50 protein-coding genes and 3 tRNA genes (1 of these 53 only partly in view) are annotated in these 56460 nt (G+C 71.5%); 26 read left to right on the forward strand and 27 right to left on the reverse strand.

Annotation, left to right across the window (positions count from 1 at the left end):
- Positions 1-100: 100 nt before the first annotated feature.
- The 5 genes from AB0K28_RS22940 to argG form a co-directional block, all read right to left on the reverse strand.
- A complete protein-coding gene (locus AB0K28_RS22940) occupies positions 101-1279 on the reverse strand; it encodes a glycosyltransferase family 4 protein (RefSeq protein WP_364373332.1) in 1179 nt (392 codons plus the stop codon).
- The gene (locus tag AB0K28_RS22945; protein ID WP_364373335.1) at positions 1276-2148 is read right to left on the reverse strand and encodes a sulfotransferase; all 873 of its coding nucleotides are present in this window, start codon (positions 2146-2148) and stop codon (positions 1276-1278) included. The genes AB0K28_RS22940 and AB0K28_RS22945 overlap by 4 nt, the downstream gene beginning before the upstream one ends.
- 87 nt (positions 2149-2235) lie before the next feature.
- The gene (locus AB0K28_RS22950; protein ID WP_364373338.1) at positions 2236-2598 is read right to left on the reverse strand and encodes an ATP-binding protein; all 363 of its coding nucleotides are present in this window, start codon (positions 2596-2598) and stop codon (positions 2236-2238) included.
- Between the two features lie 152 nt (positions 2599-2750).
- Positions 2751-3560 (reverse strand): SAM-dependent methyltransferase, encoded by an 810-nt coding sequence (locus AB0K28_RS22955; RefSeq protein WP_364373341.1) that lies wholly within the window; start codon positions 3558-3560, stop codon positions 2751-2753.
- Positions 3561-3892: 332 nt separating this feature from the next.
- A complete protein-coding gene (gene argG / locus AB0K28_RS22960) occupies positions 3893-5362 on the reverse strand; it encodes an argininosuccinate synthase (protein ID WP_364373344.1) in 1470 nt (489 codons plus the stop codon).
- A 269-nt stretch (positions 5363-5631) separates the two neighbouring features.
- On the opposite strand from argG, the gene AB0K28_RS22965 reads away from it, so the two are divergent.
- Genes AB0K28_RS22965 through AB0K28_RS22980 form a run of 4 tightly spaced genes read left to right on the forward strand, consistent with a single transcriptional unit; the run spans position 5632 to position 8401 of the window.
- Positions 5632-6303, forward strand: a complete 672-nt coding sequence (locus AB0K28_RS22965) for a TetR family transcriptional regulator (protein ID WP_364373346.1) — start codon at positions 5632-5634, stop codon at positions 6301-6303.
- Positions 6300-6500, forward strand: a complete 201-nt coding sequence (locus tag AB0K28_RS22970) for a ferredoxin (RefSeq protein WP_364373349.1) — start codon at positions 6300-6302, stop codon at positions 6498-6500. Before AB0K28_RS22965 ends, AB0K28_RS22970 begins: the two co-directional genes overlap by 4 nt.
- The gene (locus tag AB0K28_RS22975; RefSeq protein ID WP_364373352.1) at positions 6497-7720 is read left to right on the forward strand and encodes a cytochrome P450; all 1224 of its coding nucleotides are present in this window, start codon (positions 6497-6499) and stop codon (positions 7718-7720) included. The genes AB0K28_RS22970 and AB0K28_RS22975 overlap by 4 nt, the downstream gene beginning before the upstream one ends.
- 39 nt (positions 7721-7759) lie before the next feature.
- Positions 7760-8401, forward strand: coding sequence for a nucleoside/nucleotide kinase family protein (locus tag AB0K28_RS22980; RefSeq protein WP_364373857.1), 642 nt, complete (start codon positions 7760-7762; stop codon positions 8399-8401).
- A gap of 36 nt (positions 8402-8437) precedes the next feature.
- On the opposite strand, the gene AB0K28_RS22985 is transcribed toward AB0K28_RS22980, so the two are convergent.
- Positions 8438-8863, reverse strand: a complete 426-nt coding sequence (locus AB0K28_RS22985) for a hypothetical protein (RefSeq protein WP_364373355.1) — start codon at positions 8861-8863, stop codon at positions 8438-8440.
- A gap of 223 nt (positions 8864-9086) precedes the next feature.
- Between AB0K28_RS22985 and AB0K28_RS22990 the strand changes: the two genes are divergently transcribed.
- Positions 9087-9539: a hydrogenase/urease maturation nickel metallochaperone HypA gene (locus AB0K28_RS22990; protein WP_364373358.1), complete on the forward strand. Its 453-nt coding sequence runs from the start codon at positions 9087-9089 to the stop codon at positions 9537-9539.
- Here AB0K28_RS22990 and AB0K28_RS22995 read toward each other — a convergent pair.
- Positions 9527-10819, reverse strand: coding sequence for an ArsB/NhaD family transporter (locus AB0K28_RS22995; RefSeq protein ID WP_345386634.1), 1293 nt, complete (start codon positions 10817-10819; stop codon positions 9527-9529). The two genes, AB0K28_RS22990 and AB0K28_RS22995, sit on opposite strands and share 13 nt — an antisense overlap.
- A 155-nt stretch (positions 10820-10974) precedes the next feature.
- Between AB0K28_RS22995 and AB0K28_RS23000 the strand changes: the two genes are divergently transcribed.
- From AB0K28_RS23000 to AB0K28_RS23020, 5 genes are all read left to right on the forward strand, one after another.
- Positions 10975-11718 (forward strand): class I SAM-dependent methyltransferase, encoded by a 744-nt coding sequence (locus AB0K28_RS23000; RefSeq protein WP_364373362.1) that lies wholly within the window; start codon positions 10975-10977, stop codon positions 11716-11718.
- A 339-nt stretch (positions 11719-12057) separates the two neighbouring features.
- Positions 12058-12519 (forward strand): hypothetical protein, encoded by a 462-nt coding sequence (locus AB0K28_RS23005; RefSeq protein ID WP_364373365.1) that lies wholly within the window; start codon positions 12058-12060, stop codon positions 12517-12519.
- Positions 12520-12634: 115 nt separating this feature from the next.
- A complete protein-coding gene (gene secD, locus AB0K28_RS23010) occupies positions 12635-14878 on the forward strand; it encodes a protein translocase subunit SecD (RefSeq protein WP_364373368.1) in 2244 nt (747 codons plus the stop codon).
- Between the two features lie 69 nt (positions 14879-14947).
- A complete protein-coding gene (locus AB0K28_RS23015; protein WP_364373371.1) occupies positions 14948-15331 on the forward strand; it encodes a VOC family protein in 384 nt (127 codons plus the stop codon).
- A gap of 108 nt (positions 15332-15439) precedes the next feature.
- Positions 15440-15811, forward strand: coding sequence for a hypothetical protein (locus tag AB0K28_RS23020; protein ID WP_364373374.1), 372 nt, complete (start codon positions 15440-15442; stop codon positions 15809-15811).
- On the opposite strand, the gene AB0K28_RS23025 is transcribed toward AB0K28_RS23020, so the two are convergent.
- Together AB0K28_RS23025 and AB0K28_RS23030 are read right to left on the reverse strand one after the other, a co-directional pair.
- On the reverse strand, positions 15808-17898 hold the full coding sequence (locus AB0K28_RS23025; protein WP_364373377.1) for a SpoIIE family protein phosphatase: 2091 nt from the start codon (positions 17896-17898) through the stop codon (positions 15808-15810). The genes AB0K28_RS23020 and AB0K28_RS23025 overlap by 4 nt on opposite strands.
- A 189-nt stretch (positions 17899-18087) precedes the next feature.
- Entirely contained in the window at positions 18088-18534 is a 447-nt protein-coding gene (locus tag AB0K28_RS23030; protein WP_364373380.1) for a hypothetical protein, read from the reverse strand.
- A gap of 313 nt (positions 18535-18847) precedes the next feature.
- On the opposite strand from AB0K28_RS23030, the gene AB0K28_RS23035 reads away from it, so the two are divergent.
- From AB0K28_RS23035 to AB0K28_RS23055, 5 genes are all read left to right on the forward strand, one after another.
- Positions 18848-20035 carry an SGNH/GDSL hydrolase family protein gene (locus tag AB0K28_RS23035; protein ID WP_364373382.1) on the forward strand — a complete coding sequence of 396 codons (1188 nt, stop codon included), beginning with the start codon at positions 18848-18850 and terminating at the stop codon, positions 20033-20035.
- Positions 20036-20179: 144 nt separating this feature from the next.
- Entirely contained in the window at positions 20180-21571 is a 1392-nt protein-coding gene (locus AB0K28_RS23040; protein ID WP_364373385.1) for a xylan 1,4-beta-xylosidase, read from the forward strand.
- A gap of 85 nt (positions 21572-21656) precedes the next feature.
- Positions 21657-22133 (forward strand): VOC family protein, encoded by a 477-nt coding sequence (locus tag AB0K28_RS23045; RefSeq protein ID WP_364373388.1) that lies wholly within the window; start codon positions 21657-21659, stop codon positions 22131-22133.
- 266 nt (positions 22134-22399) lie between these two features.
- The gene (locus AB0K28_RS23050) at positions 22400-23407 is read left to right on the forward strand and encodes a sporulation protein (RefSeq protein ID WP_364373391.1); all 1008 of its coding nucleotides are present in this window, start codon (positions 22400-22402) and stop codon (positions 23405-23407) included.
- Positions 23408-23598: 191 nt separating this feature from the next.
- Positions 23599-24576 (forward strand): winged helix-turn-helix domain-containing protein, encoded by a 978-nt coding sequence (locus tag AB0K28_RS23055; protein WP_364373393.1) that lies wholly within the window; start codon positions 23599-23601, stop codon positions 24574-24576.
- Positions 24577-24704: 128 nt separating this feature from the next.
- On the opposite strand, the gene AB0K28_RS23060 is transcribed toward AB0K28_RS23055, so the two are convergent.
- Entirely contained in the window at positions 24705-26183 is a 1479-nt protein-coding gene (locus AB0K28_RS23060) for an Nramp family divalent metal transporter (protein ID WP_364373396.1), read from the reverse strand.
- Positions 26184-26355: 172 nt separating this feature from the next.
- Between AB0K28_RS23060 and AB0K28_RS23065 the strand changes: the two genes are divergently transcribed.
- Entirely contained in the window at positions 26356-26715 is a 360-nt protein-coding gene (locus AB0K28_RS23065; RefSeq protein ID WP_364373399.1) for a hypothetical protein, read from the forward strand.
- 228 nt (positions 26716-26943) lie between these two features.
- On the opposite strand, the gene glgC is transcribed toward AB0K28_RS23065, so the two are convergent.
- Entirely contained in the window at positions 26944-28179 is a 1236-nt protein-coding gene (glgC, locus tag AB0K28_RS23070) for a glucose-1-phosphate adenylyltransferase (RefSeq protein ID WP_345386598.1), read from the reverse strand.
- 158 nt (positions 28180-28337) lie between these two features.
- On the opposite strand from glgC, the gene glgA reads away from it, so the two are divergent.
- A complete protein-coding gene (glgA, locus tag AB0K28_RS23075; RefSeq protein WP_364373402.1) occupies positions 28338-29510 on the forward strand; it encodes a glycogen synthase in 1173 nt (390 codons plus the stop codon).
- Here the strand turns inward: glgA and AB0K28_RS23080 are convergent, their stop codons facing one another.
- Positions 29511-29915 (reverse strand): nitroreductase family deazaflavin-dependent oxidoreductase, encoded by a 405-nt coding sequence (locus AB0K28_RS23080; RefSeq protein ID WP_364373405.1) that lies wholly within the window; start codon positions 29913-29915, stop codon positions 29511-29513. It lies immediately after the preceding gene.
- Between the two features lie 80 nt (positions 29916-29995).
- Between AB0K28_RS23080 and AB0K28_RS23085 the strand changes: the two genes are divergently transcribed.
- Entirely contained in the window at positions 29996-36148 is a 6153-nt protein-coding gene (locus AB0K28_RS23085) for a CHAT domain-containing protein (protein WP_364373408.1), read from the forward strand.
- Here the strand turns inward: AB0K28_RS23085 and AB0K28_RS23090 are convergent.
- The 5 genes from AB0K28_RS23090 to AB0K28_RS23110 all read right to left on the reverse strand — a co-directional run bounded on the left by AB0K28_RS23090 (position 36040) and on the right by AB0K28_RS23110 (position 39789).
- The gene (locus AB0K28_RS23090; RefSeq protein WP_345386586.1) at positions 36040-36342 is read right to left on the reverse strand and encodes a hypothetical protein; all 303 of its coding nucleotides are present in this window, start codon (positions 36340-36342) and stop codon (positions 36040-36042) included. The two genes, AB0K28_RS23085 and AB0K28_RS23090, sit on opposite strands and share 109 nt — an antisense overlap.
- 33 nt (positions 36343-36375) lie before the next feature.
- Positions 36376-36831: a hypothetical protein gene (locus AB0K28_RS23095; RefSeq protein WP_364373411.1), complete on the reverse strand. Its 456-nt coding sequence runs from the start codon at positions 36829-36831 to the stop codon at positions 36376-36378.
- A 111-nt stretch (positions 36832-36942) separates the two neighbouring features.
- Complete coding sequence (locus tag AB0K28_RS23100) at positions 36943-37491, reverse strand: GNAT family protein (protein WP_364373414.1); 549 nt, start codon at positions 37489-37491, stop codon at positions 36943-36945.
- Positions 37492-37534: 43 nt separating this feature from the next.
- Complete coding sequence (locus AB0K28_RS23105; RefSeq protein WP_364373416.1) at positions 37535-38242, reverse strand: hypothetical protein; 708 nt, start codon at positions 38240-38242, stop codon at positions 37535-37537.
- Between the two features lie 221 nt (positions 38243-38463).
- Positions 38464-39789, reverse strand: coding sequence for an MFS transporter (locus AB0K28_RS23110; protein ID WP_364373418.1), 1326 nt, complete (start codon positions 39787-39789; stop codon positions 38464-38466).
- A 102-nt stretch (positions 39790-39891) separates the two neighbouring features.
- On the opposite strand from AB0K28_RS23110, the gene AB0K28_RS23115 reads away from it, so the two are divergent.
- The gene (locus AB0K28_RS23115; protein ID WP_345386576.1) at positions 39892-40563 is read left to right on the forward strand and encodes a GntR family transcriptional regulator; all 672 of its coding nucleotides are present in this window, start codon (positions 39892-39894) and stop codon (positions 40561-40563) included.
- Positions 40564-40574: 11 nt separating this feature from the next.
- Positions 40575-40934: a DUF2203 domain-containing protein gene (locus tag AB0K28_RS23120; protein WP_345386574.1), complete on the forward strand. Its 360-nt coding sequence runs from the start codon at positions 40575-40577 to the stop codon at positions 40932-40934.
- Positions 40935-40940: 6 nt separating this feature from the next.
- On the opposite strand, the gene AB0K28_RS23125 is transcribed toward AB0K28_RS23120, so the two are convergent.
- Positions 40941-41708, reverse strand: coding sequence for a VOC family protein (locus AB0K28_RS23125; protein ID WP_364373421.1), 768 nt, complete (start codon positions 41706-41708; stop codon positions 40941-40943).
- A gap of 176 nt (positions 41709-41884) precedes the next feature.
- Here AB0K28_RS23125 and AB0K28_RS23130 point away from each other — a divergent pair, with 176 nt between their 5' ends.
- Positions 41885-42514 carry an alpha-ketoglutarate-dependent dioxygenase AlkB gene (locus AB0K28_RS23130; RefSeq protein ID WP_345386569.1) on the forward strand — a complete coding sequence of 210 codons (630 nt, stop codon included), beginning with the start codon at positions 41885-41887 and terminating at the stop codon, positions 42512-42514.
- Positions 42515-42517: 3 nt separating this feature from the next.
- On the opposite strand, the gene AB0K28_RS23135 is transcribed toward AB0K28_RS23130, so the two are convergent.
- Positions 42518-43372 carry a serine hydrolase gene (locus tag AB0K28_RS23135; protein ID WP_364373423.1) on the reverse strand — a complete coding sequence of 285 codons (855 nt, stop codon included), beginning with the start codon at positions 43370-43372 and terminating at the stop codon, positions 42518-42520.
- Between the two features lie 436 nt (positions 43373-43808).
- On the reverse strand, positions 43809-44987 hold the full coding sequence (locus tag AB0K28_RS23140) for a glycosyltransferase family 4 protein (protein ID WP_364373425.1): 1179 nt from the start codon (positions 44985-44987) through the stop codon (positions 43809-43811).
- A gap of 325 nt (positions 44988-45312) precedes the next feature.
- Here AB0K28_RS23140 and AB0K28_RS23145 point away from each other — a divergent pair, with 325 nt between their 5' ends.
- Positions 45313-46323 (forward strand): LacI family DNA-binding transcriptional regulator, encoded by a 1011-nt coding sequence (locus AB0K28_RS23145; protein WP_364373427.1) that lies wholly within the window; start codon positions 45313-45315, stop codon positions 46321-46323.
- Positions 46324-46384: 61 nt separating this feature from the next.
- Here the strand turns inward: AB0K28_RS23145 and AB0K28_RS23150 are convergent, their stop codons facing one another.
- On the reverse strand, positions 46385-47878 hold the full coding sequence (locus tag AB0K28_RS23150; protein WP_364373429.1) for an alpha-N-arabinofuranosidase: 1494 nt from the start codon (positions 47876-47878) through the stop codon (positions 46385-46387).
- Between the two features lie 273 nt (positions 47879-48151).
- On the opposite strand from AB0K28_RS23150, the gene AB0K28_RS23155 reads away from it, so the two are divergent.
- From AB0K28_RS23155 to AB0K28_RS23165, 3 genes are read left to right on the forward strand one after another with little or no spacing between them, the layout of a single operon-like run.
- Complete coding sequence (locus tag AB0K28_RS23155; protein ID WP_364373431.1) at positions 48152-49495, forward strand: extracellular solute-binding protein; 1344 nt, start codon at positions 48152-48154, stop codon at positions 49493-49495.
- On the forward strand, positions 49492-50412 hold the full coding sequence (locus AB0K28_RS23160) for a sugar ABC transporter permease (protein ID WP_364373433.1): 921 nt from the start codon (positions 49492-49494) through the stop codon (positions 50410-50412). Before AB0K28_RS23155 ends, AB0K28_RS23160 begins: the two co-directional genes overlap by 4 nt.
- Positions 50409-51242, forward strand: coding sequence for a carbohydrate ABC transporter permease (locus AB0K28_RS23165; protein WP_364373435.1), 834 nt, complete (start codon positions 50409-50411; stop codon positions 51240-51242). The genes AB0K28_RS23160 and AB0K28_RS23165 overlap by 4 nt, the downstream gene beginning before the upstream one ends.
- Positions 51243-51415: 173 nt before the next feature.
- Here the strand turns inward: AB0K28_RS23165 and AB0K28_RS23170 are convergent.
- The 4 genes from AB0K28_RS23170 to AB0K28_RS23185 all read right to left on the reverse strand — a co-directional run bounded on the left by AB0K28_RS23170 (position 51416) and on the right by AB0K28_RS23185 (position 52333).
- A tRNA-Val gene (locus tag AB0K28_RS23170) sits at positions 51416-51490 on the reverse strand.
- Position 51491: 1 nt separating this feature from the next.
- Positions 51492-51565: transfer RNA gene (locus AB0K28_RS23175), tRNA-Cys, on the reverse strand.
- An 18-nt stretch (positions 51566-51583) separates the two neighbouring features.
- Positions 51584-51655 (reverse strand) — tRNA-Gly (locus AB0K28_RS23180).
- A gap of 42 nt (positions 51656-51697) precedes the next feature.
- The gene (locus AB0K28_RS23185; RefSeq protein WP_364373438.1) at positions 51698-52333 is read right to left on the reverse strand and encodes an ACT domain-containing protein; all 636 of its coding nucleotides are present in this window, start codon (positions 52331-52333) and stop codon (positions 51698-51700) included.
- An 82-nt stretch (positions 52334-52415) separates the two neighbouring features.
- On the opposite strand from AB0K28_RS23185, the gene dusB reads away from it, so the two are divergent.
- Entirely contained in the window at positions 52416-53528 is a 1113-nt protein-coding gene (gene dusB, locus AB0K28_RS23190; RefSeq protein ID WP_345386553.1) for a tRNA dihydrouridine synthase DusB, read from the forward strand.
- Between the two features lie 16 nt (positions 53529-53544).
- Here the strand turns inward: dusB and AB0K28_RS23195 are convergent, their stop codons facing one another.
- Both AB0K28_RS23195 and AB0K28_RS23200 read right to left on the reverse strand, forming a co-directional pair.
- Positions 53545-54039: a DUF2087 domain-containing protein gene (locus AB0K28_RS23195; RefSeq protein WP_345386551.1), complete on the reverse strand. Its 495-nt coding sequence runs from the start codon at positions 54037-54039 to the stop codon at positions 53545-53547.
- A gap of 228 nt (positions 54040-54267) precedes the next feature.
- Positions 54268-56460, reverse strand: the 3' portion of a protein-coding gene (locus AB0K28_RS23200; protein WP_345386549.1) for a DUF3516 domain-containing protein. Its footprint extends 306 nt past the window's final position; only the last 2193 of its 2499 coding nucleotides appear in the window; its start codon lies beyond the right edge, outside the window — the gene reads right to left on this strand; it ends in the stop codon at positions 54268-54270.

Raw genomic sequence — 56460 nt, forward strand, 5'->3', positions numbered from 1 at the left:
GCCGCACAGACCGGCCGCACAGACCGGCCGCACAGACCGGCCGCACAGACCGGCCGCACAGACCGGCCGCACAGACCGGCCGCACAGACCGGCCGGTCGTTCAGCGGGCCGCCCAGGCGGGGTCCGTGAGCGGGGCGCCCGTCGCCAGCGCGGCGAAGAGCTTCTCCCAGAGGGGCATGACGACCTCGGGCGTGTAGCCGTGGGCGGTCTGCGCCGCGGCGGCGCCCAGGCGGACGCGCAGGTCGCGGTCGCCCATGACCTGGCTGAGCGACCGGGCGAGCGCGTCGACGTCTCTGGGCGGCACCAGGATGCCGTCCTTGCCGGGGGTCAGCACGTCGGCGGGCCCGGTGGGGCAGTCGAAGGCGACGATCGGCAGGGCGTGGCCCATGGCCTCGATCATGGCCATCGGCAGGCCCTCGATGCGCGAGCTGAGCGCGTAGACGGACGACTTCGCCAGCTCGTCGTGGATGCGGTTGCTGCGTCCCATGAGCTTGATGCGGTCGCGCATGCCGCTCTCGTCGATGCGCTCCTGCAGCCGTTCCTTCGACGGCCCGGTGCCGAAGATGCGCAGCTTCCACCCCGGATGCTCGGCCGCCGCGGCCGCGAAGGCCGGGATGAGCATGTCGAAGCCCTTCTGCGGCACCAGCCGCCCCACCGCGATCACGATGGGGTTGCTCTGGTCGGTGTGCTTGCGCTGGTCCATGTGGACGGCATTGGGGATGCGGACCACAGGAGTGCCGGACAGCAGGTCCGTGTATTCGCGGCGGCTGGTCTCGGTGAGCACGGCGATGGCGTCGAAACGGCCGTAGTGGCGGCCGATCTGCTCGCGTACGGCCTCGTGGTAGGAGGCGAGGTTCATGTGCTCCTGGGCCACCCGGATCACGCCGGCGTTGGCGCGGCGGGCGGCGATCAGGTTGAGCGCGGGGCGGGTGGTGACGAGGATGCCGTCGCGCAGCTCGGAGACGTAGTCGATGACCGCCCCCTCCACGCGCTCGGTGAAGTATTCGGCGGCGAACTCGCCGTACGGGACGATCTTGCCGCGGGCGCGCCGCCACACCTTGCGGGCCAGCGAGTCGGCCACGACGCCGTCGCGCTGGTCGACCAGCGCGGACAGCCGCACCCGCGGGTCGATGGCGAACTGCGGCTCGTCACGGCGGCGGACCACGCTGACGATCTCGACGTCGTGGCCCGCCTCGACCATGGCGTGCGCCTGGTTGACGACGGTGCGGATGGTGCCGCCCATGCCGTAGGCGTGCAGCAGCATGTAGCGGATCTTCATGAGAGGTACTCCCAGGTCCGGCACATGTCCTTGAGCACGTCGGGGATCTCGTCGGCGCCGGGCAGGTCGCGCCCGCGCTGCACGGTGCCCGACTGGATCTTGTCCTTCCAGTCGCCCAGGCCCTTGGTGACCACCTCGGGCTTGCCGTACGACAGGAGCTGCGGCGACCACGGCACCGACAGGAAGTCGCAGATGGCGCGCCCGATCTTCTCCGGCTCGGCGGTCAGCTCCTCGTAGCGCACGGTCAGGCCGGGCAGGGCCTTGCGGGCCCGTTGCACGGCCTTCATGTAGCGCAGGGCGTCGGCCGCCGCCTCGTCGCGGGTGCGTTTGCCCGGGCTGGCTTCGTACCAGGAGGCCGCGATGGAGGCGGGATGGCGCAGCAGGAACACGAACCGCGCGTCCGGCCAGCAGGCCGCCAGCCGCTCGTACGCGAACGCGTTCGCCGGCGTCTTCTCCACGATGAACCGCTTGCCGCTGCGGACCAGCTCACGGTGGAGCACGCGGTCCCACAGCAGGTGTTCGAGGTCGGCCTTGTTGTGCCCGAGGGCCTCCATGGCCTTCTCCGCCAGCGAGGTATCGAATTCCACGCGCAACCGGCGTACGTGCAGCTCATGGGGAGCGTGCAGGTCGGGGTGGGCGTTGAGCATCGCCCGCAGCAGCGTCGAGCCCGATCGCACCGGCGAGATGATGAACACCGGCGCCTTGACGAGGCGGTCGGTCTCGGGATCGGCGGGCGGGCGGAACGGCGACTGCGGCCGTTTCTCCGGGGCGGGCTTGGGCGCCGCCACTTGCCCCGCTTTACCTACTCGGTTGAGCTGGAATCCTGTGTACCTGGCCAGCGCTCCGTTGATTGTGCGCTGCCACTTCATGCCGAGCGAGGCTACCTGTCTTACCTGGGGATTGCCTGAAGGACCCTTGCAGCTTACCTGGTCAGCATGAGATGTGGCTCACAGTGTTCACGGTGTGACGCAGAACCACACGACCTTGCCGTTGTCCGTGGCCGTCACGCCCCAGGCGTCGGCGATCGCCCCGACGATCTGCAGCCCCCGCCCCGAGATCGCGTCCATGTCCGCGGCCCGCGGGCGCGGCACGCCCTGGCCCGGGTCGAAGACCTCCCCGTAGACCTCGCCCGCGCGCTCTTCCAGGCGCAGGGCGTAGGCGGAGCCCCCGTAGCGTACGGCGTTGGTGACCAGCTCGCTGACGATGAGCAGGCAGTCGTCCACGATGTGCGCGAGTCCCCAGTCGGTCAGATCGGTCCTGATCAGCTCGCGTGCCCTGCCGACGCCCGACGGTACGGACGGCAGCAGGTATTCCACCATGCGGGCCGGTGGTGCTGACAAGGACCCCGGTTGGAGGGCCATACGCATCACATCTCTCGGTTTTGGGAGCGCTCCCAACTCCACGATAAACGCTCGCCCTCACTCTTGTGAATGCGCACCGGAAAACTTTGCAAACGAGACTTGACGTGCTTTCAGGGGATGCGGGCGACAGCGCCGTAGTTGCCGGACTTGCTGGGCTCCTCCTGGCAGGAGAGGTCCTCGCCCAGCGGCCGCCACTCCGGTACCCAGACCAGGCCGGGCGCCACCAGATCGAGTCCCTCTAACAGGGCCGCCACTTCCTCTTTCGAGCGTACGGCCAGGTGGGGGAGCGTCATCGCGAGCAGGTCGCCGATGGCGGGCAGCAGCTCCGGTGGGACACCGTCGAACGTGGTGTGCAGAAGGGTGAGGAAACTACCGGCGGGAGCCGTGTGACGGAGTCGCTTGATGACATAGTGGGCATACTCCTCATCGTGCAGGCTGTAGGCCGACAGCAGGAGCACCGCCACCGGGCGGTCCCAGTCGATGAAGGTCCTGACCACGTGGTGGTCGAGCACCTCGTCGATCTCCCGCACGTCCCCCTCCACCACGCGCACCAGGTCGGTGAACGGCTCGATGGTGGCCTGCGCCAAGGTCACCACCATGGGGTTGTTCTCGACGTACAGGACTCTCGGGGCGGGCCCGCCCGGGTGCTTCGCCAAATCGTGCAGATTCCGCCCGGCGGACAGCCCGCTCGGAATTCCGCTGCCGACGATCAGGAATTGATCCACTTCTTCCTGCACCGCCAGATGACGGATCACCCGCGACAAGAACTCCAGCACCGCGTGGGCGGCGTTCGTCAGAGCCGGGGCGGCTTGATCGAAATGGCGCACCGCGTCCTTGTCGACCAGGAAGTTGTTCTTCCCGCCGGCGGCCGCGTCGAAGATACGCGTGATCCTGGCCTGCGTGGTCTCCAACTTGGCCAAATTCCGGACAGCACGCTGGTGCATGAGCGTTGCCCCTTTCCCCTCGCCGCCGACCCTTATTCGCGGTAAGCGATCTTTGGACCTCACTCAGGACTCGAACCATATGTTCCAACAATTCCAGTCAATGACAACCCGATAGACCGGTTATCTTGGGAAATGTTTGTTACCAGAATCATCGTGGCAAGAAGCTCTGAGTGCGCCCCGGCAGGGCCCTACGACGGCTCGCGGTAGGGCGGCACCGGGCCTGAGCAGGGCGAACTCCCCCTGGAGACGACGAAACCCCGCGTGCTCGCGGGCACGCGGGGCGGTCGAAGCGGGACGGATCAGACGGATCAGTCGGTGCCGAACTCCATGGCGGCGTGGTCGAGCAGCACGTCGTCCTCGGGAACCTCCGAGGGGGACGTGATCGACTCGCCACGGGCCGCGATGGCCTCGGCGCCGCCCTCGTCGAGCGAGCCGATGAGGCCGCTGGCCGCCGCCTGCGGAGCGCCGAGGAGCGACTGGTGGGGGCTGCCCACCATGCCGAGCCCGGCGTACTGCTCCAGCTTGGCGCGGGAGTCGGCGATGTCGAGGTTGCGCATGGTGAGCTGGCCGATGCGGTCGAGCGGGCCGAACGCGGCGTCCTCGGTGCGCTCCATCGACAGCTTGTCGGGGTGGTAGCTGAAGGCGGGGCCGGAGGTGTCGAGGATCGTGTAGTCCTCGCCGCGCCGCAGCCGCAGCGTGACCTCGCCGGTGACGGCCATGCCGACCCAGCGCTGCAGCGACTCGCGCAGCATCAGCGCCTGCGGGTCGAGCCAGCGGCCCTCGTAGAGCAGCCGGCCCAGCTTGCGGCCCTCGATGTAGTAGCTGGCCAGGGTGTCCTCGTTGTGGATGGCGTTGACCAGCCGCTCGTACGCGGCGTGCAGCAGCGCCATGCCGGGAGCCTCGTAGATGCCGCGGCTCTTGGCCTCGATGACGCGGTTCTCGATCTGGTCGGACATGCCGAGCCCGTGCCGCCCGCCGATGGCGTTGGCCTCCAGCACCAGGTCGACGGCCGAGGGGAACTCCTTGCCGTTGATGCTGACCGGACGCCCGCGCTCGAAGGCGATCGTGACGTCTTCTGCGGGGATCTCGACCTCAGGGTCCCAGAACCGAACGCCCATGATCGGCTCGACGATCTCGATGCCGGCGTCGAGGTGCTCGAGCGCCTTGGCCTCGTGGGTGGCGCCCCAGATGTTCGCGTCCGTCGAGTACGCCTTCTCGGTGCTCGCGCGGTAGGGCAGGTCGCGGGCGAGCAGCCACTCCGACATCTCCTTGCGCCCGCCCAGCTCGCTGACGAAGTCGGCGTCGAGCCACGGCTTGTAGATGCGCAGGGACGGGTTGGCGAGCAGGCCGTAGCGGTAGAACCGCTCGATGTCGTTGCCCTTGAAGGTGGACCCGTCGCCCCAGATGAGCACTTCGTCGTCGAGCATGGCGCGCACCAGCAGCGTGCCCGTGACGGCGCGGCCGAGCGGGGTGGTGTTGAAGTAGGTGCGGCCACCGGACCTGATGTGGAACGCCCCGCAGGCCAGCGCCGCCAGACCCTCCTCGACGAGGGCATCCCGGCAGTCGACCAGGCGGGCGACCTCGGCGCCGTACTGCGTGGCACGCCCGGGCACCGACACGATGTCGGGCTCGTCGTACTGGCCGATGTCGGCGGTGTAGGTGCAGGGCACCGCACCCTTCTCGCGCATCCACGCGACAGCCACGGAGGTGTCGAGGCCGCCGGAGAAGGCGATCCCGACGCGTTCGCCTACTGGGAGGGAGGTGAGCATCTTGGACACGAGTAGAAGTATATACACACGAATGCATGACCATTCAAAGCCGACCCCATGAAATGGCGTGATCGGGCGGAGAGTTGCCTGGTCAGCGGCGAGATGTCCGATTTGCGGCTGGGATGGCATGATCGCCGCCGGCGGCGTCCCCTCCGGCGGGGCGTCATGGCGGAGCAAAATTTAAAGCAGTCGCTTGACTTACGCCCACCTGCTTGATTGGCTGAATTCGCCCGAATTCGACGGATCCAGTCAGGATCTGTCAGCGTGAGAGGTGGACCATGGCGACCAGGACGGCCCGGGTCAACGCCACCCGGGAGCAGATCCTCACCGCCGCCGAGCGGCTCTTCGCCGAGCACGGCGTGTACGCCGTCTCCAACCGCCAGGTCAGCGAGGCCGCGGGCCAGGGCAACAACGCCGCTGTCGGCTACCACTTCGGCACCAAGGCCGACCTGGTACGCGCCATCGTGCGCAAGCACGCCGACCAGGTCGAACGGCAGCGCCGCCGCTTCCTGGCCGAGGTCGAGGGCACGGGCGAGGGCACGGCCGAGGCACGCGACTGGGTCGGCTGCCTCGTCCGCTCGCTCACCGAGCACCTGGCCGCACTCGGCACCCCCACCTGGTACGCCCGCTTCGCCGCCCAGGTCATGACCGACCCCGCGCTGCGCAAGATCATGCGGGAGGAGGCGCTCACCTCGCCCGCCCTCATGCGCGTCCTGGAGGGCCTGCGCCGCTGCCTGCCCGAGCTGCCCGCCGACGTACGCGCCGAGCGCGACGAGATGGCCAGCCAGCTCCTCGTCCACATGTGCGCCCAGCGCGAGCGCGCGCTCGCCGAGAACCTGCCCACCCCGCGCTCCACCTGGCACGACGCCGCGACGGGCCTGATCGACGCGATCACCGCGATCTGGACCGCCCCGGTCACCAGGGACGCCAAGGAAGGAAGAACGTCATGAAGGTCACCGTGGACCAGGACAAATGCTGCGGCGCCGGGCAGTGCGTGCTGCTCGCGCCCGACGTGTTCGACCAGGGCGAGGACGACGGCATCGTGCTGCTGCTCGAAGCGGAGCCGCCCGAGGGGCTGCACGCCGCCGTACGCGAGGCCGCGGCCGTCTGCCCCGCAGGCGCCATCGACGTGAGCGAGGACGCATGACCGGCACCGTGCACGAGACCGCAGGCCAGGAGCAGGTCCCGCAGTTCCCCGGCGTCAGGGCCGCGCGCTGCCCCTTCGACCCGCCGCCCGAGCTGCGGGCGCTGCAGGAGAGCGGGTCGCTGACGAAGGTGCGGCTCTGGGACGGCAGCACCCCCTGGTTCGTGACCCGGCACGCCGAGCAGAAGGCGCTGCTGAGCCATCCGAAGGTGAGCGCCGACGTCACCAGGCCCGGCTACCCCATCCACACGCCCGCCGCCGGCGGCGGCTCCCTCAGCTTCATCCTCATGGACGACCCCGAGCACGCCAGGCTGCGCCGCATGGTGCAGGGCGCGTTCACGGTCCGGCGCGTCGAGGGCATGCGGCCGGCGGTCCAGCGCATCGTGGACGACCTCATCGACGAGCTCCTCGCCGGTCCGAAGCCGGTGGACCTGGTGGAGGCGTTCGCGCTGCCGGTGCCCTCGCTGGTCATCTGCGAGCTGCTCGGGGTGCCGTACGCGGATCACGGCTTCTTCCAGGACAACAGCAAGACGATCATCAAGCGGAGCGTCACGCCGGAGGACCGCGCCGTCGCCTCCGGCCGCCTGTACGAGTATCTGGACGACCTGGTGGGAGAGAAGCTGGCCGACCCCGCCGACGACCTGCTGTCGAAGGTGGCCGCCCGCGTGCGGGACGGCGAGCTGACCCGGCAGGAGGCCGCGCAGATGGGCGTGCTGCTGCTCATCGCCGGCCACGAGACCACCGCCAACATGATCGCCCTCGGCACCCTCGCCCTGCTCCAGAACCCCGCCCAGCTCGCCCTGCTGCGCGACTCCGACGACCCCAGGCTGGTCGCGGGAGCGGTCGAGGAACTGCTGCGCTACCTCAACATCACCCACAGCGGACGCCGCCGCGTCGCACTGGAGGACATCGAGATCGCCGGCCAGGTGATCCGCGCCGGCGAGGGCATCATCATGCCCAACGACATCGGCAACCGCGACCCCGGCGTCTTCCCCGACCCCGACCGGCTCGACGTGCGGCGCGACGCCCGCCGCCACGTCGCCTTCGGCTTCGGCGTGCACCAGTGCCTCGGCCAGCCGCTGGCCAGGGTCGAGCTGCAGGTCGTGTACGGCACGCTCTACCGGCGCATCCCCACCCTCGCGGCGGCCGTGCCGATCGAGGAGATCCCGTTCAAGCACGACGGCCAGGTCTACGGCGTCTACGAGCTGCCCGTCACCTGGTGAGCCCCATAATGAACCTGGGCTGATGGGGGGGCGGTGCTGATGGGCGAGGCGCTGGTCGAGCGGGTGCGCGGGCTGTGCGGCGGCGGGGAGCGGGTGATCGTCGGCATCGCCGGCTGCCCCGGCGCCGGCAAGTCGACACTGGCCCGATGGCTGGCCGGGACCCTGACCGGCGCCGGGCTGCCCGCCGTCCACGTGCCCATGGACGGCTACCACCTCGCCGACGTCGAGCTCGACCGCCTCGGCAGGCGGGCGCGCAAGGGCGCCATCGACACCTTCGACGCCCACGGCTACCTCGCGCTGCTGCGGAGGGCCCGCACCGAGACCGGCTCCATCGTGTACGCGCCGTCCTTCGACCGCGACATCGAGCAGCCCGTCGCCGGCGCGATCCCCGTCCTGCCCGGCACCCGCGTGGTCGTCAGCGAGGGCAACTACCTGCTCTCGCGCACCGACCCCTGGCCCGCCGTCCGGGCCGCCATGACCGAGGTCTGGTACGCCGACCTCGACGACCGCGTCCGCCTCGACCGGCTGACCAGGCGGCACGTCGAGTTCGGCAAGACGCCCGACGAGGCGGCCCGGTGGGTCGCCTCGGTGGACGAGCCCAACGCCGCCGCCATCCGCGCCACGCGTCACCTCGCCGACCTCCACATCGACATCGACATCGACGCCCTCACCCTGTCCTGACCGATGTCGCCGGACCCGTACGCCGCCTGCGCGAGGTCAATGGTGGGGGACACCGGAGATGAGGAGATACCGGTACAGCTCGTACGCCACGAGCGCCAGCACCGGCAGCCCCGTGACGATCAATAACCGGCGTGGCAGCCCCGCGCGTACGGCGGGCCGCTGCCGCGCCGGCTCCACGGGCAGCGCCGGCACCCTGGCGGGCGGCAGCGGGTCGGCCGCCACCAGCTCGGGATGGCGGTCGAGGTAGCCGGGCGGGAACGAGGTCAGCGACGACGACCCGCAGGCCGGGCAGCACGGCCCCGACCAGGGCGGCTGCACCGGGACGCCGTGCCTGAGCCAGACCTGGACCGTGTGGCCGTGGCCGTCGCTGAGGTGCCTGACGACGTAGTCCTCCTCCCAGACGTGCAGGCAGCGCAGGCACTCGAAGGGCCAGGACTCGCGGGATTCGAACTCGTCGCGCACGAGGAACCACCCCCGGGGCAGCTTCAGCGTTCACCTTGAGTGTGCGCCGGGGGCCACGTCCTCCTTCAAGGCGCGGTCGCGACACTTTGCGCCACACAATGGTCACCGTTTGTCAGGTTGCGTGGTCAAGTGTTCCCTCGGTCAGGCGCGTTTGTGCAGGTCAGCCGTGCGGTATGGGCGCTTCTGAAGACGGCCGGACGGCCGGCACAGGAGGAGGGGATGGATGCGGGGGTACGAGAGCGGGCTCTGCGCGGAATTCGTCGAGGTGATCCACCGCCAGGCGGCGGGGCGGCGGGTGTCCGCGGTGCGCGTACGCGTCGGGGCCAGGCACGCGGTGGCCGCCGAGACGTTCAGGCAGGCCTTCTGCCGGGCCGCCCGCGGCACGGCCGCGCAGGACGCGGCGGTCCACCTGGTCGTCTCCCCGGTGACGATCGACTGCGACGGGTGCGGCCGGCGTACGGAGTCGATGGATCCGCCGCTCAGGACGCCCGCCCGCGCCCGGGCCGCGGCCGGCGCGGCGGGACCCGCGCCCGGCCCTTCGCTGGATGAGCTGGATGAGCCGGATGAGCTGGACGGGGCGTACGTGTGCCCGCGCTGCGCGGGCGACCGCGTGACCGTCAGCGGCGGTGACGAGCTGGCGCTGGAGGCCGTCTGGTTCCGTACTCAGGCGAGGTAACGCAGCCACAGGTACGGCGCGCACAGGGCGACCGTGACCACGGTGACGACCAGGCCGTACCGGGTGAACTGCCAGAAGCTGATCGGGGTGCCGTTGCGGGCGGCGATGCCGAGCACCACCACGTTGGCCGCCGCCCCGACGGCCGTGGCGTTGCCGCCCAGGTCGGCGCCGAACGCCAGCGCCCACCACAGCACCTGCGCGTGCTCGTTGCCGCCGTTGGCCTGGACGAGGTCGGCCACGATGGGGCTCATGGTGGCGACGTACGGGATGTTGTCCACGATCGCCGACAGCACGCCCGACGCGCCGAGCAGCACCATCGTGGTCAGCCCCAGCCGTCCCTGCGTCGCGTCGGCCGCGGCCTGCGACACCTGCTCGATCACGCCCGTGTGCACCAGTGCCCCGACCATGACGAACAGCCCGGCGAAGAACACCAGCGTCGGCCACTCCACCTCGCGGATCGCCTCCGACGTGGTGATCCTGGTGGCCGCCACCAGCACGCCGGCGCCCAGGACCGCCACCACCGACGGCTCGTAGTGCAGCACGGGATGCAGCACGAACGCCACCATGACCAGCGCCAGCACGGCCAGCGACTGCCACAGCAGCCGCCGGTCGGCGATCGCCTCGCGCTCGTCGAGCGCCATGACCTCGGCCGCGCGCTCCGGGTCGTAGATGAAGGACTTGCGGAACAGGAACCGGCACATCCCGATGAAGACGACCATCAGGACGACCACCATCGGCGCCATGTGTACAAGGAAGTCGTTGAAGCTCAGCCCGCCGCGGCTGGCGATGATGATGTTCGGCGGGTCGCCGACCAGCGTGGCCGCGCCGCCGATGTTCGACGCCATCGCCTCCGCGATCAGGAACGGCACCGCGTTGAGCGCCAGTCGCTCGCACACCAGGAACGTCACCGGCGCGATCAGCAGCACGGTCGTCACGTTGTCCAGCAGTGCCGAGGCCAGCGCGGTGATGACCACGAGCAGGACCATCAGCCGGTACGGTCGGCCCTTCGCCCGTTTGGCCGCCCAGATCGCGAGATATTCGAAGACCCCGGTCTGTTTCAGCACGCCGACGATGACCATCATCCCGAGCAGCAGGAAGATGACGTTCCAGTCGATGCCGGTCTCTTCGGAGAAGAACGCCGCCTGCGCGTCGGTGGCGTGGATCAGCAGCATGATCCCGGCCCCGCCGAGCGCCGCGGCCACGCGGTGCACCTTCTCGCTGGCGATCAGCGCGTACGCGAACAGGAACACCGCCACCGCGGCCCACGCGATGAAGGTCACGAGCGGGCCTGCGGGCAGAACGTGCTGGGCATGCGGCGGGTGCCTCCTCAAGGAACGACGATGACCATCGCCGACCAGACTTCCCGGCACACCTGTCACCAAAGTATCAAGCCGCGCCAAACGCCACACCATCAGGAGCGGCGTAGCGTGATCGCATGGCCGATGCACACGCCGACGCACACTTCGAGCACCCCCGTCTCGCCGCCGTCTACGACCCCCTCGACCCCGATCGCAGCGACCTCGACGCCTATGCCGCCATCGCCGCCGAGCTGAGGGCGCGCCGGGTGCTCGACGTCGGGTGCGGGACGGGCACGTTCGCGCTGCTGCTGGCCGGGCGTGGGCTCGACGTGACCGGTGTCGATCCCGCGGCGGCCTCGCTCGACGTGGCGCGGGCCAAGCCGGGCGCCGATCGGGTGCGCTGGATCCACGGCGACGCCACCGCCGTGCCGCCGATCTCGGCCGACCTGGCCACCATGACCGCGAACGTCGCCCAGGCGATCGCCGGGCCCGACGGCTGGTCGGCCACCCTCGACGCCGTGCACGCGGCCCTGCGGCCCGGCGGGCACCTGGTGTTCGAGACCCGCGACCCGGCCAGGCGGGCGTGGCTCGGCTGGAACCGGGAGGAGACGTACGTGCGGGCCGACGTCCCCGGGGTGGGCGTGGTGGAGCACTGGGTGGACCTGCTCGACGTCAGCGGGCCGCTGGTGACCTTCCGCGGCACGTACGTGTTCGCCTCCGACGGCCAGGTGCTGACCTCGGACTCCACGCTGCGCTTCCGCGAACGCGACGAGGTCACGGCCGACCTCGCCGCCCACGGCTACACGCTCAAGGACGTCAGGGACGCCCCCGACCGCCCAGGCCGCGAGTTCGTCTTCCTCGCCGAACGCCCCACCACCTGACGTCCCCGTAGCCGAACGCACCTTTCCAAAGGACCCCGCCGCACTCCGGCCGAAGTCCTTTTGGGTGTGAGGGGTGTGGGGAACTCGCCGTACTTCGGTTGGGGGTGAGGGGTGTGGGGATCTCGCCGTACTTCGGTAGGGATACTTCGGGTGTGAGGGGTGTGGGGATCCCGCCCGCGCCGCCTGACGCCCGCGCCCCTGAGGCCCGCGCCGCCTGACCACCCCCCCCGCCTGGTCCGGCGGCCTCCTACTTCACCCCATGCCCGCCTGATCCCTGCGCGGCGCGGTGCCGGGCTGGCCTGGGGCGGCTAGGGTGAGGCGCGAAGGGAGGGGAGCGTCATGCGTACTCGGCTGCCTGCCGCGCTGCTCCTTCTCCTGTCCTGGTTCCTGCCGCCCGCCGCTCACGCACAGGCCGTGCACGCACAGGCCGTCCAAGCGCAGGCCGTCCAAGCACAGGCCGTCCAAGCGCAGGCCGTCCACGCACAAGCGGCCCACGCACAGGCCGTCCAGCTACTCGCCGCCCACGCGGGCGTTCAGGCGGCTGTCGATGCGGCTCCTGGGCGGGCCGAGCAGGACCAGGCGGTGTTGCGGCAGGTGCCGCAGTTGCCGCCGGTCGTGCGGGTCTGGTCGCCGTTCTGGGCCGGCGGTGCGGTGCCGGGCGGGGTCGCCCCGCCGCAGCCTGAGCAGGGCGGATCCGGTGGCTCGTGGGCGGTCGTCGTCCCGCGGGCCGCCTGCGGTGCTCCGGCGGGATGCCGGCCACCGGCGACGCCGCCCCGCGCGCCGCCTTCCACAGGGCACTGACGACGTCCCTTTCCTAACGACCCGTCCCCGCACGTCGCTCCGGCGATGCGCGTGACCCTTCCTGCCCGCTGGGCAGGTGTGGGCGGAGGGCGGGCCAAGCCCTATGGAGGCTCTCATGAAACGTGCGCCGCTCTGGCGTGCGCTGGCGGCCTGTGCCGTCATCGTGATCTCAGTGATCGTCAGTTTTTCCGCCACGCCGCGTCTAGGACTGGACCTGCGTGGCGGCACCCAGCTCGTCTTCGAGACCAAGGACTCGCCCACGGTCAAGGCCGACGCCGCCGCCACCGACCGGGCGATCAGCGTGCTGCGTCAGCGGGCCGACGCGCTCGGCGTGGTCGATCCCACCCTGGTCCGCTCAGGCGAGAAGCGGATCATCGTCGAGCTGCCGGGCGTGCTCGACCCCCGGCAGGCCGCCGAGGTCATCGGACGTACCGCGCAGCTCACCTTCCACGCCGTGCTCGGCACGGCAGAGGAGGGCGACAAGTCGGCCGTACGCGATGAGAGCGGCGCGCCGCTCAAGATCGGCCCCGCGGTCATCACCGGCGACGGCGTCACCGACGCCGCCGAGCGCAGCGACCCCCAGCGCGGCCCGGGCTGGTGGGTCAGCATCGACTTCCGCGACGGCGCGGCGTGGGCGAAGCTCACCGGCGAGGCCGCCTGCCACCCGTACGGCGACCCGAAGCGCCGCGTCGCCATCGTGCTCGACAAGGAGGTCATCTCCTCGCCGTCGGTCGACCCGTCCGTGGCCTGCCGCGTCGGCATCCCCGGCGGCAGCACCGACATCACCGGGTCGTTCACCCACGAGGAGGCCCGCGACCTGGCCGTGCTGATCAAGGGCGGCGCGCTGCCCGTGCCGCTCGACCTGGTGGAGCAGCGCACGGTCGGCCCGACGCTCGGCGAGGCCGCCATCAAGGCCAGCGCCGAGGCCGCGGTGACCGGCCTGCTGCTGACCGCCGTCTTCATCGTGGCCGTCTATCGCCTGTCCGGGCTGCTGTCCACGATCGCCCTGCTCTGCTACGGCCTCATCTCGTACGCCGCGCTCGTCGCGATGGGCGCCACCTTCACGCTGCCGGGTTTGGCCGGGTTCGTGCTGGCCATCGGCATGGCCATCGACGCCAACGTGCTCGTCTTCGAACGCGCGAGAGAGGAGTACCAGCGGGCGCAGAAGAGAGGGCTGCGCGCGGCCCTCGTCCGCGGCTTCAGGAACGCGTGGAGCGCGATCGCCGACTCCAACATCACGACGCTGATCGCGGCCGGGCTGCTGTTCTGGCTCGCGTCGGGCCCGGTCAAGGGGTTCGGCGTGACGCTGGGCGTCGGCGTGATCGCCTCGCTCGTGTCGGCCATGGTCATCACCCGTGTGCTCACCGAGGCCGTCATGAACAGAGCGGGGCCGCGCGTGTCGGGGCTCGGCTCGCCCGGAGCCGTCAGGACGTGGCTCAACCGCAGGAACCCGGAGCTCATGCGGGGACGCAAACTGTGGCTGGCGATGGCCGGCGTGCTGGCGGCGGCGGCCGTCGCCGGGCTGGCCGTACGCGGCCTGAACTTCGGCGTCGAGTTCACCGGCGGCCGGCTCGTCGAGTTCGGCACGTCCAGGCCGGTGTCGGCCGAGGCGGCTGGGCAGGCCGTCGCGCGGGCCGGGTTCCCCAGCGCCGTGGTGCAGACCGGCGACGACGGCGTCACCGTACGCGCGGCGCGGCTCGGCCTGGAGGAGACGGCCAGGATCGAGCAGGAGCTGAGGGCCGAGGCCGGCGAGGTGACCAAGCGGCGCGAGGAGTTCATCGGCCCCAGCCTGGGCGAGGAGCTGCGCCGCAACGCGCTCATCGCGCTCGGCGTGGCCGTCGCCATGCAGCTGGCCTACCTCGCCTTCCGCTTCCGCTGGACGTTCGGCGCGGCGGCCGTGACCGCCCTGGTCGTGGACGTCGTGCTGGTGAGCGGGATGTTCGCCTGGCTGGGCAAGCCGATCGACGGCGTGTTCCTGGCCGCGATGCTGACCATCGTGGGCTACTCGGTCAACGACAAGGTGGTGGTGTTCGACCGGGTCAGGGAGCTGTGGGCGATCCGGCGCAAGGAGCCGTTCGCCTCGTCGGTGAACGGCGCGATCCTGCAGACCCTGCCGCGTACCGTCAACACCGGGCTCGGAGCGCTGTTCATCCTGGTCGCGCTCATGGCGTTCGGCGGTGACTCGCTGCGGGACTTCGCGATCGCGCTGGTGACGGGCATCGTGGTGGGCACGCTGTCGTCCGGCTTCGTGGCCGGTCCCGTGGCCATCCTGCTGGCCCGCTTCGACCGCAAGCCGCCGCCCGCGCCGCCCGCGCCCAAGGTCAAGCGTGAGCGCCGGGGCACGGGAGCCGTCGTGTGAGGCCCGGGGGCGGGGAGCCCGGTCTCCCCGCCCCCGCATCTCGGGCGCTTCGCGGGGAACGGATGCGGCATGGAGGTGCTGAACAGCCGCGTGCTGCTGCGTCCAGGTGACCTTGAGCGCAGCCGCCGCTTCTACGCCGAGACCCTCGGCCTGGCCGTCTACCGCGAGTTCGGGCCGCCCGACCACCCCGGCACGGTGTTCTTCCTCGGCGGTGGCTTCCTGGAGGTTTCGGGCCAGGGCGCGCAGGACGGCTCGGCGCACACCCTGTGGCTGCAGGTACGCGACGTCGCCCATGAGGAGCGGCGGCTCAGGCAGGCGGGCGTCACCGTGCTGCGCGAGGCGCGTGAAGAGCCGTGGGGCCTGGTCGAGCTGTGGATCGCCGACCCCGACGGCCACCGCGTGGTGCTGGTCGAGATCCCTGACGACCACCCCCTGCGCCGCGACACCCGCTGAGCCCCGGGACCGGTCCCGGGCCGGGCATCGCATACTGGGGCGGCTGACGGAAGGCACTCTCTTCCGTACGATCCGGTCAGCGATCAGCAGCGGAGAGCTAGGAGAGTCATGCCCGCCACGATCACCACCGCCCTGGCGGTGGCCGCGTCCCTCGTGTTCGCCCCCGCCGTCACGACGGCGGCCCCCGCCACCGTGGCCCATGCCGCGGCGAAGAAGCCGAACCTGCGGGCCTGCTACGACGGCAAGTGCAACCTCACCCTCACCAAGTCCGTCTCGTTCCGGGTCAGCTCCCGGTACGGCATCACCCGCCTGGCCATCTCCTTCTCCTCCACCAGGGTCCACGTCAAGGGCACGGGCCCGGGGGTGACCTCGCAGGCCTGGCTCGGCAAGGGCACGTCGGGGTCGGTCAACAACATCGGCGTCAAGGTGGTCTCGCTGTCCTCGGGCAAGGCCAAGCTGCAGCTGGCGCCGCGCCGCTAACCGGGCTCGCAGGAGTTGCGCAGGAGCAGCACGGCGATGTCGTCGGGACGCTGCTCGATCGCGGCCGGATCGGTGAGCGCGTCGGCCAGGCCGTGCAGGGGCAGGCCGGGCTCGGGGCGGAAGCGGGCGGCCAGGGCCGCCATGGAGTCGCCCAGGTCGACGCCGGGCTCCTCGATGAGCCCGTCGGTGTAGAGGAGCAGCACCGAGCCGGGCGGCATCGGCAGGGGAGTGGTCGCGTACGTGGCCTCGGGGTCCACGCCGAGCAGCAGGCCCGGCGTGGTGTCGGCGACCTCGCCGGGGCCGTCGGGCCGGCCCAGCACCGGGGGCGGGTGCCCGGCGCTGGCCAGGTGCACGGTGTGCGCGGCGAGGTCCAGGCAGACGTACAGGCAGCTGGTGAACCGGTCGGGGCTCAGCTCGGTGAGCAGCCTGTTGGTGTGCGCGAGCACCTCGCCGGGGTCGGCGCCGGCCGTGGCGTGGGCGCGGACGGCGGTGCGCACCTGTCCCATGAGCGCGGCGGCGGTCACGTCGTGGCCCTGGACGTCGCCGATGACGGCGGCGGCCATGTGGTCGCCGAGCCTGATCAGGTCGTAGAAGTCGCCGCCGATGTCCATGCCGGGGGTGGCGGGGACGTACCGGGCGGCCACCTCCAGGCCGGTCACCCGGGGCAGGGTGTGCGGCAGCAGCCGCGCCTGGAGACACTGCGCGAGCTGGTGCTTGACGTCGTAGAGCCGGGCCCGCTCGAACGCCTGCGCGATCAGCCCGGCGAGCGCGGTCAGCGTGGCGCGCTCGTCGGTGCCGAAGGAGCGCGGGCGGTCGTAGGCGAGGACGCAGGAGCCGATGGGCCGGCCCGAAGTGATCAGCGGCAGGAACGCCCACGCGCACATGCCGTCGGAGCGCAGCGCGTCGGGAGAGGCCTCGTGCAGCTCCTCCCACGTCGAGAAGAAAGCAGGGCGGTCGCCTCCCGACGGCGTGGGCCCGACCTCCGGGCGGCCGTCGAACTCCTCCACCGCCCGCCTGCTGAAGCCGCGCGACGCGGCCACCCGCTTCCTGCCGCCCACGGAGGTGAGGATGGCCAGCGCCTGCACGTCGTAGACGGGCATGACATGGTCGGCGACCAGGTCGATGACCTCCTGCGCGGTCACCGCGCGGGCCAGCGCGGCGGCGAGTTGCAGCATCTCGTGCACGGCGATGACGCGCGGCGGCCGGCCGCCGGAGGCGCGCACGTCCATGGCGGCCGTGATGCGCAGGGTGACGCCTGAGGGGCCTGGGAACATGCGGAACGACAGGGCGCGCCCGCCGGGTGCGCGGGTGGTGACGTCGGTGGTCTCGCGGCCGACGATGGCGGCGCGGTAGGCGTCCTGGAACGTGGGGTCGCGCAGCCACGGGAGCGCGTCCCACAGGCGTTCGCCGATCAGGTCGGTCGGTGAGCGGCCGAACAGGTCGGCGGCCGGCGCGCTGAGCAGGGTCACGTGGCCGTCGGTGTTGAGCGCGCAGTGGCCCTCGGGCAGGCGGTTGAGGCAGTCGAGGGCGACGAGGCGCGGGTCGGCCTGGTCCGGCGGTCGCGGGGGCAGGATGCGGGGCAGCGGGCCCGCGGTGACCGGCCGGCCCGCCCTGAGCGAACCGTTGATCAGGCGGCCGATCTCGTCACAGGCCCGCTCGATGACCGCGTGCTGCCGCTCGGTCAGCTCGCGGGTGCGGCCGGCGGGCCACAGCATCATGATCCCGCCGCAGACCCGGCCGTCGGCGCAGACGGGGGACAGGGCGGCGGCGAAGTGGTAAGGCAGGGTCAGCGCGGCCTCGGGGAACTCGCGGGCCAGTTGCTCGCGGCCGGTGATCCAGATCAGCCGCTGCTCGCGTACGGCGACGGCGATGGGGATGGGGTCGCCGGTGCGCACCCTGGACCAGGCGCGGGCGATCGGGGCGGGCAGGCCGGTCACGGCGGCCATCTGGAGGACCTGGCCGCCTTCGTCCAGCAGGTACGCGGCGCCGATGTGGGCGCCTGCTCCGGTGACGGCCTCGGTCAGCAGCCCGTCGAGGCGAGACGACTCGTTCGCCGCGCCGCGCCTGTGACCGCGCTCTTCGAGCACGTGCTCAGCACACCTCGCTCACGGCACGTGACCATGACCACCGGACGAAACTTCGCATAAAGGCAGAATACGCTCAGCAGAGGAAACAATCCGTCACGTTCCGCTAATCTCCCTCTCCGCCGAGCCCGCTGGGCCGGTGAGTATGGGGGCGCCGGTTCTCCACGCCCTTCTGCCGGGCCGGTGGGGGCGCTAGGCGTCCGGGAGACGGAGGCCGCGGGCCAGGAGCTGGTGGAGGTGGGCGCGGAAGCGGGCCAGCTGGTCCGGGTCCTCGGCGCCGCGGCGCGCGCCGGTGCCGTCGAGGACGCCGCTCAGCACGAAGCCGTGGATGCACCAGATCACCGTGTACGTCATGTGCACCGCATCGGCCCCGGCCGGCTCGGCCGGCTCGGCCATGGCGTTGACGACGTGCTGGATCAGCGGCTGCGCGCTCTTGATCTCCAGGTCGACCACGTCGCTGGCGTCGGACAGCCAGCGATGCATCCACAGTGCGGGGATCTCCGGATGGGCCACGCAGCCGTCCAGATAGGCGTCGATGAAGTGGCGCAGCGCCTCGCTCCGCCGTTCGGGCGGCGCCGCCGGCAGCTCGTCGGCCCGCTCCTTGATGAGCGCCGCCAGGCGGTCGCGGGCCCGCCGCATGACCTCGAGATACAGCTCCCGCTTGGCCGGGAAGTGCGCGGCGACCTCCGCCTGGTCGAGGCCCGCCGCCTCGGATCTGCGCGGTGGAGGTGACGTCGTAGCCGAGCGCGGCGAACAGGCGGGTCGCCGTCCGCAGGATCAGCTCCCGCCGCTCGTCATCAGGAGAGTCCATGAACGCGACCCTAGGCGCGAGGAGTGGCCATGACCACGAGGTGATCGGCAAGCGCCGGTAAAAGCCCACCCGGCCCAGCCAAAGGGCGAAAGGTTCGATATGGTGCCGAAAATTTCGATCTATCGACGGGAGCGTGCCGACATGGGCCAGGAGCCGATCCGCCCCGCCCGGCACTGGGTGACGACCTGGACGGCCATGCCCCAGCTCACCGAGCCCCACAACATGCCGCCGCCCCCGTACGCCAAGGAGGGCCTGAGCCTGCCCGACACGACGCTGCGGCAGACCGTCCGGGTGTCGGCCGGCGGCCGGCGGATGCGGCTGCGGCTGTCGAACGCGTTCGGCGGCGCGCCCCTGCCGCTCACCCGCGTCTCCGTGGCGCTGCCGCGCGGCGGCGCGGCCGGCGGGAGCGCGATCCTGCCCGGCACCTCGCGGCCCGTGACGTTCTCAGGGCGGGCGTCGGCCGTCGTGCCCATGGGTGCGCACGTGGTGTCGGACCCGGTGGAGCTGGACCTGGCGCCGGGGTCGGTGCTGACCGTGACCGTCCACCTGGCGGAGGGGCTGGCGTCGGGGGAGCTGACCTCGCATCCTGGCTCGCGTACCACCTCCCACCTGACCGGCGGCGACCACGTGACGGCCGATGACCTGCCCGGCGCCACGCCCGTCGACCACTGGTACCTGCTCAGCGCCGTCGAGGTGTGGGCCCCGGCCGGCGTCGGGACGCTGGTCGTGGTGGGCGACTCGCTGACCGACGGCAGGGGCTCCACCACCAACGGCAACGACCGCTGGCCCGACCTGCTGTTCGACCGCCTGCCCGGCATCGCGGTCGCCAACCAGGGCGCGGGCGGCAACCGGGTGCTGAACGACGGGCTCGGCCCGAGCGCGCTGGCCCGGCTCGACCGCGACGTGCTGGCGCAGAGCGGCGCTCGGTGGCTGGTCGTCTTCGAGGGCGTCAACGACCTCGGCACCGCCCCGGCCACCCGGGCGGCGCAGGAGGAGGTCGCGCAGGCGCTGATCGCCGCGTACGAGCAGATCGTCGTGCGGGCGCGGGCCAGGGACCTGCCGGTGTACGGGGCCACGCTGACGCCGTTCGGCGGGCACGACCCCTACGACGACCCCGACGGGCACCGGCAGGCCGCGCGGCGCCAGGTCAACGACTGGATCAGGACGGCGGGCCGGTTCGAGGCGCTGATCGACTTCGACGCGGCGGTCCGCGACCCGGCCGCGCCGCACCGGCTGGGGGCCGCGTACGACGAGGGCGACCATCTGCATCTGAGCCCGGCCGGCTATCGCGCGCTGGCCGCCGCGGTCCCCGCAACCCTGTTCGACTGACGTTCGCGCTGCTCGGCGGGCACGTGCGCATCGGTAACGATTGTCTGAGAAAAGTCTGAGAAATCCAGCCCCGGCATGTGACCCCTCGCCCACTCGTGGAACGCTACGAGCGGCATACACGCGGTTGAAGTCAGGTGAGTACGGTTGGTTACGGACAACGGGGGATCGTTCTGGCGCAGGCTGGGGAGGGCCGCGGGCGTCACGGCCCTGGCGGCCGTGGTCGCGAGCTGCGGCGCCACCGGCACCGGCGGGCAGGGGGCCCCGCCGCAGGGGACACCGCCGCAGGAGACCTCCGCCGCGCCGCAGACCCGCAGCGCCGCTCCCGAGGGCGACGCCGTCAAGCCGCCGCCCGTGGCGCAGGACTGGCCGCGCTGGGGCTTCACGCACACGGGCGTCAGCGCCAACAACGTCACCCGGCGCTTCGAGCAGGTGGTGGCCGGTTCGCTGGAACGCACGCCGATGCTGCAGAACCAGCACATCATGGGCTTCGGCGCGATGAACCCCGAGCCGTACCCCGGTGAGTTCATCTGGGAGGACCTCGACAGCCGGCTCAACCTCATGAAGATGTCGGGCGCCACGCCGGTCATCACGCTGTGCTGCGCCCCCGACTGGATGAAGGGCGGCCCGCAGGGGCCCACCGAGGAGTCGGCCTGGGCCGAGCACCTGGAGGACGCCCCCTACCCGCAGCACTTCGACGACTTCGCCAAGCTGTCGGCCGCGGTCGCCGAGCGCTACAGCGATGTCAAGTACTTCATGGTGTGGAACGAGCTCAAGGGCTTCTGGAAGGACCACGCCAAGCCCGCCGACTACAAGGGCTACACCCAGCTCTACAACAAGGTGTACGACGCGGTGAAGAAGGTACGGCCGGACGCCATGATCGGCGGCCCGTACATCGGCTTCGACAGCAACCGCAAGGGCGGCTCCGAGCTGCGCGGCGACTGGGGGGTCGTCAACCAGCACGTGATCGACGCCTTCGACTACTGGTTCGAGCACAAGAAGGGCGCCGACTTCATCGTGGTGGACGGCGCCTCGCCCACCGACGCGCACGAACTGCTGCCCGACGAGTTCGGCGCGCTGGCGAAGTTCGCCGACGTCACAGAATGGCTGCGGAAGAAGACCGGCGACATGCCGATCTGGTGGTCGGAGTGGTACTTCGTGCCCGAGGACGGCACCCGCTGGAAGGAGCCCAGGAGGCTCGCCGTGCAGGCCGTCTCCATGATCGAGATGGCCCGCGGCGGCGTGTCCACCGCCCTCTACTGGAACCCGCAGGCCAAGGAGGGCGAGTGCGTGGGCTGCATGTGGGACCCGCGCAGCGGCGCCGAGACCCCGACGGGCCGGCTGGTCGCGAACTTCACCCGCTGGTTCCCGGCCGGCGCCGAGCTCGACCCCGTCACCTCATCCGACCCCGCCGTGCGGGTGCTGGCCCAGCCCGAGCAGCTGCTGCTGGTCAACACCTCGGACGCGGCCGTGACGACGACGGTGGACGGCAAGGAGCACCGGCTCAAGGCGTACGAGATCAAGTGGGCCGGCCGCTAGCCCCTGAACGGAGTCGGCCGGAATGAACAGTGGCGGCCAGGGGTTGGCACGGGGACACAGGACCTCACGTACCCGAAGGAGCCCCATGAGTGCCCCCCAGGAGAGCAGCCCGGCCGTCCGCCAGCTCAGGCTGGTGGTGGAGGCGGAGGACTACGAGGCCGCCGTAGCGTTCTACCGCGACGTTCTCGGCCTGCCCGAGGAGGCGGCCTTCAGCGGCGGCGACGGGGCGCGGGTGGCGATCCTGGACGCCGGACGGGCCACGCTCGAGATCGCCAACCCGGCACAGAAGAAGATGATCGACGAGGTCGAGGTCGGACGGCAGGTGGCGCCCAAGTTCCGGGTGGCGTTCGAGGTGGACGACGCTCGCGAGACCACCGGGCGGCTGGTCGCCGCGGGCGCGGACGAGGTCGCGCCGCCCACGGTCACCCCCTGGGAGTCGCTGAACGCCCGGCTCGACGCGCCCGGTGGCCTGCACATCACGGTCTTCCAGGAGCTGAGCACCCTTGAGGACCGCACGTCGCACGACGGCTTCGGCACGGACGCCGGCCGCTCGGCGGACTAGGCGACGGAGGCGGGGGCCTGGGCCGGTGCGGTGACGCCGCTCGCCGGGCCAGGCCGCACCAGCGGCGACGGCCTACCGGGATCCCGCCCGAGGCGCAGGCGAATCCCCTGGTCTCACCTCCGTACGGGCTCTACCACCTGAACCCTCCTGACCAGGCACGTCAGACCGGATCGATATGCGTGCGGGCCCGCCGGAACTCCGGTCACGGGCCGATCGTTGACGCCAGCGGCACACAAGTCGATCTTCGAAACAGGGAGAACAGAGCCGTGGTCTTCAAGAGGATGCTGGGAGCGTTCGGCGTCGGCGCGCCCTCCGTGGACACCGTGCTGTCCACGCCGCGGACCCAGCCGGGCGGCACGCTGGACGGTGAGGTGCGCCTCAAGGGCGGCGACTTCGACGCCGAGATCGAGCACGTCACCCTCGGCCTGGTCGCCCAGGTCGAGATCGAGCACGGCGACGGCGAGGCGGCCGGGCTCGGCGAGTTCTCCCGCGCCCAGGTCTCCGGCCCCTTCACGCTGCGCAAGGGCGAGGACCGCGTCATCGCCTTCCAGCTGCCCGTGCCCTGGGAGGCGCCGATCAGCGAGATCGGCGGGCAGCCGCTGCGCGGCATGGCGGTGGGCGTGCGCACCGAGCTGGCCATCGCCAAGGCCGTCGACAAGGGCGACCTCGACATGGTGGCCGTCGAGCCGCTGCCCTCGCAGCTGCGCATCCTGGAGGCGTTCCTGCAGCTCGGGTTCGCGTTCAAGTCGGCCGACCTGGAGGCGGGGCAGCTCTACGGCGTGGCGCAGCAGCTGCCGTTCTACCAGGAGATCGAGTTCTTCCCCGGGGGCGACTACGCGGGTCTGGTGGGCGAGGTCGAGGTCACCTTCGTCGCGAACCCGGCCGGTCTCGACGTGGTGCTGGAGGCCGACAAGCGCACGGGCCGCTACTCCTCCAGCGACGCCATCGGCCGCTTCCAGGTCAGCCACGACGACGCGCTGCGCACGGACTGGGCCGGTGAGCTGAGCCGCTGGCTCGGCTCCCTGTCCCAGTACGGCCACGCCGCCCCCTACGGTCACCACGAGGGCCACTACGGCGACCACCACGGGCACCACGGCGATCACCACCACGGCGGGCATCACGGGGGCCACCACGGGGGCCACCACGGGGGCCCCGGCCTCGGCATGGTCGCCGCCGCGGGCGCCGCCGGCGTGGTCGGCGGGCTCGTCGCCGGCGAGGTGGTCGAGGAGGTCGTGGAGGAGTTCTTCGAGGGTGACGAGGGCGACGACTGGTAGCCGCCTGATTCATCCCGCCCCCGGACTCGCGCCGCCGGGGGCGGTTCTTGTGTGTACGGCCAGATCAGCCGTACCGACAAAGCACTTTCAACCCTGCAATCGCACTGTAAGTCAGGAGAAAGCGGCATGAATAGGTTGGCTCACTGTCCGTAAGAGCCGACCTCTAGGAGCCGACAGTAACCAGCACGACTGTGTGGAGCGAACTGCACCTCACCTCCACGCCTCAGCTGTCCCTCTCGATCTCCCCGCATCTCACGGCGCTCGCCTGGATCACCGACGCCCTCGCCGGCCGCCGCAGGGGCCTGCCCGACCTGTGGCGCAAGGCCATCGGCGCCCGCGTCTCCCGCCTCGGACACCAGGCCGTACGCCCGCTCGCCGCCCCAGGCGGCCACGTGGGGCCCGACTGCCTCGTGCCCCGCCCCCCGGGCGACGGCGACGTCCCGATCCAGGACCAGCTCGCCGCCCTGCGCGACCTGCCTCCCGGGCGTCTCGTCAGCGACCTGGAGCAGGCGTTCGGCAGCGGGCCGCTGCCCGTCCAGTGGCGCTCGGCCGCCGAGCGGCCCCGCCAGTGGCTGCACGGCTACGCCGGCGCCGTCGCCGACGTCTGGACGGCCGCCGAGCCCCTCTGGAAGCGCGCCCGCGCCCTGCTGGACAAGGAGGTCACCAGGGTCGGCGTGGCGGCCGTGCGCGGCGGCCCCGAGCTGCTGCTCGGCGCCCTCAGCGACCGCATCACCTGCGGCGACGGCGGGCTGCGCGTCGCGGGGCTCGACGGCGGCAGGTACGAGCTGGGCGGCCGGCGGATCGTGCTGGTGCCGATGCTGGCCGGCAAGGACGCGGTCATCGCCGGGCTCGACGACCCCGAGGCCGTGTGGATCGCGTACCCGCTGCCGGGGGCGCAGACGTTGTGGAGCAGGCCCGCCGCCCCGGCGCTCGACGAGCTGTCGGCGCTGATGGGCCCGGTGCGGGCCGACCTGCTCTGCGCGATCGGCCGGCCGATGACCATGAGCATGCTGGCGGCCGACATGAAGGTGACGCCGAGCAGCATCACGTACCACTGCGACCGGCTCAGGGACGCCCGCCTCATCACCAGGGAGCGGCGCGGCCGCGAGGTCTGGGTGGGCCGCACCCACCGCGCGGAGGAGCTCCTGGAGCTCTACCACCGCCGCTGACGGGGAGGAAAGGGGCGCGCCGACCCGCAGCAGTCCGGCACGCCCCCTGTCTCTGCGCACGCTAGCAACGCCCGATCAGCGCGGAGATCACTTCGGCTAACGTGAAAGCTTCCTCCCTGTACGTCCGCTCAGAACGTCACCAGCGGGTCCCCGACGAAGTCCGCGATGAAGTTGACGAAGAAGAACCCGAAGAACAGCACGTTGAGCACCAGGATCACGTAGTGCCACGGCCGCGGCCTGGCGGGGCGCGGCAGCTTGCTGTTGAGGTACATCAGCAGGAACGGATAGAGCAGCGCCCCCAGGTTCGACATGTTCGCCGACCACTCCACCAGGCCCACCGGCAGCGACTGGAAGATGATGATGGAGATGATGACCAGCAGGAAGAGCATGAACGGGTAGTAGAAGCGGCGCGGGTCGCCCTCGATCAGCCGGCGCAGGCGCGGGCTGGTGGCGTTGGCCGCGTCGGTGGTGACCCGGACCATCGCCTCGAAGATGCCGAGCTGCGTCGAGAACAGCACCAGCACCCCGACCACCAGCGCGACGTAGAAGACCACCCTGCCGTACTCGTCGCCCAGCGCGGAGGCCACGAACGTCGGCACGTTCGCCCTGGTCGGCCGCTCGCCGGACAGGGTGACCGCCTGCGCCATGAGCAGCGTGGGCAGCAGCATGCCGAGGATCGCGCCGACGAAGAACACGCCCCACATGTCCACCAGGAGCAGCCGGTACCAGCGCCGCCACAGGCCGCGGTTCTTCTCGTCGTCGGGGAAGGTGACGCCGCTGGCCAGGATCGCCTTCCTGTCGCCGCGCAGGCCGGAGATGTAGCCGACCCGGTGGCCCATGCCGTAGCCCTTGTCGCGGTAGTGGCCCATGATGTACCAGTTCAGGCCCGAGGCCAGCGCCGTGAACCCGGCCAGCGCGCCGAGCTGGGTCGCGGTGATGCCGGCGGGCGGCGCGGCCGGGGTGAGGAAGCCCCGGATGCCCTCCCACCACTGGCTGATCGGCACCACCAGGAGGTCCACGGCCAGCAGCGCGACGAGGATGGTGCCGATCAGCACCCAGTTGACCAGCTCCAGGACCCGGCTGATCCGGCGGGCCGCGGCGGTGATGAGGAACACCAGCACCAGCAGGCCGATCGCCCACAGGCGCGGCTCGACCGCGTCGGCATCCGGAGGGACGCCGTGCACGAGCGCGTACACGCCCTGGCCGGCCGACGCGGCCCAGCCGCCGGCGATGAACGAGAAGATCACGATGAGCACCGACAGCGGCACCCACAGCGGCCAGCCCGGCGGCACCCTCCCCCAGCCGACCACGGGGGCCTCGCCGGTGGCGACGACGTAGCGTGAGCACTCGACGTTGTAGAACGTCTGCAGCAGCGCCGACACCACGATGACCCAGCCGACCCCGACGAAGCCGTACTGGCCGACGCTGAGCGGGCCGAGCAGCCATTCGCCGCTGCCGATGGAGATGCCGAGGGCGATCAGGCTGGGGCCGACGGCGTACTTGAAGAGTTCCTTGGGGCCGATCCTGGAGACCTTGAAGACCTCCTCCGGCGTGGGCAGATCGGCGACTTCCAGGTCAGGACGGCTGACTCCGAGCGGGTGCGACATCTCACTGCCTCCTGCCGCCCAGCGTGATCCCGGACTGCCGTCACAACAAGACCCAATTAGTCGTTCACGCTCACGTAAGGCCACGAGCGGGTCAGGCGTGGCGGTATTCCCCCTAACGGGACTGACTACGTAGAGTGATTGTCGTTGTCACAAGGTGACTACAGGGGGAGAAATGAAAGGTAAGCTCATAGCGGTCGGCGGCGTGCTCGCCACCGCTGCCACGTTCTGTGCCATGGCCACGCCGGCCGAGGCGGCCAACCGCTGCGACCTCAGCGTCGGCGACCGCACCCACACGCTGCGCATCACGCCGTGGGGCGTGCACGCGGGCAAGCGCGACGCCAAGGCGTGCCAGGCCAAGGAGAAGTTCGAGGACGACGACGACGAGTTCGAGGACGACGACGAAGGCGACGAGGCGGAGTTCGGCGGCTGGAACGACGGCCCCGGCTACGGCTGGGACAACGGTTACGGCGCCGCGCGTCAGGGCGACTGGAACGGCTACAACTGGCCGGGCACCTGGTACGGCCAGGAGTGACATCACCGGCCGATCCTGACTCATAGGGCCGGCCGTCAAGCCCCGGGGCGCTCTTCACGGTGCCCCGGGCACCCTCCACCCCCTGTAGCACCCGCCGGCCTCCCTGGAGGCCCGCCCCCTCCTATGACGTCTCGGCCCCGCCCTGTCCGCACGGCGGGGCCGTCGGCATGCCCGTCCGGCATGCCCGTCACGCGCCCCGGCCCGGCGCCGGGGCGCGACCTGCCCGGGTCAGCGGTCGACGATCTCGTTCTTGCCGATCACCACGACCCCGCCCCTCGTCAGCGCGAACCTGCTGCGGTCGTACTCGGGGTCGAAGCCGATGCGGGCGCCGTCGGGGATGACGACGTTCTTGTCGATGATCGCCTTGCGCACGACCGCGCCCCGTCCGACCTTGACGTTCTCCATCAGCACGGAGTCCTCCACCAGCGAGTGCGAGTGGAGCACCACCTTCGGCGACAGGATCGACCTGATCGCCGTGCCGCCGGAGACGATCACGCCGGGGGAGACCAGCGAGTCGATCGCCCGCCCCACCCGGTCGCCGTCGTTGTGCACGAACTTGGCGGGCGGCAGCGGGTCGTGCCCGGTGAAGATCGGCCACTTGTCGTTGTACAGGTTGAACACCGGATGCGCCGAGATGAGGTCCATGTGAGCCTCGTAGTAGGCGTCCAGCGTCCCCACGTCGCGCCAGTAGCCGCGGTCGCGCTCGCTGGAGCCCGGCACGATGTTGTGGGCGAAGTCGTAGACGTCGGCGCCGCCCGACTTCACCAGCATCGGGATGATGTTTCCGCCGAGGTCGTGCTTGCTGGAGGGGTCGAGCGCGTCCTCGCGCAGCGCGTCGATCATCGCCTGCGTCTTGAACACGTAGTTGCCCATAGACGCGAACACCTCGTCGGGGGAGTCGGCCAGCCCCACCGCGTCCTTCGGCTTCTCCCTGAACGCCACGATGCGGCGCCCCTCGGGATCGGTCTCGATCACGCCGAACTGGTCGGCCAGCGACAGCGGCTGCCTGATCGCCGCGACCGTCACGTCCGCGCCGGAGTCCTCGTGCTGCTCGACCATCTGCCGGGGATCCATCCGGTAGATGTGGTCGGCGCCGAACACGATGACGTGCTCCGGCTCCTCGTCGTAGATCAGGTTCAGATTCTGGAACAACGCGTCGGCCGAGCCGGAGAACCATCTCGGCCCCAGCCGCTGCTGCGCCGGAACCGGCGTGACGTAGTTGCCCAGCATCGCCGACAGCCGCCACGTACGCGAGACGTGCCGGTCGAGGCTGTGGTTCTTGTACTGCGTCAGCACGACGATCTTCAGGAACCCGCCGTTCGCGAGGTTGGACAGCACGAAATCGATGAGCCGGTACATCCCCCCGAACGGCACCGCCGGTTTCGCCCGATCCGCCGTGAGAGGCATGAGCCTCTTGCCCTCTCCACCTGCCAGCACAACCGCAAGCACCCTCCGGGACCTCATGCCCAGGACGCTACCCCCAAATGGCCGATCTATCGACGAAAGGCCGCAGCGGGATCATCCCGTGTGTCGGTATTTGCGATGCAATGTACGAACCGGAGTTGCCGAGCTTTGGTTTGTCGCTGTGTTCGCTGTGCTCAACCAGCCCGTAGTGTCGTCTCATGCGCGTTGATCTGCTCAGCAGGGAATACCCGCCAGAGGTGTACGGCGGGGCAGGGGTGCACATGGAATACCTGGCCAGAGAGCTGCGAAAGCTGGCCGACGTCCACGTGCGCTGCTTCGGTGCGGCCCGGGTCGAGCCGGGCGTCTCCGCCTACCGCGTGCCCGACGGCCTGGCGGGCGCGAACGCGGCCCTGCAGGTGCTCGGCGTCGACCTCGAGATGGCGGCCGCGTGCGCGGGCGCGTCGGTCGTTCACTCCCATACTTGGTACGCCAATTTCGCCGGGCATGTCGCGAAGCTGCTCCACGGCGTGCCGCACGTCGTCACCACGCACAGTCTCGAGCCGCTGCGGCCGTGGAAGGCCGAGCAGCTCGGCGGCGGCTACGCGATCTCCTCGTGGGCCGAGCGCACCGCCTTGGCCGCCGCCGACGCGGTCATCGCGGTCTCCGAGGGCATGCGGCGCGACGTCCTGGCCGCCTACCCCGAGATCCCGCCCGAGCGGGTCAGCGTGATCCACAACGGCATCGACACCACCCAATACGCGCCCGACCGCGGCACCGACGTGCTGGAGAAGTACGGCGTCGATCCCACGCGGCCCTACGTCGTCTTCGTCGGCCGCATCACCCGCCAGAAGGGCCTGGTCCACCTGCTCCACGCGGCCCGCTCCTTCGACCCGGCGGCGCAGCTCGTGCTCTGCGCGGGCGCGCCCGACACACCGGAGATCGCCGCCGAGGTGACCGAGCTCGTCGAGGGGCTCGACCGCGCGGGCGTGTTCTGGATCCAGGAGATGCTGCCCAAGCCCGAGGTCATCCAGCTCCTGACGCACGCCACCGTGTTCGTCTGCCCGTCGGTCTACGAGCCCATGGGCATCGTCAACCTCGAGGCGATGGCCTGCGAGACGGCCGTCGTGGCGACCGCGACCGGCGGCATCCCCGAGGTGGTCGCCGACGGCGAGACCGGCCTGCTGGTCCCGATCGCGCAGGCCGCCGACGGCACGCCGCACGACCCCGAGCGGTTCGCCGCCGACCTCGCCGAGCGGGTCAACGCCCTGCTCGGCGACCCGGCGCGGGCACGGGCGATGGGCGAGGCGGGCCGGGCCCGCGCCATCGAGCACTTCTCCTGGGAACGGATCGCCCACCGCACCATGCGGCTGTACGAGACGCTGACCGGGTGATCAGCCCACGCGTTCGAGCACGACGACCGGGATCTCCCTGTCGGTCTTCTTCTGGTACTCGTCGTACTCGGGCCAGGTCCTGGCCATGACCTGCCACATCTCGGGCTTCTCCGACGCCTCGGCCGTACGCGCGCGGGCCCGGAACCTGTCGCCCTTGACCTGCACCTCGACCTCGGGCTCCGCCAGCAGGTTCTTGTACCACTGCGGATGCTCGGGGTCGCCGCCCTTCGAGGCCACCACGAGATAGTCGTCGCCGAAGCGCTGGTAGATGAGCGGGGTGGTGAAGGGCTGCCCGGACTTGCGGCCCTTGGTGGTCAGGAGAAGGACGACGGTGTTGTTCCAGTCGTGGCCTTCGGCCCCGTCGGTCTCCTGATAACGCCGAACGTGTTCTTTGCCGTAGAGCATGCGAACGCACCTACCCAGGACGCGCCCGACCTCACCGGGAGCCGCTGTACGGGGCGGCACGCCAATGAGAGTCTTTGCCCATGACCGATCCGGCCGGGGCGCTGGCCGCCCGCATCGAGCGGTTCGAACAGGCCGCGGATCCCGAGCTGATCTGGGATCCCGCGGCGCTGTCCGAGGCCGAGCAGGCGATGCTGGCCTGCTCCGGCGACCGCTCCGACGCGGCCACCTGGCGGCTCATCGGCATGCTCCACCTGGCCCGCTACCGGCTCGACCCGCGCACCACCCGCGACGCGGCGGTGGCGGGCGCGTTCTTCGCCGCCGTGGCCGTCGTCGACCCCGGCCGGCTGCCGGAGAAGCTGCGCGGCTCCCACCTACCTCCGGGCGAGTCGGCCGGCACCTGGGCGGGGCTGGTGGAGGAGGTGTTCAGGCACGTCGACCCGGGCGCCTACCGGCACGTGGGGCTGCTCATCCACGCCCTGGTCCGGCGGGCCATGGCCGAGCCGGTCGCTGAGGTGTCGGAGCGGCTCGGCGAGTTCCTGCTGCAGGAGTCCGTACGCTCGTCCGACCCCTCGTGGGCGCCCGGCGCGCTGGGGCCGCTCGGAGCCGGGCTCGTGCGCCTCTACGAGGCCACCGGCGAGCGCGAGATCATCGACGACGCCGTCCACATGCTGCTGCGCGCCGCGCTCGGCGAGCCCGCCTACACCCCCGACCTGGCCGCCGCCCTCGCGCTCGCGGCGCCCGGCGACGAGAAGCTGGCCGCCGCGTACCTCGCGGCCGCCGAGTCGGGGGAGCAGGACCGGTCGCGGGCGCTGCTCGCGCTCGTCGAGCTCACCCGTTCCCGCGCGGTCGCCTCCTGGGCCGACGACGACCTGCTGGCGTTCATCAGGGTCGGGCAGTGCGCCCTGGACTTCTGGCACGAGCGGTGGGCGCATCCGGGGGTGCTGGCGCCGTACGCGTCGGGGCTCATCGAGTGGTACGTCGTCACCGGCGATGAACGTTCGCTCGAAGCCGGCCTGGAGATGCTCGACGCGTTGCGCGTCACCCCCGACGAGGACGTACGCGATTTGCCGGACCCGCTCGTCCGGCTGCGCCTGCTCGGCGACCGCAGGATGCGCCGCCACGAGGTGAGCGGCGACCCCGCGGACCTGGAGTCCGCCGTCGAGGCCCGCCGCGACGCGCTCGCCATGGTCCCTGACGGCCACCCCGCCAAGCCCGCCCTCCTCACCTCCTTGGCCACCGCCCTGCTCGGACTGGCGGTCCTGACGGACGGCGACCCGGCCGCCCCGATCGCCGCGGCCCGCGCCGCCCTGTCCGCATATGGCGACCACGCCCCGCAACGCCCCGACACGTTCCTCCTCCTCGCCGAAGCCCTCACCCTCCCCTTGACGACCGGACCCGCGCCGCACGGCGCCCCTCATCCCGCCGACGAGGCCGTCTCCGTGTTGCGGGAGGCACTCGCGGCGGGTGAAGGTCTGACCCGGCGGGCCGAGGCGTACGGGCTGATGTCGGAGGTGCTGCGCCGGCGAGCCTCCAGCGCCGACGCCGACCGGAGCGCCGCCGATCTGCGGGAGGCCGTCCAAGCAGCCCGCCAGGCCGTCGAACTGGCCACGAAGGACGCACACGGCCAGACCGGCGCCCGGCGCGCCCTGCTGGAGGCGCTGCTGGCGCGCCACACGGCGTACCAGGACCCCCGCGACCTCACCGAAGCACTGGCCCTGACCGGAGAGACCGGCCGAGAACCCGACGCCGCTTTGGACACCGCCTTGGACACCGCCTTGGACACCGCTTTGGACGCCGCCCTGACGCGCGTGCTCGACGGGGCGGGGGAGGTCGATGAGCAGCTCGCGGCGACCGCGACCGAGCTCGCGCTGCGGTCGCCGCGCGAGGAACGGGCGCTCACGCTGCTCCAGGTGGCGGAGCGGCAGGCCGAGAGCGAGGCGGAGCGCGGTGAGTTCCTCGCCGAGGCGGCGGAGCGGCTGGCCGAGGCCGGGCGGGCGGGCGTCGCGGGTCGCGTGCTGGAGCGGGCGGCGGAGGCGTTGGAGGCGGCGGGGGAACGGTCCCGCGCCGCCGCCATGCTGTCCCGGCTGGGCGGGCTGGCCGAGCCGGGGCAGGCTTTGGAGGCGTACGCGCGGGCGGCGGACGTCCACCATGACCTCGGAGATCCCCGTGCGGAGGCGCAGGAGCTGACCCGCATGGGCCTGCTCCACCTCGCCGCCGGTGAGCCCGCCCGCGCCGCCGGCCTGCACCGGCGGGCCGCCGCCCGGTGCGCGGACGCGGGGCTGTCCGCCGACGAGGCTTCGCATCTCCGGCACGCCGCCGAAGCCCACCTCGCCGCCGGCGACCCGGCCGCCGCCGTCGAGTGCGCCGCCCGAGCCCGGGACCTGCACCTGGACGTGGGCGAACCCGTCCTCGCCGCGCTCGCCCTCGTCCTCGCCGCCCGCGCCGCGCTCGACCAGGGCGACCTCACCGCCGCCGGCGAACGCATCACCGCCTGCGCCATCGAGCTGGAGGCGGCCGGAGACTGGGAGGAGGCGTGCCGGGCGCTCGACGCGCACGCCGTCCTGCTCGCCGTACGCGGCCACCCCGGGCAGGCCGCCGCCTGCGAGACCCGGCTCGTGGAGATCGTGCGGCGGCACGGGCGGCGGCGCGAGCCGGCCGACGAGTGGTACCGGATCGCGCAGCGCCGCCGGGGCCGGGGTGACGCGGGTGGGGCCCGGGTCGCCTTCGAGCTGGCCGGACGCGAGTACGACGCCCTCGGCAACCCCGACGGCGCCGCCTCTGTGCGGTACAACCTGGGCGTTCTCGCGTACGGGGAGGGGGAGACCGCGCAGGCGATGGAGGCGTTCGGGGCGGCGGCGGAGGCGTTCGCTCAGCTGGACGGCCCGGTCAAGGAGTCGCTGGCCCTGACCATGCGCGCCGCCTGCCTGACCGCCCTCGGCCTCCCGGACGACGCCCTGACCGACCTCGACCACGCACTCGAAACGGCCGCCTCCGACCCTTACGCCCTCCTGGTCGCCACCCTCGGCCGCGCGGCCGTGGACGTAGAGCTGGGCCACCTCGGGGAGGCCGAGGAACGCCTCCACACAGCCCTCACGCTGGCGGGCGACGACCGGCTGGCGAAGGGCGTCGTACAGGACCGCCTGGCGGCCTTACACGGACGCACGGGCAACCTCGACGCCCAGGTCGCCGCACTCGAAGCCGCCTTGTCCGCCTTCCACACCGCCGCCCAGCCCCAGCCAGCGGCCCTGACCGCCGTCAAATTGGGCCTCGCCCTGGAACATCGCGGCGATTACCGCGCCGCCCGCCAGAGCCTGGAAACCGCCCTCACCATCCTCCAACCCCACCTCCCCCCGCCCACGGAACCCCCCGCACCCGCCTCACCAGGCACCTCCGTGAACACCCCGACCAAAGCTGACGAGGTCGCACTCAGGGACGCCACCCCCGCGCACGCGACGGGCGACGGGCCGGCGGGCGGCTCGGCGGGCACTCAGGCACGAGGCCCGGAGCGCGGTACCGCGGGCGGTCCTGCGGGTGGGTCAGCGGCGGAAGCGGTCGAGGAAGCGCCGTTCGAGCTCATCGCCGCGATGAACAGCGACATCGACGCCGCCGCCCTGTCCCGCCTGGCGACCCTCCACCTGACCCTCGGCGACCTCACCCGTGGCCGCGCCGCACTCACCTCCCTGCGGGCGGGTGGACGCTGGAGCGATGCGGTGGCTCGCCTGGAGTTCTGGCTTCAGCTCGCCGAAGCGGAAGCGGCCGGCGACCTCGCCCAGGCCCGCGCCCTCGCCACCCAAGCCCTGACCGCCCCCACCCCATCCCCACCCACCGACGCCGCCCCCGCCCCTGGCATCCCCGCCCCTGGCACCGTGCCTGGCACCGTGTCTGGCACCGCCGCGCCGGGCGCCTCTACGCGGGGCCGCGGTTCGGAGGGCGGGGAGCTGCTCGCGGGGTTGGAGGCCGGGGATCGGTCGTATCTGCTGGTCAAGTTGTCGGGCTACTGCCGGGCCCTGGGCGACCTGCCTGCCGCCTACGCGTACGCCGCGCGTGGGTGTGAGTTGCGTGATGAGCGGGCGGGTGAGCATCTGCGGAACCTTGGGGCGGCGGCGCTGGAGCTGGGGCGGGCGGAGGAGGCGATCACGCACCTTGAGGCGGCCGTCGAGGAGGCCCGGGGTGCGGTGCCTGCGCAGCTCGCCGGGGCGCTCGCGCTGCTCGGGGCGGCCTATACCGATGCGGCGAGGTGGAGGGAGGCCGGTGAAGCCTACGAGGAGGGGCTGGCGCTGACGGCGCCTTTCGTGTGGCGTTTCCTTCGCGTTCCGCTCCTCATCGGGAGTGCCGCCCTTCACCTCAAGCTCGGCGAGCTGGACGAGGCTGCCGCCCGTTACCGTGACGCCATCGCGCTCGGTGAGGAGCTCGGCCGCCCCGCAGGCCGGCCCGCCGACCTCGCCGCCGCCTACGCGGACCTGGCTCTCGTTCACGAGCTTCGTGGTGATCTCGAAGAGGCCCGGCCTCTCGCCGAGCGTGCCCTGCACCTGCGACGCGCTCACGGCGATGCCCGCGGCACCGTCCTCGCCCTGGTGGCGCTCGCCCGTCTGACCGTCGAGCAGACCGACCGGATCCAGGCCGTCAGGTGGCTGGAGGAGGCCGTGGCGCTGGCGCAGGAGAGTGGGTTCAGGGCGGGGGAGGCGGTGGCGCAGTGCCGGCTCGCGGTCCTCGACCTGGGCTCAGGCGCGTACGACCGGGCCGGCCACCGCCTCCGTACGGCCATCGGCACCCTGACCGACCTGGGCCACGACATCGAGCTGCGGACGGCGTACCACCTGAGGTCGGTCGCCGCGGAAGAGCTGGGCGACCTCGCAGGAGCGCTGGCCGACGCCGAGCGGGCCTGCGTGCTCGGTCACGCCCCGTCGCGCGAGAGAGCCGTCCGCCTGGCCGTCACCCTTGGACGGGGCGGGACGGCCTGGGAGCACGCCGAGCAGGCCAGGGTCGCCGCTCTCGCCGCCCACCTGGACGACCGGCCCTGGCCGGCGCCCGAGGGTGTGCCCGCGAACCTCGTGGAGGCCGAGCAGCAGGCATTGACCACCGTCCAGACTCTGATGACGGCCGCGGGACACACCAGGGACCCGGACCGGGCCGCCCGCCTCATCCACCGCGCCCGCGCGGCCAGGACCGACCTGGAGTCCGTGTGGCGCCGCATGGCCCCCTCGGCCCCCCATCACGTGTCCCTGCGCCGGCGGTCAACCTCCGCCCCGGGGACGCGTGGGACGGTCGCCATGCTGGCGTTCCACCTGGACGAGAGCGCCGGCACCACGACCGTGCTGGCCCACCGTACGGGCCGGCCGGAGCCCCTGGCCTTCACGACCACCGTCGGCCGGGAACTGCTCACCGACTTCCTGCACACCACGTACGCCCCCAGACCAGGGCTCCTCGACATCGACGCCCGCCGCCACCGCGCCGACGTGTGGCGGCGCGTGGCCGACGGCCTGCTGGCCGAAGTCCTGCGGAACCTCGACCTCCAGAGCGGCGACCTGCTCCACCTGCTCCCAGGCCCGGGACTGCACGGCATCCCGCTGCACGCGCTCACACCCTCCGGCGGCCGGTCTCTGATCGAGCACGGCCCCGTCACCTACGCCCCCGCCACCACGACGGAGGGCCGGCCGCAGGCGCGGCGCGGCACACCGATGGTGATCGGCCAGGAGGAAGAGGCGGCGGCGCTGCTCGGCACCACCCCCGTCACCACCCCCGTCACCGCCACCGCGGCCGACTTGCGGGGCGTACGCCCCGTGCTGCTCCTGGCGACCGACATGGTGCTGGACGAGAAGGACCCGTTCGGCTCGGGCGTCGTGCTGGCCGACGGCCTCCTGTCCGCCCGCCGCCTGATGACCATGAACGTGGCGGCCGACCTCGTCATGCTCACCCCGCACACCGCGACGCCGGGAACGGGCACGGCCGTGGCCGCGCTGGGTCAGGCGTTCCTGCACGCGGGCGCCCGCGCCGTGCTGCTCCCTCTCTGGCCGGTCGCCAAGGAGATCAGCCGGGCCCTCGTGCACGACCTCGTCATGCGCCTGCGCGCGGGAGACGCCCCCGCCACGGCCCTGCGCGCCGCCGTGCTGGGGCTGCGCGAGCTCTACGGCTCGGCCGAGCCCGACCTCTGGGCGTCGTACGTGCTCATCGGCCCACCGGGAGGCTCACCCGTCCACTTCGACCCCGGCATGAGGGTCACCAGCACCAGATAGCCGAAGAACGCGACCAGCAGCCCCACCGCGTAACCGCCGAACACCGAGGGCGGGGCGAGCAGCGCCACCACGAACCCGCCGCCCACGACGGCCACCACCGCCGCCACATCGGCAGCGGACGCGCGGCGCCGCAGCAGCCCGTGGGTGATCCAGCCGATGACCAGTCCGAAGCAGAACGCGCCGAGCACCGCCATGGGCTCACGATCGCACGAGCCGGGGAAGCGGGGCTAGAGGTAGGACCGGGTCGCGCTCACCAGCTCGCTGGCCCCGTCGCGGGTGTCGACGTAGATGGCCTTGCCGGGGGTGCGCTCGCGGACGTCGTGATCGCGGATGGCGAACACGGCGGGCGGCACGCCCACGTCGCCGTAGCGCGCGGTGACGGCGGCGCCGATCGCCCGCCGCACGTCGGACACCACCTCGCGCGGCTCCTTCCCGGAGCCGGAGGCCGCGAGATAGCCGAGCATGCCGGCGAAGCGCAGCTCACCCTCGGCCGGCGGGCGCTGGCCGGGCAGCACGGGACGGTCGAGCCAGAACACGTTGCCCGCCAGGAACGCCGGATAGCCCGCCCCCTCGTCGCCGAGCGAGCGCGCGGTCTCGGCGAGCAGCTCGCCGAACTCGGCCAGGTCCGCCCCGGGCGGCAGGTCCGTGGTGACGAACAGGGGCACGATCAGCGAGTCGAGCATGTGACTATCCCTCCGTGAGAGGCCTCATCGTAGGATGCCGCACCGACAATCCCGGGACCCGCGACTCAGCCCGGACTTGACCCGGCGCTCACGAAGCGCGGGAAGTGGGGATCAGCGCTCGACCCACTCGTCCTCCAGCGCCGAGTGCACGATGGAGTCGCGCCAGCCGGTCGGCGTGGGCAGGTGGTGGCGGATGCGGCCCTCCTCGACCATCCCCGCGGTGAGCATGGCGAGCTGCGCCGGCAGGTTGGCGGGGGAGCGGGCACCCCAGATGCGGTGCAGCCCGAGCTGCTTGAAGCCGAAGGACAGCATCAGGCGTACGAGGTCGGTGCCGATGCCGCGCCCCCACTGGTCGGGATGGAGCCCGAACCCGATCTCGGCGCTGTGCGGCAGCTCGGCCTCGATGCGCAGCCGGGCGACGCCGACCACGTCGCGGCGGCCCGCGTCGAGCACGGCCAGCACGTAGAGCAGGCGTGGCTCGGCGGCGGCCGCCCGCACGGCCTCCTCGACGAGGCCGGTCACCTCTTGGAGGCTGCGCGGCGCGAAGGGCGCGTGCTGGGTGGCGACGGGATGGCCGTAGACGCCGTGCAGAGCGGCGATGTCCGCCTCCGTGACGTCACGGAGGCAGACGCGTTCGCCCTCGCAGACCACGCGGCGCATGCGCCGACCGTAACGCGAGTTCCGTGATCTTTACAAGCCCTTGTCAAGTCGCGAGTTGACTGCCGTAAGCTCGCGCGACAAGTTCGGCGACGGCGCTGTGCGAGCCGAGCGGCTCGCCGTGGCCGGCGTTGATCGCCGCCGCGGCCTGTTCGATCAGCGCGTACGGAGCCTCGTGGCCGATCATGCACGGCGCGATGGCCAGCCGCTCGGCGCCCGCAGCCCGCAGCCGCTGGGCCGCGACCGGCACGCCGGGCTCGCTGTCCAGCGACGCCGCGACGACCGGCAGCGTGAGCCTGGACGCCAGCAGCACCGCGGTGGCCTGCACGGCGTGCACGGCGCGCTCTCCGCCCACGGTGCCGAGGATGACGGCGTCGACAGGGCTGGAGACGTTCAGCAGGCGGACCCGGTCGGCCCTGGCCAGGCCGCGCTCGGCCAGCCGGATGTGCAGGGCCTCGGCCAGCAGCGGATGCGGGCCGAGCGCCTCGGTGACGACGGCCCCGCTGCCGGTGGCGGCGACGGCCTTGCCGATCTCCGCGAGGACGGCGGGATCATCCCAGGTGAGGAGCGGTACGACGACGGCTTCGCGGCCGGAGGGCAGGGAGTCTGCCAGGTCGCTCACGCTCGTCAGGCGCACCTCGATCTGGGGGTTGTCGACGCGTACCACGGCCGCGATCTCCTCGGCCACGCCGTCCGTCGTGCCGGGGGTGGCGAGCACGAGCACGGGGGCGTCGGGCGGCAAGGACGTGGGCACGGGACGGCGGTGACGACCGCCGCCCGGCCGGGGGGAACGTTCTCGTACAGGCAGGCTCACAGGCGGGCAGTTTATGCCTATTCGGAGACGGTTGTTCTGTGAATCGATGGCGATACGGTCACAACCCTGTTGACTAGGGGCTTCCGCGCCCGGAAAAGCTTCCGCGGGCGGTGTCGGCAGCCACCGCCCGCGGCTCTCGCGGCATTCCCCTGCGAGGTCTGTCAGGCGAACGGGCCCACCTGCGGGGCCTTCCTGGCCTCTTCCGGCGTCTCGGCCAGGTCGACGTCGCGGGTCTCCGGCGCGATGGCCAGGCCGACGGCGGTGACGGCGAGGGCGGCGACGACGTACACGGAGACCGCGATCGTGGACTGGAAGGACTGGTAGAGCTGCAGGGCGATGATCGGGGCGAGCGCGCCGCCCACCACCCCCGCCACCTGGTAGCCCATGGAGGCGCCGCTGTAGCGCAGGCGGGTGCTGAACAGCTCGGCGATGAAGGCGGCCTGCGGTCCGTACATCGCGGCGTGGGTCACCAGCGCCACCACGGCGGCCAGCGCGATCAGCGGGAACGAGCCGGTGTCGAGCAGCGGGAAGAAGGCGAACACCCACACCGCGGCGGCGACCACGCCGGCCAGGTAGACGGGACGGCGGCCGTACCGGTCGGACAGCGCGCCCGCCAGCGGGATCAGCGCGAGCTGCAGCGCCGAGCCGATGAGCACGGCGTTCAGGGCGTACGAGCGCGGCAGGTTCAGCGTCCCGGTGATGTAGACGATGATGTACGCGGTGAAGGTGTAGAACGCCACGTCCACCCCGATGCGCGCGGTGAAGGCCGACAGCAGCGCCCGGGGGTGCGTCCGCAGCACTTCGAGGAGCGGCATCTTCGCCGTCGCGCCCTGCTCGGAGACCTCCGCGAACAACGGCGACTCGGTGATCCGCATCCGCACCCACAGCCCGACGAAGACCAGCGCGCCCGACAGCAGGAACGGCACCCGCCAGCCCCACGACAGGAACGCCGCGTCCGACATGGTGAACGACATGATCGTCAGCAGTCCGGTGGCCAGCACGTAACCGGCGGGCACGCCCACCTGCGGCCAGCTCGCGTTGAAGCCGCGCCGGCGCCCGTCGCCGTGCTCCAGCGACATGATCACCGCGCCGCCCCACTCGCCGCCCAGCCCCAGCCCCTGAACGAACCTCAGCAGCGCGAGCAGGACCGGCGCCAGCACGCCGACGGCGGCGTAGCCGGGCAGCACGCCGATGAGGAACGTCGAGACGCCCATCATGAGGAGCGTCACCACCAGCACGGTCTTGCGGCCGACCCGGTCGCCGAAGTGGCCGAACACCACGCCGCCGAGCGGCCTGGCCACGAACGCCACCGCGTTCGTGGTCAGCGACGCCAGGACCGCCGTGAAGGGGTCGAGTGAGGGGAAGAACAGCTTGGGGAAGACCAGGGTCGCGGCGGTGGTGTAGAGGAAGAAGTCGTACCACTCCAGCGACGTGCCGATCAGGCTGGCGAGGATCACCCGCCGGGTCTGTTGCGTGGAGCCTGACATCGGATCGCTCCTTGTGTCGAATGGGGAGTAGTTTCAACGTAAGGATCGTTGAACAATTCGACAAGAGGTTTGCTCCATGATTATCTGTTAAATGTGGATAACGTGGTCGCTGATCTCTCCCAGGACCGGCCCCGTCTGGGACGCAGCAGCACGGCCGAGCGGGTGGCCGACATCCTGCGTGACCGCATCAGCGAGGGCTTCTTCCAGCCCGGCCAGCGCCTTTCCGAGGAGTCGATCTCCGAGGCGCTCGGCGTCTCACGCAACACGCTGCGCGAGGCGTTCCGGCTGCTCGGCCACGAACGCCTGCTCGACCACCGGCTCAACAGGGGCGTCTTCGTCCGGCTCCCGTCCGCCGAGGACGTCTCCGACCTCTACCGCGTCCGCCGCGTGCTCGAAGGCGCCGCCGTGCGCCGCCCGCCGTCCGACCGCGCGCTGGCCCTGATCAAGGAGTCACTCCAGGACGCCGAGCGCGCGGTCGCGCAGGACGACTGGCAGGGCGTCGGCACCGCCAACATCCGCTTCCATCAGGCGCTGGTCTCGCTCAACGAGAGCCCCAGGATCGACGAGGCCATGCGCCAGCTCTTCGCCGAGCTCCGGCTGGTCTTCCACGTGATGGAGAACCCGCGCGCCTTCCACGAGCCGTTCGTCGAGCGCAACCACGTGCTGCTCGGCCTCATCGAGTCGGGCCGGCCCGACGAGGCGGCCGCCTACCTCGACGGCTACCTCGACGAGGCAGAACGCCTGCTCGTCCACGCCTACGAGCCCAACCGCTAACGTTGTCGGGCATGGACCGGCTCTTCACCCTCGACGAGGCCCGCGCGCTGCTCCCCGGCGTCATCCACGACGCCGCCGGGGTGATCGCCGCCCGCGCCGACCTGGCCGAGATCGACTTCGCCCGCCGCTCGGGCGGTAGGTCGGAGCGGGGCGGGCTGCCCGAGCTGAAGGGGCTGCAGGCGCGCATCGAGGAGATCGTCAGCGGCTGGAGCGAGCAGGGCATCGAGGTCAAGGGCATCGCGCCCGTGCTCGTCGACTTCCCCGCCGTGCTCGACGGTGTCTCGGTGCGGCTGTGCTGGATCGAGGGCGAGCGCGAGCTGGGCTGGTATCACCGTACGGAGCTGGGCTTCGCGGGCCGCCGCCCGCTGTGACGCCGGTCAGGCCGAGCTGGTGATCACCGCGAACGCGGCGCCGAACGGGTCGGCGGCGAACGCCATCCGCCCGACCCCTTCCGTGCTCGTCGCGGGCCCCCGCAGCGTGCCGCCGAGCCGCTGCGCCAGCGCCGCCGTCGCGTCGCAGTCGGGCACCTCGAAGTACGGCAGCCAGTGCGCACGCTCGCCCTCCGGCAGCCGGACGATGCCCGCGACGGACGCCGACTCGTCGCCCTCGGCCGGCGTGATCACCGGATAGGTCTCCCCGCCCATCGGCAGGTCCTCGATCCGCCAGCCGAACACGGCCCGGTAGAAGTCCCTGACGCCGCCGGGGTCAGGCGTGAACAGCTCGACCCAGCACAGCGACCCCTGCTCGGTGACCAGCCCGAGCCCCGGGGTGCCGCCCGGCTGCCAGACGGCGAACGACGCGCCCGCAGGGTCGGCGAACACCGCCATCCGCCCCTGCCCCTCGATGTCCCGCGGCGCGGCCAGCAGCCTGCCCCCGGCCTGCTCGACCTGCTTGGCGACGGCGTCGGCCTCGGGGGTGTGGAAGTAGGTCAGCCAGGCCGCCTGGCCGCCCGGCGGCAGATGCGGGCTGATGCCGGCCACGGTGCGCCCGCCTAGCTGGCAGAAGCGGTAGTCCGAGTGGGCGGGGCCCAGCGACACGGAGTCCCAGCCGAACAGGCCGGTGTAGAAGGCGGTGGACGCCTCCAGATCGGGGGTGGTGACGTCGAGCCAGGAGGGGGCGCCAGGCAGGTAGGCGGTGGTGAGCATGGCCTGCTCCTTCGCATGGGGGAGAGCGGTGGGTGGCCTCTGCGCCTCGGCTGTGGTCTCGAAGGGGCGATGCCACTCATATCCGGCGGCTTCCAGCGTGACATCTCGGCGCCCTCGCGTATGGCACTTCCGCCCAAGTCGAATGGGTGTTTGAAGAATGGCATACACTCGGCACCATGACAGCCGCGTTCCAAGCATCTTTGCTCGGCTTCGACGAGGAGCTCGGGCTGGGCCCCCTGGCGGGCTCGGTCCGCCGCACCCACCTCGGCCACGGCGCCTGGATCGACCTGCGGCCCGGCTGGCTGAGCGGCGCCGACACGCTGTTCGAGCGGCTGGCCGAGCAGGTGCCCTGGCAGGCCGAGCGGCGCCGCATGTACGACCGAGTGGTCGACGTGCCGCGCCTGCTCGCGTTCTACGGCGAGGGCGACACCCTGCCCGACCCCGTGCTCGACGACGCCAGGCGCGCACTCGACGCCCACTACGGCGACGAGCTGGGCGAGCCGTTCCGCACCGCCGGGCTCTGCTTTTACCGCGACGGCCGCGACAGCGTGGCCTGGCACGGCGACACCATCGGCCGGGGCGGCACCGAGGACACCATGGTCGCGATCCTGTCGGTCGGCGACCCGCGCTCGCTCATGCTCCGCCCGCGCGGCGGCGGCCCCTCCATCCGCCACGACCTCGGCCACGGCGACCTCATCGTGATGGGCGGAAGCTGCCAGCGCACGTGGGAACACGCCATCCCCAAGACGGGCCGCCCCGCGGGGCCCCGCATCAGCATCCAGTTCCGGCCCCGCGGCGTGCGCTGAGACTCAGGCGCGCTGCTGGGCGGAGCCCCAGGTCAGCAGCTCCTCGGCGGTGCCGAAGCGGCGGCTCGAGCTCGACTCGCCGAGCAGCACACCCACCAGCGGCCGGCCGTCGCGCTCGCTCGCGAACGCCAGGCAGTAGCCCGCCGCCCGGGTGAACCCGGTCTTGAGCCCGATCGCGTCCGACGTGCCGATGAGGCGGTTGGTGTTGCGCCACACGTACGAGCGGTGCTCGCCGGTGCCGTCGAGATAGTGCCGGCGGGTCCCGGCGACCTCCTTGATGAGCGGCACCTTCAGCGCCGCGGCGGCCAGCACGGCCTGGTCCCTGGCGGTGGAATATCCGTCGCCCGCCGGGGTGGGCAGGCCGTCGGCGTTGACGTACTCGGTGTCGTTCATGCCCAGCTCGCGGGCGGTCGCGTTCATCCTGGCGACGAAGCCCTGCACGCCCGGTCCGTACGTGCGGGCCAGCGCGTGGGCGGCGTCCGCGCCCGAGGGCAGCATCAGGCCGTAGAGCAGCTCGCCGACCGTGATGCGGTCGCCGGGACGCAGGTCCGCGGTGGTGCCGCCGCTGTCCTCCGCGTACGCGACGTCCGCCGCCTTGATCCGTACGACGTCGGTGGGCTTGGCGGTCTTCAGCACCACGTACGCGGTCATGGTCTTGGTGAGGCTGGCGATCGGCATGCGCTTGCCGCCGGCCTTGTCGAGCAGCACGTCGCCGGAGCTCGCGTCCATCAGGTACGCGGCCCGCCCGTACACGGCGGGGGCGTCCTGGCGGACGGTGGGAGCGGCGGGTGCGGCGGTGGTCGTGGTGGCCTGGGCCGGCGCCGTGAGCCCTGTGACCAGGGCAAGTGCGCCTGCCATGGCAGTCAGAAAAGCTTTCCGGTCACGCATGCGGCCCAGAGTGCCGCCCCCTTGAGCCTGCTTTTGCCGAAATAAGGGAAGTTTTAGACAGGAGTATCCAGAAACCCCGATTTTTCCGGGAAAATCGGGAGGTAAATCTTTTGCCCGGAAAGCCAGCCGGCGGGCCTGCCATGGCCGTGGGAGGGTCAAGGCCCGGGGGAGAGCCAGAACCGGTCGGCCAGGGCGGGGGCTCAGCCGGCCGGTCGGTGGCGCGCAGAAGGCCAGCCGGCCGGGCTCAGAGGCCGGCCAGGGGGTCAGCAGGCCGGTCCGTGGCCGACCAGAAGGCCAGCCGGCCGGGCTCAGTGGCCGGCCAGGCGGTCAGCCGGTCGGGGTTAGTGGCCGGCCAGGTGGTCAGCCGGTCGGGTCAGTGGTGGGCCAGGGGGTCAGTGGGTCGGGGTCAGTGGGCCGGCCAGAAGGTGTCGCCGATTCGCTCGCCCGCCGCCAGCTCCGCGAACAGGTCCTCCCACACCGGCATCACGTGCTCGGCCGCGTACGCCCGCGCGGTCCGCCGGGCCGCCTTCCCCATGCTCAACCGCAGCTCCCGGTCGGCGATCAGCCGGCGCAGCGCCTCGGCCAGCGCGTCCACGTCCTCGGGCGGTACCAGCAGGCCGTCCACCCCGTCGGTCAGCACGTCGCCCGGCCCGGTGGGGCAGTCGAAGGCGGCGACGGGCAGCCCGTGCGCCATCGCCTCGATCATCGTCATCGGCAGCCCCTCGTACCGGGAGCTGACCGCGTAGACCGAGGCGCCGGCCAGCTCCTTGTCCATCCGCCCGGTACGTCCCGCCAGCGACACGTGCTCGGCCAGCCCGTGCTGCTCGATCAGGCCCGCCAGCTCGCCCTGGCGCGGCCCGGTGCCGAAGATCCGCAGCCGCCACTCCTGATGCTCGGCCACCACCTGCGCGAACGCCTTGATCAGCAGGTCGAACCCCTTCTGCGGCACCAGCCGCCCGGCCGCCACCACGACCGGCGCGTTCTGACCTGATCGCTCACGCTTCGCGGTCGGCACGGCGTTGGGGATCCGCACGACCGGGGTCGCCGGCAGGAGCCGCCGGAAGTCCCGCAGGTTCGCCTTGGTCAGCACGGTGATCGCGTCGAAGGCGGCGTAGTGGCGGGCGATCTCCTTGCGGATCGTCTCGGGATAGGCCGACAGGTTCATGTGCTCCTGGGCGACCTTGATCACCGGCTTGCCGGCGCGGCGGGCGGCGATCAGGCTGAGCGCGGGCCGGCTGGTGACGAGGATGCCGTCGCGCAGCCCCGCGCAGTACTCCATCGCCGCCCACTCGACCCGCTCGGTGAAGTAGCCGGCCGAGAACTCGCCGCGCGGCACCACCTTCCCGCGCACCCGCCGCCAGGCCCGCCGGGCCAGCGAGTCCGGCACCCGGCCGCCGCGCTGGTCCACCAGCGTGGTGACGGTGATCCGCGGATCGACGGCGAAGTGCGGCCGCTCGCGGCGGCGTACGAGGCTCACCAGCTCCACGTCGTGCCCGGCGGCGGCCATCGCGTTCGCCTGGCTGATCACGGTCTTGACCGTGCCGCCCATGCCGTACGCGTGCAGCAGGAGGTAACGGATCCTCATCTGCCGCACCCCCGGCCGCAGACAGAGCCGGAGACAGGGCCGGAGACAGGGCCGCAGACAGGGCCCGAGACAGGGCCGCAGACAGGGCCGGAGCTCTCGCCGCGGCGTCGCGCACCGCGCCTCAGGGCCGTGACCAGCACATTGTTCGTCCTCCTCGGCGCATTCATGCCGACGCAGGTTACTCTCCGTTCCTGGTAGTTAGCTGAGAACGCCCGGCGGAGCGGGATAGGACCCCCTCCTGACGCGGGACCCCCTCGTGACGGGGGGCTGCGTTCGCGCGCTCGCGCGTTCCGCCTGTTAGCGTTACCGCTAAGGGGGGTGAGCCGTGGTGAAATCCAAACCCGGCCGGCCTGCGGTGCTCATGGACGTCGCCGTGCTCGCCGGTGTCTCCACCATGACCGTCTCACGGGTGCTCAACACACCCGACCGCGTACGCGCCGAGACCAGGGCCCGCGTCCTGGCCGCCGTACGCGAGCTGGACTACCGCCCCAACCAGGCGGCCCGCCAGCTCGTCACAGGACGCTCCGGCGTGCTCGGCGTGGTCAGCATCGACACCACGCTCTACGGCCCGGCCACCACGCTGTACTGCATCGAGCAGGCCGCCCGCCACGCCGGCTACAACGTCTCCATCGCCAGCCTCAGCTCGCTCAACCGCACCTCCATGGAGGAGGGCGTGCAGCGGCTGCGCACCCAGGCGGTCGACGGCGTGATCATCGTCGCGCCTCACGAGTCGGCCGCCGACGGGCTGCGCCACCTGCCGCCCGAGATGCCGGTCGTCGCGGTCGACGCCGCCGACGACATCCCCGTCCCGGTGGCGAAGGTCGACCAGGTCGCCGGCGCCGCCCGCGTCACCCGCCACCTGCTCGACCTCGGCCACCGTACGGTGTGGCACGTCGCGGGCCCGGCCGACTGGCTCGACGCCAACGGCCGCATCGACGGCTGGCGCGGCGTGCTGGAGGCGGCCGGGCGGCCGGTGCCCGACGTGCTGCGCGGCGACTGGAGCGCCAGATCCGGCTACCAGCTCGGCCGCCGCCTGGCGGAGGAGCCCGAGGTCACGGCCGTGTTCGTGGCCAACGACCAGATGGCGCTCGGCGTGCTGCGGGCGCTGCGCGAGGCAGGCAGGCGGGTGCCTGAGGACGTCAGCGTGGCGGGCTTCGACGACATCCCGGAGTCCGCCTACTTCTGGCCGCCGCTGACCACCGTGCGGCAGGACTTCCGTGAGGTCGGCAGGCACGCCTTCCACATGCTGCTCGACCGCATGGCCGGGGCCGAGCCCGAGAGCCGCCGCCTGATCGAGCCCGAGCTGGTGGTCCGCGACAGCACCGCACCCGCCTGAGCCCGCCACGGGTCCGCCACGGGTCCGCCACGGTGCCCTTCTCGCCTGAGGCGGCGGGCGCTCAGGAGGCCAGGCGGATCACGTTCCAGGAGACCGGCGGCAGCAGCACGCGCAGCGGGTCCTGCTCGACGTCCCGGTTCGGCCTGGGCGTGATCCGGTCCGGCTCGTCGGCGGTGTTGCGGGCGTAGACGTCGGGGTCGGTCAGCGTGGTCGCCTCGACGACCCGCACCGCGCCCAGCGCCCGCGCGTCGATCTCCAGCGACAGCGGCCCGTCCACCGAGCGGTTGACGGCGAACACCGTCGTGCCGTCCGCGTCGTGCGTGGCCACCGCGTGCACCAGCGGCACCTCCCCGTACGTCGCCGTCTCGTACAGCGGCGACACCGGCTCCACCCGCAGCACGTCGCCGGCCGCGTACCGGGAGGCCTGCGCGAACGGGTGGAACGTGGTCTGCCGCCAGGACCGCCCGCCCGGCTCGGTCATGATGGGCGCGATCACGTTGACGAGCTGCGCCAGCGAGGCGGCGGTCACCCGGTCGCTGTTGCGCAGCAGCGTGATCAGCAGCCCGCCGAACGTCACCGCGTCGGCCAGGTGGTAGTGGTCCTCCAGCAGCGGCGGCGCGACCGGCCAGTCGTCGGGGGTGCCGGCGTCCCTGAAGCGGGACTGGTACCACACGTTCCACTCGTCGAAGGAGAGGTCGATCCGCTTGCGCGACTTCAGCCGCGCCCCGACGTGGTCGGCGGTGGCCACCACCGAGGAGATGAAGTACTGCATGTCGGTGTCGCTGGCCAGGAAGCTGCCGAGGTCGCCGTCGTGCTCCTCGTAGTAGGCGTGGCAGGAGATGTAGTCGACCAGCTCGTACGTCTCCTCCAGCACCTCCGCCTCCCACGCGCCGAACGTCGGCATGCTGGAGCTGGAGCTGCCGCACGCCACCAGTTCGAGCCCCGGGTCCACCATTCGCATCGCGCGGGCGGTCTCGGCGGCCAGCCGGCCGTACTCGCGGGCCGTCTTGTGGCCGGTTTGCCAGGGCCCGTCCAGCTCGTTGCCCAGGCACCACATCCTGATGCCGTGCGGCTCCTTTGCGCCGTGGCTCACCCGCAGGTCCGACAGGGCCGTGCCGGACGGGTGGTTGCAGTATTCGAGCAGGTCGAGCGCCTCGGCGATGCCGCGCGTGCCGAGGTTGAGCGCCATCATGGGCTCCACCCCCGCCTTGCGGCACCACAGGACGAACTCGTCCACGCCCACCTCGTTGGTCTCCGTGCTGCGCCAGGCCAGGTCGAGCCGGCGGGGCCGCCGGTCCTTGGGGCCGATGCCGTCCTCCCAGCGGTAGCCGGAGACGAAGTTGCCGCCGGGGTAGCGGACGGTGGACACGCCCAGCTCCCTGGTCAGCTCCAGGACGTCGCGGCGGAAGCCGTCGTCGTCGGCCAGCGGGTGCCCGGGCTCGTAGATGCCGGTGTAGACGCACCGCCCGAGGTGCTCCACGAACGTGCCGAACGTGCGGCGGCGCACGGGGGCGACCTTGAAGGCCGGGTCGAGGGTGAGGCTGGCGTGGTGCACGGGGGAGACTCCCTGGGTTTCCGCGACGTTACGTGCCTCCGATTGTTAGCGCTATCACAGGCCAGGTCAAGAGCTGGTAAGCGGTTGCCAGAGGGCCCTTGACAGGCCGCTTGTTACCGCTAACACTCGGGTAACCCCGGCGAAACACCGGGGTGCGCACGGCGGCCGCCGCGACCCGGACGTGCCGCCTGTCCGCCTCCGACGGGAGGCCCTCTTGCTGCCCTCACCTGCCCTTTCCAAGACCACAGCTCGGTGTAAGGAAGAGGCCATCCAGTGCACGGTCCCCCTCATATCAACCGCCGGCACCTCCTCGGCGGCGGCCTCGCCCTGATCGCCGCCGCCGCGTCGGGATGCGCGCTCCCCGTGGGGTTCGGCTCGTCCCAGACCCGCATCAGGTACTGGCACTTCCTCGGCGCCAGCGACGGCATCACGATGAACGGGATGGTCAACGCGTTCGGCAAGGAGAACCCCGACGTCTTCGTCGAGGAGAACGTGCTCCAGTGGGGCGAGCCCTACTACACGAAGATCGCCATGGCCGGCGCCGGCGGACGCTCGCCCGACCTCGCCACGTTCCACCTCGCCCGGCTGGCCGGCATCGGCGCCGGGCGCATCCTCGACCCCATCGACACGAAACTGCTGGAGGAGGCCGGCCTGAAGGCCGCCGACTTCAGCCCGCCCATCTGGGAACGCGCCCACCTCGACGGCGTCCTGTACGCCGTCCCGCTCGACGCCCACCCGATGGTGCAGTACTACAACACCGACGTCTGCGAGAAGGCCGGGCTGCTCGGCGCGGACGGCAAGCTGCGGCCCACCACGGGCGTGGACGAGCTGATCGCCATGCTGACCAAGGCCAAGGAGGCCATGGGCGGCAAGCCGCCGCTCACCATGGACGCGCTCGGCCTCGGCACGGTCGGCCCGTGGCGGGTGTGGTATTCGCTGTACGGGCAGAGCGGCGGCACGCTGCTGACACCCGACAACACGGCGATCGCCATCGACGACGCCAAGGCGCTGGAGGCGCTGCGGCTGATGCAGCGGCTCGGGCAGGAAGGGCTGTGCGACCCGCGTACGGACTACGGCGCCTCCGTCGCCAAGTTCACCAACGGCGAGGCGGCGTTCCTGTGGAACGGCGACTGGGAGATCACCGGGCTGAAGGAGCGCGGCACGCCGTTCAGCATGACCCGCTTCCCCAGTGTCTTCGGCAGCGGCGCGGCGCAGGCCGACTGTCACGCGTTCGTCCTGCCCCACCAGCGCAGCAGGGACCCCGAGATCGAGCGGGCCACCTACCGCTTCATCGCCTACCTGGTCAGGAACAGCGCCGACTGGGCGGTCGCCGGGCACGTGCCCGCGTACCTGCCGGCGCTGGAGGAGCCCGAGTACCTGGCGCTGGACCCGCAGTCGGAGTACCGCTCGGTCATCACGGAGGTCGCACTGGACCCGCAGGCGTGGTTCGCCGGCTCGGCCTCGCGCATGTGGATCGAGTTCGGCGAGGCGTTCTCGCCCGTCATCAGCGGCGAGCGCAGCCCCGAGCAGGGCCTGGCCGCCGCCAAGGCGTCGCTGAACCGGCTGCTGTCGGCCCCGAACCCCTTCCCCGCCGAGGACGCCGAGGAGCGCTCATGACCGCCACCGTCGCGCCCACCGCGACCGCCGTCGCGGCCGTGAAGTCGAAGGTCCGGCGCGGCTGGACGGAGCACGGCCTGCTGTTCGTGGCCCCGTTCCTGCTGATCTACCTGGTCTTCCTGGTCTGGCCGACACTGCTCGGCTTCCAGATGAGCTTCTCCAGCGTCAACGTCGCGGGCGGCAACGACCACTTCATCGGCTTCGGCAACTACGCCGAGGCGTTCGCCGACCCGCGCATGTGGCGCTCGCTGTGGAACACGCTCGTCTTCACCGTGCTGAGCACGATCCCGCTGGTCCTGCTCGGCCTGGTGCTCGCGCTGCTGGTGCACCACCTGCGGTTCATGCAGTGGCTGTGGCGGCTGTCGTTCTTCGGGCCGTTCCTGCTGCCGTCGGCCGTGGTGTCGATCCTGTGGCTGCAGATGATCTACCCGCCCGAGTACGGCCTGATCAACGGCACGGTCGGCACCGACGTCGTGTGGCTGGGCGACCCGTCGCTGGCCATGTGGTCGGTGGTGCTGACCACCGTGTGGTGGACGGTCGGCTTCAACTTCCTGCTCTATCTCGCCGCCCTGCAGTCCATCCCCCAGCACCTGTACGAGGCCGCCGCCATCGACGGCGCCAACGCCTGGGACAAGTTGCGCTCGATCACCCTGCCGATGCTCCGCCGCACCACCGCGCTCATCGTGGTGCTGCAGCTCGTGGCCTCGCTGAAGGTGTTCGACCAGATCTACCTGATGACCGGCGGCGGCCCCGAGGACGCCACCCGGTCGATCATCGAGTACGCCTACGACATCGGCTTCACCGGCTACCGCACCGGTTACGCCTCGGCCGTGTCGTACATCCTGTTCGCCCTCATCGTCATCGTCTCCCTGGCGCAGCTCCGGCTGTTCCGCAAGCGCGAGGAGGTCGCGTCGTGACCAAGCGGTTCAGCTTCAGCCAGTTCGTCCTGCTGGTGGCCGCGCTGGTGCTGGCGGTGCTGTGGCTCGCCCCGATCGCGTGGGCGGTGGCCACGTCGCTCAAGCCGGAGTCGGAGACCACGAAGCTGCCGCTGGAGTGGTTCGGCAGCACGCTCACGCTGGAGTCGTACGGGCTGGTCCTCGGCACCGGCGGGATCGTCAAGTGGGCGATCAACTCGACGGTCACGGCGGTGGCGGTGACGTTCCTGACCGTGCTGTTCTCGGCGATGGCGGCGTACGGGTTCGCGCGCACGCGGTTCAAGGGGCGGCGGGCGCTGCTGGGGCTCATCCTGGCGGGCATCATGGTGCCGCCGCAGGTGCTGATCGCGCCGCTGTTCGCCGAGATGGTCGCCTTCGGCCTGGTGGACACCTGGTGGGCGATCATCCTGCCGCAGGTGGCGGCGCCGCTGATCGTCTACATCCTGGTCAAGTTCTTCCAGGACGTGCCTGAGGAGCTGGAGCAGGCGGCGTTCGTGGACGGGGCGGGGCGGTGGCGGGTGTTCTTCACCATCGTGCTGCCGCTGTCGCGGCCGGTGCTGGCGGCGGTGTCGATCTTCACGTTCATCAGCACCTGGAACAACTTCCTCTGGCCGTTCCTCGTCTCGACCGATCCGAACACGATGACGCTCCCGGTGGGCCTGGCGAACGTCGTGCAGGGCACCTTCGGCCTGCGGTACGCGCAGATCATGGCCTCGGTGGTGCTGGCCGGGCTGCCGCTGCTGATCGTCTTCGTGCTCTTCCAGCGCCAGATCATCCGCGGCGTCGCCCACACCGGCCTCGCCGGCCAGTGACCCCGGGGGAGACCCCCATGCGGTGGGCTCGGGCGACCCCTCCCCACCGCCGCAGGACGAACCCCGCGCGGCGGGCATCCCCCTCCCGCCGCCGTGGGAAAGATCACGCGGCGGTCGCGCCCCTCCCACGAGAAAACCCCCGGCCGCCGAGCGGCCGGGGGTTTTCTGAGAGGTGGTGGACGATACTGGGATTGAACCAGTGACCTCTTCCGTGTCAGGGAAGCGCTCTCCCGCTGAGCTAATCGTCCTTGGAGGTGGCGACGGGATTTGAACCCGTGTGGACGGCTTTGCAGGCCGCTGCCTCGCCTCTCGGCCACGCCACCGAGTCAAACCCCTCTCCGAGCGGAAGACGGGACTCGAACCCGCGACCCTCACCTTGGCAAGGTGATGCTCTACCACTGAGCCACTTCCGCGCTGTTGCGTGGTTAACAATAGCGCGTTTCCGGACCGGATGCTTACTTGCGGAGCTGGCGGGCCACACTTCGCTCGGTCGCGGGGAGGCTCAGGAAGATCTCGAGGATCCGCGTGAGGCGGTGGACCTCGATGCGGTGGAAGGCGGGGCCCTCGCTGCGGCCGAGGATGAGGGAGAGCGCCAGCGGCGGCAGCGGCGCGTGGATCAGGTGCAGGCCGCCCTCGACGGTCAGCGCCGTCGGCCGGGCGGGCGTCTCGGCGGGGACGGTGAAGTCCTCGGGCGCGCGCCAGCTCGCGTACACGATGCGGCCCTCGGCGGCGGTGGCCGCCCAGTCGGCGCTGAACAGCACGGGCAGCGAGTCGATGAGCGTGGTCAGCGCCCGGTCGCCCGCCGCGGTGATGTATTTGAGTATCTCCAGCTCCGGGTAGGTGCCGGGCGCCTCGCGGGTGGGCCAGACGCCGTCGACGGCCACGCCTTCGAGGCTTTCGAGGCTCTTGACCAGCTCCTGCCTGGAGGTGCCGTCGGGGCAGTAGACCGTGATGTCGTCGACCGCCCGGCCGTCGCCTCGTTCGAGCACGGTCACCTGGGTGATGTCGGCCCCCGCCGCACCCAGGGCCTTGGTCACCTGCGCCAGCGCGCCCGGCCTGTCGGGCAGCGTGAGGCGTACGCGAAGAAGCATCCATCCCCCTCAACCGAAGATGCCGATCACAGACTATCGGCGGAATACCGGTTACGGCCTGACCTGCGCTACAACTGACGGGGTGAAGATTGGGCCGATCGGGGTGTGGCCCCCGGTGGTGCTGGCGCCGATGGCGGGCATCACGAACGCGCCGTTCCGCGTGCTCTGCCGCGAGCAGGGCGCGGGGCTGTTCGTGTGCGAGATGATCACGACGCGGGCGCTGGTCGAGCGCAATCCGAAGACGTTGCGGATGATCAGGTTCGCCGAGTCGGAGCGGCCCAGGAGCATCCAGCTCTACGGCGTCGATCCGGCCGTGGTCGGGCGGGCGGTCCGGATGATCGCCGAGGAGGACCTCGCCGACCACGTCGATCTCAACTTCGGCTGCCCGGTGCCCAAGGTGACCCGGCGGGGCGGCGGGTCGGCGCTGCCGTACAAGCGGAATCTGCTGCGGCGCATCCTGCGCGAGGCGGTCGCGAACGCCGGGTCGCTGCCCGTGACGATGAAGATGCGCAAGGGCATCGACGACGACCACCTCACCTACCTCGACGCCGGCCGGATCGCCGCCGAGGAGGGGGTGGCGGCGATCGCGCTGCACGCCCGCACGGCCCGGCAGCACTACGGCGGCGTCGCCGACTGGGAGGCCATCGCCCGGCTGAAGGAGGCGGTGCCGGAGATCCCCGTGCTGGGCAACGGCGACATCTGGTGCGCCGACGACGCGCTCAGGATGGTGGCCCGCACCGGCTGCGACGGCGTCGTGGTGGGGCGCGGCTGCCTGGGGCGGCCCTGGTTGTTCCGCGACCTCGAGAACGCCTTCAACGGCGGCTCCGAGCGGGCCACGCCGACGCTGGGCGAGGTCGCCGACGTCATGGAGCGGCACGCCGAGGGCCTGGCGGAGTGCTTCGACATCGAGCGCTACGCCGTGGCCGACTTCCGCAAGCACGTCGGCTGGTATCTCAAGGGGTTCACGGTCGGCAGTGAGCTGCGGCGCGAGCTGGCCACGGCCGAGTCGCTCGACGGGCTGCGCGCCGGGCTGGCGAAGCTGGAGCGCGACCAGCCGTGGCCGCCCAACACCGACACGCCGCGCGGCAAGTCGGGGGAGCGGTCGAAGGTGCTCCTGCCCGACGGCTGGCTGGACGACCCGTGGGACTGCCCGATCCCCGGCGCCGACGCCGAGTCCGACATCTCCGGCGGCTGACGCCGGCAAGGGCCTCTCAGATCTCGACCGGGCCGCCGCTGCGCCAATAGACGTTGTCCTCGCGGGACAGCAGGCCCTCGTCCACCAGATAGCGGCGCAGGGCGGCGTGGTCGTCGTGGAAGGCGCGCAGGGCGACGTCGACGTCCTTCTCCGGGTAGCGGACGCCGGGCTCGAAGACGCGCGCGATGTAGCGCAGCAGGACGAGCCGCTTGTCGCGGCGCATCGTCAGGGTCGTCAGCCGCCCGTCCACCAGGAACGTGCGCAGCACCCGCTCCTCCTGGCTCAGCTGCGCGGCCGGCTCGGCGCGCGAGCGCAGCAGGTCGCGGAAGCGCTCAGGGGTGGCGTGCCAGTTGCCGCTCTCGTCGCACGCGGCCAGCCCGCCGGCCGCCAGCTTGCGCAGCGCCTCGGGGGAGTGGCCGCCGGGATGCCCCAGCACGAGCGAGGCGAACGTACGCAACGTGTCGTCCTGGTAGAGCAGCCCGAGGACACGCCTGATCTCTTCGTCGTTCACCGGCCCATTTTGTCGTGGATCGTGACGTCGCCGCCACGCCTTATCACCGGCCCGACCTGGAAGATCGCACTATCGGCGACCGGCCGATGCGGGGAATGTCTCGATCTTGAGACATGATGATGACACATCCCCGACCTTTTCCGGCCGACACTGAAAGTGACAGGCCGGTGCCGGGACGCCCTTGCCAGTCCGTTCCGGCACACGGCTTGTTCTCATCTTTCGGCCCTTCTACAGCCGGTTGAGCCCCTGAACGTGCAGGACCGCCCGGCCCTCCTCATCGGATGCGGCCAGATCGACCTGGGCGTCGATGCCCCAGTCGCCGTCGCCGGCCGGATCCTTGATCGTCTGGCGCACCTTCCACAGCCCGCTCTCCTCCTCGATGCGCAGCAGCGCGGGGCCGCGGGCGTCGGCGTCGGTGTGGATCTCCTCGTGCTCGTCGTAGTACGCGTCGAGCGCCGCACCCCAGTCGACGTCGGGAGCCAGCTCCTCCAGCTCCTCCTCCTTCTCCAGCGCGCACAGCTCGACCAGCCGGAACATCGCGTTGCGCACCAGCACCCTGAAGGCCCGCGGGTTGCCGGTGACCGGCCGCACCTTGGCCTCGAGCTGCTGCTGCTCCTCCAGCGCCGCCGCCGGGTTGGTCAGCTTCTCCCACTCGTCGATCAGCGAGGAGTCGACCTGCCGCACCAGCTCGCCCAGCCACTCGATGAGGTCGACCAGGTCGTCGGTCTTGAGGTGCTCGGGCACCGTACGCGACAACGTGCGGTAGGCGTCGGCGAGGTAGCGCAGCACCGTGCCCTCGGAGCGGGCCAGCTCGTAGAACTGGATGTACTCGGCGAACGTCATCGCCCGCTCGTACATGTCGCGCACCACCGACTTCGGGCTGACCGTGTAGTCGGCCACCCACGGGTGCCCGCGCCGGTAGGTCTCGTAGGCGCCGAGCAGCAGGTCGTCGAGCGGCATCGGGTACATGACCTCGGCCAGCTGCTCCATGCGCTCTTCGTACTCGATGCCGTCGGCCTTCATCTGCGCGACGGCCTCGCCCCTGGCCTTCTTCAGCTGGGCCGACAGGATCTGGCGCGGGTCGTCGAGGATGGACTCGACGATGGAGACCATGTCGAGCGCGTACGACGGCGACTCGCGGTCGAGCAGCTCGAACGCCGCCAGCGCGAACGTGGACAGCGCCTGGTTGAGCGCGAAGTCCTCCTGCAGCTCGATCGTCAGCCTGGCCCTGCGGCCCTGCTCGTCGGGCTCGGGGAACTGCTGCACGATGCCGCCCGCCAGCAGCGACCGGTAGATCGCGATGGCCTGGCTGATGTGCCGCCGCTGCCACTTGCGGTCTTCGTGGTTGTCGGTCAGCAGGTGCTTCATCGCCTGGAAGCAGTCGCCCGGCCGGTTGATGACCGCGAGCAGCATCGCGTTGCTCACCTTGAAGCGTGAGGTGAGCGGCTCGGGCTCGGCCTCCTGGAGCTTGACGAAGGTGTCCTCGCTCCAGCCCACGAACCCCTCCGGCGGCTTCTTGCGGGCGTAGCCGCGCCGCCGCTTGGGGTCGTCGCCGATCTTGGCCAGCGCCTTGGCGTTCTCGATGTCGTGCTCGGGGGCCTGGCAGGCGACGTAGCCGATGGTGTCGAAGCCCGCGCGCCCGGCCCGGCCGGCGATCTGGTGGAACTCGCGGGCCCGCAGCCTGCGCACCTTGTTGCCGTCGTACTTCGACAGGGCGGTGAACAGCACCGTGCGGATCGGCACGTTGACGCCGACGCCCAGCGTGTCGGTGCCGCAGATGACCTTGAGCAGCCCGGCCTGGGCCAGACGCTCGACGAGGCGCCGGTATTTCGGCAGCATGCCGGCGTGGTGGACGCCGATGCCGTGGCGCACCAGCCGCGACAGCGCCCGGCCGAAGCGGGTGGTGAAGCGGAAGCCGCCGATCATCGCGGCGATCGCGTCCTTCTCCTCGCGGGTCGCCATGTTGATCGACATCAGCGCCTGGGCCCGCTCCATAGCCGCGGCCTGCGTGAAGTGCACGACGTAGACGGGCGCCTGGCCGGTGCTGAGCATCTCTTCGAGCGTCTCGTGCAGCGGCGTCATGCGGTAGGAGTAGACCAGCGGGACCGGCCGCTCGGCGTGCTTGACCACCGCGGTCTCCCGCCCGGTGCGGCGGGTCAGGTCGTCCTTGAACCTCGTGACGTCGCCGAGCGTCGCCGACATCAGCACGAACTGCACGTTGGGCAGCTCGAGCAGCGGCACCTGCCAGGCCCAGCCCCGGTCGGGCTCGGCGTAGAAGTGGAACTCGTCCATCACGACCTGGCCGATGTCGGCCGCGGCGCCGTCGCGCAGCGCCACGTTGGCGAGGATCTCGGCCGTGCAGCAGATGATCGGCGCGCCCGGGTTGACGCTGGCGTCGCCGGTCATCATGCCGACGTTCTC

The sequence above is a fragment of the Nonomuraea sp. NPDC049504 genome, from assembly GCF_040676845.1.
GTDB lineage: Bacteria > Actinomycetota > Actinomycetes > Streptosporangiales > Streptosporangiaceae > Nonomuraea > Nonomuraea salmonea.

Excerpts from the sequence above, each read along its gene's own strand:
- AB0K28_RS23000 (WP_364373362.1), top strand. The coding sequence starts at position 10,975 with ATGGCCGATGCACACGCCGACGCACACTTCGAGCACCCCCGTCTCGCC.
- AB0K28_RS23160 (WP_364373433.1), top strand. The coding sequence starts at position 49,492 with ATGACCGCCACCGTCGCGCCCACCGCGACCGCCGTCGCGGCCGTGAAG.
- AB0K28_RS23130 (WP_345386569.1), top strand. The coding sequence starts at position 41,885 with ATGACAGCCGCGTTCCAAGCATCTTTGCTCGGCTTCGACGAGGAGCTC.
- AB0K28_RS23110 (WP_364373418.1), bottom strand. The coding sequence starts at position 39,789 with ATGTCAGGCTCCACGCAACAGACCCGGCGGGTGATCCTCGCCAGCCTG.
- AB0K28_RS22965 (WP_364373346.1), top strand. The coding sequence starts at position 5,632 with ATGGCGACCAGGACGGCCCGGGTCAACGCCACCCGGGAGCAGATCCTC.
- AB0K28_RS22945 (WP_364373335.1), bottom strand. The coding sequence starts at position 2,148 with ATGAAGTGGCAGCGCACAATCAACGGAGCGCTGGCCAGGTACACAGGA.
- AB0K28_RS23035 (WP_364373382.1), top strand. The coding sequence starts at position 18,848 with ATGGGCCAGGAGCCGATCCGCCCCGCCCGGCACTGGGTGACGACCTGG.
- AB0K28_RS23030 (WP_364373380.1), bottom strand. The coding sequence starts at position 18,534 with ATGCGGCGGGCCCGCGACCGCCTGGCGGCGCTCATCAAGGAGCGGGCC.
- AB0K28_RS22950 (WP_364373338.1), bottom strand. The coding sequence starts at position 2,598 with ATGGTGGAATACCTGCTGCCGTCCGTACCGTCGGGCGTCGGCAGGGCA.
- AB0K28_RS23120 (WP_345386574.1), top strand. The coding sequence starts at position 40,575 with ATGGACCGGCTCTTCACCCTCGACGAGGCCCGCGCGCTGCTCCCCGGC.
- AB0K28_RS23060 (WP_364373396.1), bottom strand. The coding sequence starts at position 26,183 with ATGTCGCACCCGCTCGGAGTCAGCCGTCCTGACCTGGAAGTCGCCGAT.
- AB0K28_RS23015 (WP_364373371.1), top strand. The coding sequence starts at position 14,948 with ATGGAGGTGCTGAACAGCCGCGTGCTGCTGCGTCCAGGTGACCTTGAG.
- AB0K28_RS23085 (WP_364373408.1), top strand. The coding sequence starts at position 29,996 with ATGACCGATCCGGCCGGGGCGCTGGCCGCCCGCATCGAGCGGTTCGAA.
- AB0K28_RS23005 (WP_364373365.1), top strand. The coding sequence starts at position 12,058 with ATGCGTACTCGGCTGCCTGCCGCGCTGCTCCTTCTCCTGTCCTGGTTC.
- AB0K28_RS22975 (WP_364373352.1), top strand. The coding sequence starts at position 6,497 with ATGACCGGCACCGTGCACGAGACCGCAGGCCAGGAGCAGGTCCCGCAG.
- AB0K28_RS22990 (WP_364373358.1), top strand. The coding sequence starts at position 9,087 with ATGCGGGGGTACGAGAGCGGGCTCTGCGCGGAATTCGTCGAGGTGATC.
- AB0K28_RS22970 (WP_364373349.1), top strand. The coding sequence starts at position 6,300 with ATGAAGGTCACCGTGGACCAGGACAAATGCTGCGGCGCCGGGCAGTGC.
- AB0K28_RS23065 (WP_364373399.1), top strand. The coding sequence starts at position 26,356 with ATGAAAGGTAAGCTCATAGCGGTCGGCGGCGTGCTCGCCACCGCTGCC.
- AB0K28_RS23045 (WP_364373388.1), top strand. The coding sequence starts at position 21,657 with ATGAGTGCCCCCCAGGAGAGCAGCCCGGCCGTCCGCCAGCTCAGGCTG.
- AB0K28_RS23080 (WP_364373405.1), bottom strand. The coding sequence starts at position 29,915 with ATGCTCTACGGCAAAGAACACGTTCGGCGTTATCAGGAGACCGACGGG.
- AB0K28_RS22980 (WP_364373857.1), top strand. The coding sequence starts at position 7,760 with ATGGGCGAGGCGCTGGTCGAGCGGGTGCGCGGGCTGTGCGGCGGCGGG.
- glgC (WP_345386598.1), bottom strand. The coding sequence starts at position 28,179 with ATGAGGTCCCGGAGGGTGCTTGCGGTTGTGCTGGCAGGTGGAGAGGGC.
- AB0K28_RS22940 (WP_364373332.1), bottom strand. The coding sequence starts at position 1,279 with ATGAAGATCCGCTACATGCTGCTGCACGCCTACGGCATGGGCGGCACC.
- AB0K28_RS23185 (WP_364373438.1), bottom strand. The coding sequence starts at position 52,333 with ATGCTTCTTCGCGTACGCCTCACGCTGCCCGACAGGCCGGGCGCGCTG.
- AB0K28_RS23090 (WP_345386586.1), bottom strand. The coding sequence starts at position 36,342 with ATGGCGGTGCTCGGCGCGTTCTGCTTCGGACTGGTCATCGGCTGGATC.
- AB0K28_RS23020 (WP_364373374.1), top strand. The coding sequence starts at position 15,440 with ATGCCCGCCACGATCACCACCGCCCTGGCGGTGGCCGCGTCCCTCGTG.
- AB0K28_RS23140 (WP_364373425.1), bottom strand. The coding sequence starts at position 44,987 with ATGAGGATCCGTTACCTCCTGCTGCACGCGTACGGCATGGGCGGCACG.
- secD (WP_364373368.1), top strand. The coding sequence starts at position 12,635 with ATGAAACGTGCGCCGCTCTGGCGTGCGCTGGCGGCCTGTGCCGTCATC.
- AB0K28_RS23095 (WP_364373411.1), bottom strand. The coding sequence starts at position 36,831 with ATGCTCGACTCGCTGATCGTGCCCCTGTTCGTCACCACGGACCTGCCG.
- AB0K28_RS23125 (WP_364373421.1), bottom strand. The coding sequence starts at position 41,708 with ATGCTCACCACCGCCTACCTGCCTGGCGCCCCCTCCTGGCTCGACGTC.
- AB0K28_RS23135 (WP_364373423.1), bottom strand. The coding sequence starts at position 43,372 with ATGGCAGGCGCACTTGCCCTGGTCACAGGGCTCACGGCGCCGGCCCAG.
- glgA (WP_364373402.1), top strand. The coding sequence starts at position 28,338 with ATGCGCGTTGATCTGCTCAGCAGGGAATACCCGCCAGAGGTGTACGGC.
- AB0K28_RS23100 (WP_364373414.1), bottom strand. The coding sequence starts at position 37,491 with ATGCGCCGCGTGGTCTGCGAGGGCGAACGCGTCTGCCTCCGTGACGTC.